The following is a 57,671-nucleotide window of genomic DNA, read 5'->3' on the forward strand; positions in this document are numbered from 1 at the left end:
TCGCGCAGCCGGCACATTTGATTGGAGCGACGGCAGCGGAGCTTCTCTTGAAGAGGCTGGCGGAGGCCACGTTACCTTTCGAGCACCGTGTCCTTGCGGCCCGCTTGGTGGAGCGCAATTCAATTGCGGTTTATCTCACCCGCGAGCCCGTCTGATCCGGCCGCAACGGTCTATAGCTGGGGCTGAATTGCAGCCCCTCTCTATATCGAGGTCGATGCCATACAGGGATATTGACCTGCCGTATGTTTCTTCGCTTGCCTACACGCCATCGGCCATCTGCGGCTCGGCTCGGCTGAATGACAGCCCACCGCGGAACGCTGGATTTCAAAGAGGAATGTGTTCGGTGTGGTTCGGCCGACTATGTCCAGGATCACGGTTTTGATCCGCTATTGCGTGCAACAGTCCTAGCATGCTGCCGGGCGCAGGCCCCTTCAGGAATTTGAGTAGTCCTGAAACGCTGGTTCGCGCCGCCTCATCCAATAGGAATATGCTCGCCGATGGCCCAAAGGAGATCTCGTGCAACCAGGGCCATTTGCATGCTCCAAGATGCGTTCTGCTCGGGCGCCAACAACAAGGATGGGGCTACAAGATGCCGTACCCATTCAGGTTTTCCCTTCCCCGAGAATGTGTCGAAGAAAGGTGTTTCGGGACGCCTGGCTCAGCTTCTTAAAGGCATTCTAGTGGATCGAGAGCTATCCGCCGACTCCGCCCGTCGGAGAAAGGGATGATAGACTGTGCCGCGTTCGTCTTGGATGCGATGGGAATATGGCATGTACACAACCATCAATACCCTCGTGCGAACGATCGACGGCGGACGGCAGGTCTCGTGATACAGCAGATGGTTCGTCTACAGGACGAGAGGACGTTTTCGGGCCGATATCGACGACCATGATCTCCGGCGACACGCCGAAGCGCACCGGCAGCCATGATACGCCCAAACCCCCGGATACGATCATGTGCCTCCCACCCTCGACGACATGCCCATAAGCGAAGCGCTGTCCGTAGGCTGAATTGATGATGGGGGGGCCAACGAATGGCAAGCGCACCTGTCCGCCATGTGTATGGCCGCATAACGTCAGGCTGACACGGTCAGGGACAGTAATGAAGATGTCCGGTTCATGCGCAAGGAGCAATATCGGATTGCCGTCGTTGGGTATTCCGGCCATTGTTCCAGGCAGATCGTCGACGCCCTTGTACACGCCGCGAGAAAACTGCATGGCCCACTGGTCGCCAAGACCCGCGAGCCAGAATGCTGGGCCATCCTGCTGACGGATAAGCGTGGCGGTGTTCTCGAGGACCGGAATGCCATTGTCGACGAGGGCTGCGCGGACACTATCGACACCGTGCCACCAGTCGTGGTTGCCGAGAATGGCGTGGCAGCCGAGTGGCGCCGAAAGTTTCGAAAGAGAATTCCCCCAAACAGTGTCGGGCACGATCCCGGTGGCATAGCGTGGCAGCACGCCCATCACGTAGTCGCCAAGGAGAAGGACGATGTCGGGCTGCAGGCTATTCGAAACACCAACGATCTCGTCGATCCTGGAAACCGGCATCCAAGGCTCGCAGGCATGGATGTCAGCGACCACGACGATGCGCAGGGGCTTGGCAGTGGTCGGCCAGCGCGGCGGAAGGAGCTTGTAGTGCGTGACACTCAGTCGAAACCGAGGCTCAATCGCGATGGCATAACTCGCCAGACCGAATGCCGCGAGCGACACGGCGCCAAAGAGCTTCAGGAATGAGCGCCGCGACGTCAGCACTTGTGTTTTCCAGCAGAACTAGGTTGGTACTAGAGATCGCTGCGTATTCAGCTGCGGCAGCCTGGACCACATCAACCGCGTGAGAGGCCTCGCTGGTCAATAGTTTCCCAAATTGGCATCACCTGCAAGCATTGGTCTTTATTGCGCAGGGAAGGGAGCTCGGGCTAGGACCAGTCAACTGCTCCGAATTGCCACTGATCTCGGGCGGATGGTGCAGTTCCATTCCGGATGAATGCGTCGCCTTAGATGGCGAGCGCCTCCATCTCGACATCGTTCATTTGATCCCGTTTTTCGTCGGCCGCGGAATCGACCGCGCGCCCGCTTCGGGTCCGCTTGGTTGTCGCGACTGCGATCAGCTCGACCAGGGCCACGCGATTGAGGAGGCGCCGTCCGCGCCAGCTTTGCGTGATGCGGCAGAACAGGGGTGTTCGATGTTGCGCCATGTCGATGTGCCCGTCGGATGGTGATGCAATGTGGAGCGCAAGGCCTGTCTCGCGAGTGAGTTGTTGCAGTTCGACCTTCCACAACCGGCTATGGTCATCCAGCTTCGAGCCGACCGCTTCCCGCCTTTGACCTATCGCCTCGACAAGATTGCGGCGCTCTCGAGTTGAAGCCGGAGGGCGAACTTTCGTCGGCTGCAAACCGGCTTCTTACCGCTCTCGCAGTGTTTCCTGCTTGTATCGCATCATTGGCGAGAGAAAGTAGCTGATGATGCTGCGCATGCCAGTCTGGGATGTTCATTCGGACCCGAAGCTTGGTAACTCCAGTCTCCTCGGTTCGGTCCGAATGGACAACCTGCGCAAAGCTCACAACTAGAGCGGTTCCATCCCGATGGCATCGGGATGGAACCCCATCTCTTTTGCTTGAGCAGATCATCGCCGAAAACCGGGCTCCCGCCTTTGGTACGCTGACTTCGGTTCGGCACCATGGCTTTGAGGTGCTGTTCATCCAGTCCTTATTTGGCCATGGCAGCCCCGCGTAGTCCTTCAGGTCACATAGAACGAGGCTGCGCTGAGCGACAGATGTGGGGAAAGGCTGGCGAACTGTATTTGAGATGCGCCGCCGGCCCCGTCACTGTCGAAAGAGAGCGCCCCGGTTGCACTGTCGTAGATGATGTGATCGGAGCTGTCATGCGCGGCTGCACCAATAAAGAAAGCTTTGGATGGAAGCCCTCCCGGCTGAAGCCCGGCAAAAACGGTATCGCTGAGATGGAACGTATCCTGGGAGCGCTTGAAGTCGGTGATCTTGTCGACATTACCGGCTCCAAGAGCAGTATTGAACGAGAAGACATCGTGGCCTCCGTAGCCGGTCAAGACGTCGGCGCCGAGGCCGCCGTTAATGACATTGTTGCCGGCATTGCCCTGGATGGTCTGGGCGAACTCGTTGCCGGCGAGGGTCATTGCTTTCGTGCCTGACGCGTTATTCGTAGCGAGGAGCTCGATCTCCGAGCCGGCGGAAAGCGCATAGCTCACCGAGGCGAGCACACTGTCGTTGCCGCCGCCCACCGCCTCAACCACCTTCTCGTTGGCATTATCGACATAATAGGTGTCGTTGCCGCCATAGCCAATCATCGTGTGGCCGCTGGTTCCGTGTAATACATCGGCGTCGCTGGTGCCGTACAAGGTGCCATCGCTGGTGCTGCCGGAAGAAGGAACCGTCCCGGTGCCAGACACGGGCTCGGTCCCGGTCGAGCCAGTGATTGGGGGAGTGACGTTAGCACCCGTCACCGTGTCACCGCTGCCTGCCTTCTGGTAAAGCTGAATCTGATCGACTTGCATCTGCATCGACGAAGGAGTCGAACCATCCAGAGCCGTATGCCATCCGGTCACGTTCGAATTCGCGACCCCATTGTTCATGATCAATTCCATCGGTTCATCCGGGATCGGCGCCTGTGCGCTGGTCACTTGCGCCATCTGATGCCCGTCGAGATACCAGGTGATCGATTGACCGGGCACCCAGTTGATGCCGTACGTGTGGAAGCCGGCCGTGAGGTCGGTCCCCGTATCAATGCTGTTTCCTACCCACCCTGACGGCGAGTGGAGGTGCCAGGAGAACATCTGGTCCGCCGGCCCCGAACCGGTAAATCCGCCCTCCTGCATGTCGATCTCGAAATTGTCGCCGCTGCTGCCGGCGCCATGGCCGGGCAACAGCCAAAGGGCCGGCCATGCGCCATCGCCGCTTGGCGCCTTCATGCTGATCTGAAGGTAGCCGCCATTGAATTCGAAGTTGCCGTAGCTGCTGACCGCGCCGGACGTGACCGGGTATGTCTGTGTGGTCCCCTGATTTATGCCGCTGATGGGCTGCTTGATCGCCGTGAGATCCAAGGCCCCGTTGCTCACGGAGACTTGGCTCGGCACATCGTAGTCGGCATAATATTGCGAGCCTGCGTTGCTTCCTCCTGATCCATTACTATTCCATGGCCAGCCATTGGCGGCATTGCTGGTGATGTAGGTATGCCAGTCGCTGTCGAGCGCCGTACCGGAGAAGTTTTCCTCGAAGACGAGATCGCTAGAGGCAAAGCCTGCGGGGGCGGAAAGAGTCATTCAGTGATCCTCTTTGGTGTTGAAAACAGGGAATTCCACTGCCGCGCATCGCCAAGGCGCGCGGCAGATCGCATGCTCGCAGTTGGGCACTGCGAACGGAGTTTCAAAGTAGCGGAGATTTGGAAGTCCTCGCCCAGACATTATTGTCGAGCAAGCTGAACGTTGAACTCGCCATCCGAAGACGAATTTTGTCGAGGGTGCTGCCGCGCACGCAAGCTGTTCGGCGGTTCCAGCCGCAGCCAAATTGAAGTCGAGCGCAGCTCTTCCGGCACCGCCGAGCTGTTTAGTAAAAACACGGTGTATCCTTGGTTAGTTGTGTTTTTTGTTGTAATTACGCCTGCGCCCTAAGTAAAACGCAGGCATTTCCGCTCGTTGGACTTATCCCGCCTACCGTCTTATACTATCGAGAAGTGATTAATCCGAGGACGATGTATCGAGCTAACACGAGCTTACTGCCATTTGCGGCGAGAATGAGGCTCAGTGAGAACTTATTAACACATTCTAATGTAGGACGTGTGTCGAACGGCCGCACCGAAGCGCCCTTCCGGACGTCCTACCAAAACCGTGTCCGTCGGCTGAAATGTTGCGCCGGTTTGAGCGCATGTGTTCGCGGGGTCGTTCGCATGTGAGGTCGTCGACAAGGATGGCCAGGATGTCTTCCGAGTTGCGTGGCGGACGAGCCGTCGAACCTATGGCTGGCGCTGCCGGTCCGAAGTTCGACCGTGCCGTTTGCGCGGCCGATGCAGTCTCTACACGTATTGCTGAGGGATCTCGCCAGCGCCACGGCGGCGATGTCCCACATGATCCGCCTTCAATGATCGAAGGTGAGAGCTGGCCCTGCTATCGAGTGCAGGCCTTACAGCGCCGACAGGCCGTTCAATCGAAACGCCAGCGTGCCTGCATGTAACGCGCCGAACCTGCAACCGCATCCAGGGGAAGTGCGATCGCTTAAGCGGCTTGTTGAAGTGGCTGATACTTGACCCCTATGGCGCGGCGCGTTCTCGCCGCGTGGCGCCTGCCGCGAGTCTGAACCGCGCAGCCAGTGGCCAAAGCTCCACCTGGGGCACAGTCGATTAGCGTGCTCTTTTGCTGCATGGTCGTCTATGCAGGTTGACCGTCGTTCAGAACGTAAAGCCGACAATGCGGCATCGCTTGTCCCTGATCGGCGAAAATTTCTGCCAGTCAGCCTCGCTGTGGAACGAGAGGAGTTGGATTCCCATGAGCTACCTCAGATGGGCCGCGTGCCTTACGGGACCTCCCCGGAAGCTTCGCCGCCGGCGGCTTGACGCCATCGAGAGTGTCGTTACATTTGTAATGGCTAGGTTTTGCTTTTATCCGGTTGCGCCACTGAGATGCGCGGTTCGCATGTAGCGTGTAGCCCCGAGGCAACGGAGGAACCCTGAGCGACCTCAAGACTGGTGCGGCTGCCTAACATTCGTCCATTCCCGAAATGTGAAGTGCGATCGACAGGACGACTTAGGATCCCCTTCTGGACCTGGCCTTGTGGCCATGCAGCGACCTCGATCGCTGGTCGATTTCAAGCCAAAAGAAACTATTAGTAACACCGAAATATTTGAAGAGGCAACTTAATCTGGCTCAACCACAAAAGGTGGCAGAGATGATGTCAAGTAATGACCTCTATACCGGAATAGATTATGCCGCTGCTAATCCGACTTGGCATGACGAAGATGGCGGTGTTAAGGCCGCGAACATCGCCAAGATCGTGCGCGCCAACAACATCAGTTGCCAGAAAATCGTCGATACAGGTTGTGGGACGGGAGGCGTTCTGGATGGTCTTCTTCGGCATGATAGCTTCCGTGATTCAACAGCCACCGGCTACGATATCGCTCCCTACGCTATTAATTTGGCCAAACACCGAGAAAAAAACAATCTCAAATTTCACTGCGGCGACTTCTTTCAGACCGGCGAGAATTGCGATCTTCTTTTGTGCATCGATGTTTTCGAGCACGTTGATGATTATATTGGCTTCCTTCGAAGACTAAGAGGACGATCAAGATACTATACGTTCCATATTCCACTTGACATGAATGTCGTCGGACTTCTACGTGGTCAGCATCTTAAGCAACGCAAGGAGGTTGGTCACCTGCATTACTTTGATCAGGCAACGGCGCTAGCGACCCTGCGCGACACAGATTTTAAAATTATTGACGCACAGTACACTAGGACCGCGGAAGATATTCTGCAGATCCATCCCGAATGGAGAACCACTACAGCCATCCTCGGTAATGCCGCCCGAGGCATTGTCCGGACTATGGCCGGAGAGGACCTGTCGGTGCGCTTACTCGGCGGCGCCTCGCTGATCGTCCTCACGAGCTGAGGTGGTGTTCGTGCGCGTCGAGCGCGAACCGACCTTTGTGTGCTGGAGGCTCACGAAGGTGAAAGTTGCAGTGCCCGGGAAGTGTCAAAACGCTGTCACCCGCAGGGCTGGGCAAATCTCCCATATTTTTAACGTCGATCTCCGTCCAGCGAGAAGCTTCGAAACCTGATTCCGAGCTGCTTGAGCTGCCCTACCCCGGGAACCTCTGCCGCCGGGTGCACGAGCCCCAGGATGGAGTCGGATCGGAAGGGTAGGGGGACGTGCAGGGCCTCTCCTGCCCGGAGCATGCAACTGACAAGCTGCGAGGGCACCGGGACGGCACGCAGTGTTCTGCCTTGTGACGCGGCGATCTCGTTCATGAGCCGTCGGAACGGCACCGGTTCGGGGTTGGCCAGCCCTACCGGTTCCGGCAGGGGCATGTCCGACTCGGCAATACGCACCATGGCGGCTGCCATGTCTGCCTCATGCACGGTGAACTGATGGGAGCGCGCCCCGATGAGAGGTGTAACCGGCAGTTTGGTGAGTTTGCGCAGCGCGCCGGCCATCCCGGCCCAACCGGGGCCGTAAACCAGTCCGAGGCGGGTGGAGACGCCTCCCATACTGCTGGCTGTGCGCTCACACGCCAGCTTGGCCTGGCCGTACAACTGTCGGGTTCCCTTGTAAGCGGACATCGAGGAGATGAAAATGACCCGGCGAACCCCTGCGTCGGCGGCATTGCGGAGGAGGTGCTGCGAGCCGGACACATTGACACCCCATACATCGCCTGCACTAATGAGACTCAGGTCCCATGCACTATGTATGAGCACATCTAGGTCGCTGAATGCGGCCCCCGACGGCGGGCGCTTAATCTCATATGGACGCCATTCGGCGACGCCGGCCATTGCGGCGGCAGATGCGGAGGTCGCCCGGTTCGGGCGGGCGAACGCGATGACCTCATACCCTTGCTGGGCGAAGGTAGCACGCAGGATGGACCCGACATACCCAGTCGCTCCGGTGATGCCGACCCGCATTGATGCTCACCCCGTCAGTTCCATCGCCTCGCAGGCGATGCGATGAGAATTGGCCATCACAGTCAGCGTAAAGGTAGTCGCCGGAACATTTGGGAAAACCGAACCGTCGATAAGATGAATCCGGTCCCAACGCGCCAGCCGCCCGACGCGGTCTGTCGTCGCACTCCGGGCGTCCCGCTCACTAGCGTGGGGAAAGCTGCCGCCAAAGTGGTAGCTCTTGGCCCCACCCGACCACAGCATTTGCGACGTGACCGGCCACAAATCAAGGTAAGGTGCTGCCCTATAGATGCGCTTTATTACGTCAGGCAGCGTCGGAGGCACGTCTTTGCCCCTGACCCTGGTCTCGCTGAACCCCTCGGAAGTAAGGGTAATCCGGGGTAGCTCATCAGGAGCTGCGGGCACCTGGGCTGTGATCCGTATCTTGGGTGACGCCCAGGATGGCAAATAGCCGAGGCCTACCGTCAATCGGCTCAGCAGCCGATCTGTCGCGAAGGCGGCGGCGGGATGTTGGAGGAAGCCGGGCAGCGCATCGTAGTATGCGTGGTTAAACGGGTAAAAGTGAACCTGTGAGACGTCGAAGCCTTCGTCGTCCCGGCCGATGACCATGTTGAACTGGTTGAGTGTGAACTCGCGCCTTGTACGTGGGTCGGGAGTCGGCTTCACGGACATCATTGGAAGAACGAACTGAGCCGATTCCGAAAGATGGACCGGCTGGTCCGATCCGAGCGAGCCCAGGATCAGCCGAGTGGTGCCGATAGCTCCGCAACCCACGAAGACCCGGTCGGCTGCGAATCGCTGGATCCGGCCGCTGGATAGCTCCCGAGCCTCCACGACTGCCGTGTCGGCCTCCTGGCCGACTCGAACCGCGAGCAGCCCGCTGTGGTAGTCAATCCTCCCGCTGCGCCTGAAGCGGTCGAAGCTGTGCGAGGCCGAGTAGATCAGCGACCTCGGGCATCCAGTCATGCACAGGCCGCAGGGCTGGCATTCGGGCGCCGAGAAAGCGAGCCGCGCGCGCCCTATGGTTATTCCGGTGGAGCGTACACGATCGCGGTGCCGGTCGTAGTTGGCCAGCACCATCTGCGTCCGCGGTGCCAGCGGCGGAAGCGGGTGCGGAGATCCGATGAGCGGAAACCACTCATCGAGATCGTCGGACTCTCCGGCGAACGGAATGTGACCAAGGATCGTCCGATAGTGCTCTTCCATATCCGAGAAACCGAACGGCCATCTCTTGAATGTGGCAGCGCTGAAGGGCATGATCTGGGCCCCCCAGACGTTGCTGAACCCTCCGTAGGCGCATGAGATCACAGCAGAGTTGACTCTACCCTGGGAGTGGACTCCGTCGAGTTGGCCCTCGTTGACAAACGGAAAATCGGATCCGTAGCTTCTCTTTTCAGGGAGCGAATCCGACTGTACGCGCTTGGGTTGCAATCCGATCCGGCGGACGTCCTCCTCATCCCAGTCGCCGACACGCAGCTTGGACAGCCTGGAGATTACCTCTTGCGTCTGGACGTCCAGCACGGTGCCCGGATCGAACACAGTTATCTTCTCGTCAGACTTCCCGGACAGCGCCAACACGGCGGCGGCTGCAGCCGGACCCGAACCAATGATTATCGAAGAAGGCATTCACTTCTCTCGCCCATTGGCTCGCGCGGCTGTGTTAAATACCTGCCTGGTGGCCTGTCGGCGCTGCCGGCGCAATCGCCGCGCCCGCTCGACATGACCGGCGACGTGGCCTGCTGCGGCCAGACCTATGCCAATGATTATGGCCGAGGACCGGACCAGCCCGTGGGGGTCACCCTTGGCGGCTTGCCAAATCCCTCGCGGTACGCCCTTGGTCAGCGCGTACCAGACGAAGCGGGTTTCCGCACCCAGAGTTGCGGCGTCGCCCATCTGGGCAAGAGCCTCGATCTTCCCCTTGTTGACGAAGAAGCAGCGGCGCCAGAAGTACTTCCAACTCGGCCGTGAGGCGGGTACAAAGTGGCGGACGGTCGCTGCCGGTTCGTAGATGACAGCCTCACTACCCTTGATCTGCGCCACGCGGTGGCACATGTCCATGTCGTCGTGATTGTCGGAGTGGAACCCTCCCACCTGCTCAAGGAGGGTTCGCCGCACCGACATGTTGGCACCTATAAGATGAGCCAAGGGGCCTCGGCTTGTCGGAAGACCGTCATAAGCGCATCCGAACACCCAGTCGAACTGCACGGGAAACCAGGCCGGGCGGCTAGACTCGAAAACCGGTAGGGGGCGCCCGCCGACGGCGCCGATGCGCTCATCCTGGTACGGGTCTGTGAGAATCCCGAGCCAGTCCTTGTCGGCCGCTGCATCGTCATCCAAGAACGCCAGAATGTCTCCCGCTGCTGTCTCGGCTGCAGTGTTTCGGGCCGACCCCAGGTGCCCGTCATACTTGTTCTGGATCACCCGAATCGGAGGGGTGGATGCGGCGAAGCCAGCCCAGTACGCGGCACAACGGTGAAACAGGATTTCATTGTGGTCGATGCATACGATGATCTCGCAGGGTTGCAAGGTCTGCTCCTGAACCGAGGCCACCGACTGAAGCATCAGCTCCCATCTGTCCTCGGTGTAGGCACAGATAATCACCGAGATCGTGGGGGGGCGCGGGACCTGCCGGCGTTCGCTGGTGACGCCATGCTCGGTCTGCCCGGTTTTCGATCCAGGCTGACCGGTTGTGGCAACGGCAACGTCATTACCGCGGCGGGCGAAACCGATACTTAGGTTCCGGACGTGGCCCCGCTGGCCAACGCCAATCGGCGTGCAGGATTGCGCAAGCATCAGAATACGCATCTAGGAATTCTCCCGACTTGAGCTGCCAATGTCTGCCCCAAGCTTTTCGATAGACGATGCGATAAAGCCAGACTTCCACGCGCTGGATTCGGCTTACCCGGAAGCCGGCTCTCAGCATAAAGAAACCACGAGGGCCGAGGTTTGCGCCACAGAGGCTCGAGGCGGCCGCCGACGCCAAGCACGCGCGGGTCGGCGTAGGGCATCAGCAACTCGTCCAGCCAGCGCTCATCGGCGATCGCATCGTCATCGAGAAACGCCACGACCGGCGCGGCCGCCAATCCGGCTCCCGTCGTGCAACCGCCGCACAGTCCACGCACGTTGGTATTAGGTGTGACGACGACACCTTCGATCTCGCGCCGGGCGCGCTCCAAGAGCGCCTCATCGTTGTCGACGACGAGGACGATCTCGCGGGCCGGGCAGGTCTGGCGGCGCACCGACGCGATGGCCGCGTTCAAATCGTCCCAGCGATCGAGTGTGTCGGCGCAGATCACGACGGAGGCTTCGGTCATGGCAACTGCCGGCTGGTTTCTGAGGCCGGGCTGGTTTCGCGTGTCTGCGTCGCCCGAGCCGTGGCGGCTTTGAGGATGTTCCAGAGGGGACCTCCGTCGTTGTGAATATCGAACTTGTCATATTCGTCGACGGGATAGCGCCCGCTGTCCTGCCGCGACACCAGCCGCCACACAATCCAGCCGGCGCAGTTGCGCTCGCGCGTCAGCGTGTCGAGCCACATCGCGTAAGCCTGGGCAAAGTTCTGATTGGAGCGGGCATAGCCGAACTCCTCCAGAAGCACCGGCTTGCCGGCGCGAACTGCCAACCGGCAGAACTCGGTGATCAAGCTGTCGAACTGCTGGACGGTGAGCTTGTAGTAGAGCGGGTAGCCGTGCCAGGTCCCGAAATCGAGAGTCGGGATCGTCAGATCCGATAGCTTCGACTCGACGTTAGCGTGCCCTGAGGTGACGAGATGGTTCGGATCGAGCGACTTCACGTAAGCCGTCATTTCGGTGGTCCAAGCCAATCGTAAGGCCTCCGGCTGCGCATTGCCTTCGTTCATTAGCTCCCAGGCCATGATGGTCGGATCATCCCGGTAGGCGAGCCCGGTGAGCGGGTTGACTCGCTGCACGACGTGGCTGACCCAGGTCCTGTAGTCGCGCTTCGTGCGCGGATCCTGGAAGAAAAACTCCGACTTCTCTTTGCTGAGGTCGGTGTCGTACTGGCTCTGCACGCCTGGGGCGTCCCGGCTCCCATACCAGGCCCGCATCTGCTGGGCGCCGCCTGTGAAGGCCCAGAAATCCAGGACGGCGATGATCAGCCTCAGGCGTCGCTTGCCGGCCTCGGCGATGAGGAAATCAACCTTCTGCATGCCGTCGGCGCCGTCATTGATCGCCATCCTGTTTTGGTTCGGGTCCCAGTAGAGCAGGTACGTGCCCTTGACCGCGAGATTGCTGGCTTCGCCTTCAAGCCGCCAATCCCAGATCGTAGGCTTGCTTCCGTCGAGCGACCCGATCACCGGCTGGAGGAAGGTGCGGACCACATTGGCGCCCATCGCCACCGCGTCATCGAGAACGCGGGTGACCTCATCCGGCGACCCGTAGGTCAGATAGTGGTTGTTTACGCCGGTCACGAAGAACGGCTTGCCGTCCAAGGTGAAGTTCGTTCCGGAAGTCTTGATGAAGGACGTTGCCGACGGGTCATCCGCGGCGCTCACGACTGCCGGAACGGACAGCAACGCGCACACCAGCACCCGCAGTCCGGCGTTGCGCAGCCTATTTTTCACTCGTTGCCAGCCAACAATCACCCGGGCATGTGGCTCTCGCCGGGCGCCGAGTGCAACAGCCCCGAGGGATTACCTCCTCTGACCTCGCACAGCCCGGGCGTCGTTCGGGCATAGTGGTGCTTGGCCGATTCCGGTCGCTCGAGTATGGACCCGTGCTGTCAGACATCGCTCCCAACCAAGAGTTCGGCTCCTCTTATTGGCGAGTCCCCGCGGTAGTAATAGGTGGGAAATATTCTCGCGCTGTGACACGCGCCATCGCTTTCCATCTACCTCCCTGCCCCGCGGGCCCGCGGCGGAGTCTTGGTAAGGCGGATCGCCGCAGGCGGTTCTCGTCAAGCTGTGAGCCGGCGTCCTTTTGAAATCCGCGGTCAGAACAACAATGCGCATTTGCCTGAGTCTCGATTCATCGCGGCTACTTCGGTGGCACCTCTGGCTGGCAGAAGCGCTTGCTGAAGTGCCCGGCAACGAGGTCTCCTGCGCTTTGGCGGCCGGTCGCCGCCCGCTGCCGTTGACCTGCCGTCTGCTGCTCGAACTCGAACGACTGGTCTATGGCTTTCGCGGGAACGGCGCCACTGACTCCGTCGAGGCGGCGCTGCGGTCCCTGCCGCCGCCTCCGTCCGACCAAGTGGACGTGGTGATCGATTTGAGCGGAGAGGAGACACGCCCGGCGGGGCTGCGGGTGCTGACGCCGCTCTTCAACGGCGTACCCGGCGAGATCGGCGTCATGGCGGCCGTGGCGAATGATCAGGACCTTCTCGTCGACCTGCACGACACGGCGCGCCCGTTGCGGCCGTGGATGGCCCGTCCGGCCAGTGTAGACCGTGGAGTGTTCTCAGCGAGTCTAGACAGCGTCCTCTCCTGCGCTGTGCTGCTGATCCTCAAAGCCTTGCGCGAGGAAACCGGTTCAGCTGCGTCCGGTGTCCCCGGTTCACGGACGGCCGTGCCTTCACTTGGCGCATCCTCGGCCCTTGCAAGGGCGACCGGCACGGTGGCATCGAAAGCGATCAGGTTTTTGGACGTCCTGGCAAGAGGCGGCAGGATGTGGGGGGTTGGCTGGCGCTTCGATGAATCGGCGAGCCTGCTCGACAAAGGCGAAGCAACCTTCTCGGTGCTCACCGGAAGCACCGACAGCTACCTTGCCGACCCGTTCCCGTTCCGGCGCCAGGGGCAGGATTTCATTTTTGTCGAACAGTACCTCTACTCGAAGAACCGGGGGTGCATTGCGGTCGTGGCAGCGGACCGGGACGGGACCGTCGGCGCACCCCAGATCGTCTTGGAGGAACCGCATCACCTCTCATACCCGTTCGTGTTCGAGCAGGACGGGCAGATCTGGATGATCCCCGAATCGGGGACGGCCAGGAATGTTAGCCTCTACAGGGCAGTGGAATTCCCTTACCGGTGGACGCGGGAGGCCTGCCTCATCGAGGGGATCGAGGGCTACGATACCACGCCTCTCTGCCATGAGGGCGGCTTTTGGTTTTTCGTCAGCCCAAGGCGGTGGAGGTCCACGTCTTGGGATGTCCTCAGCCTCTACCGTGCCGAGAGCCTGACCGGGTCTTGGACGCCCCATGCCGCCAACCCGGTCCTGATCGATGCCAGGCTCAGCCGCCCCGCAGGCGCCGTCATCCGACACGGCGGACGCACGCTACGCCCGGTCCAAGACTGCGCGCGCGGCTATGGCAGCGCGGTGACGTTCTGCCAGATCGATGCGCTCGGGGCGTCGGAGTTTGCCCAGACCCCGGTCGGTCGCATTTGGTCCGGAGCGTTGGGGTGTCACACCTACAACCGCCGGTCTGGCTTGGAGGTGATCGACCTGTTCGGGCATATCCGGGGTTTGCGAGAGGTCACGACCTCCTATCGTTTGCTGGTACCCGACGCGCCGGTCTCGGGACCGCGTGGGCAGTCCCTCTCTTGGGCGGTCTCGTCCGGGTCAGCCACCCGTAGCCAGGTGGTCGAGCGCAAGGTACCCCGCCTGAGAAGGGCCGGGCGCCCCCGACCCTTCTCGGGCACAGAATAAGCTCGGAAATCACGGCCGAGTGAAGGAGCGAGCCCACCTGCACATTGCAGCTTCTGGCCAGTGGCAATGTCAGCGTTGTCTGGACGTTCATTTCTTCGCGCCGACGATCTTCGCTGCCTTCCGCACGGTTCGCTCAGTAGAAAATTGTCGCTTGTGAGCTAGTGCCGGCCGCGGGTCGATGGATGTCCTCGCCGGCGTTGGAAGTGGCCCCAGAGGTCTGAACGGGTTTGGCAACGCTGCCAACACAGTTGCTGAAGTGATCGGTGCCGCTGCCGTGCTATTCGCGCTGGTGGTATGGGCTGGAAATAACCTGAAGAGATACCCCAAAAGAGCTAATCATCTATTGTCTTTTCCTAACCATCCATCGTCCTTCCATTTAAGGTATGCATAGGTAATGCTCGCATACAACTTAAAATTAGGGGGCTGCAACCGATCTTCTTTCATCTCACCTTCATTCTTCATTCCACTATGGCCGAGAGCCCGCATATGATTGGATCAAGCACATCCGTGGATGTGGCAGTCATTGGAGCTGCCCCCCACGGCTTGTCGCTGGCCGCGCATTTGCGCGCGCGCGATGTGGAGCACCGGACGTATCACCCGGCCCATCATCTCGCCCGATACCTATCGGCAGTCCTGGCGCGCTTTCAGCCCGCCCCCTGGGTTCCATCGTACGACCTTAAAGCGCTGCCATGAACGCCCGTCTTTCCAGCATTGTCGCCCCCATCGGTGCCGCATCGCCGCCTGACTCGATCAATTTCGCGCTGCGGCCATCGTTGATTCTGCCTCGAGTCAGCTTTGTCGTCCCGACGCTCAATGAAGCCGAGAACCTCCCTTGGCTTCTGCCGCGCATCCCCAACTGGGCGCATGAGATCATTATCGTGGATGGCCGTTCCACCGACGACACGGTCGCGGTCGCGCGCCGCCTGCGCGAGGACGTGAAGGTTGTCATGGAGCCCCGCCGGGGCAAGGGCGCTGCACTGCAAGCGGGATTCCTGGCCGCCACAGGCGACATCATCGTCATGCTGGACGCCGACGGCTCCATGGTCCCGGAGGAGGCGATCGTGTTTGTCAGTGCGCTGATGGCCGGCGCGGATCTCGTTAAGGGTTCACGATTTATCCAGGGCGCCGGCACCGGTGACATGTCGCTGTTCCGGATGTTCGGCAACACGGGCCTGACCCTGTTCGTGCGGCTGCTCTATGGCGGTTGGTTCTCCGATCTATGCTACGGATACATAGCCTTCTGGACCAAGCACGTCGCCACGCTGAACTGCGATTGCGACGGGTTCGAGATCGAGACCCTCATCAACGTGCGAGCTTTGAAGAACCACCTCAATATCGTCGAGGTGGCAAGTTTCGAGGCTCGGCGCATCAGCGGTGTGAGCCACCTGCGCCCCATCCCGGACGGCTGGCGCGTCCTCAAAACCATCCTGCGCGAGAGGCTGCACCAACAGCACAGGCGGAGCGCCACAGCCTGTGATGACGGTGGACAACCCCGATGCGAATCCTGATGGTTGCCGCTCGCTGCTACCCCTTCATGGGCGGCATCGAAACTCACATCCAGGAGGTCGGCCCTCGCTTGGCTGCGCGTGGCCACGCGGTTGACGTGCTCACTACCGATCCTTCGGGGGAGCTGCCGGTTGAGGAGGCGGTGCGCGGCATGCGCGTGCAGCGCGTGCCGGCCTGGCCGAGGGAGCTGGACCTCTACGTGGCGCCCCGCATTTATACCGCCATCCGGCGCGGGGTTTGGGATCTGATCCATTTCCAAGGTTACAACAGCTTCGTGGCGCCGATCGGGCTGCTGGCGGCCGTCCGCGGGGACCTTCCGTTCATCCTGACCTTCCACAGCGGCGGGCATTCCTCCCGGCTGCGCAACGCCATGCGCGGCACGCAGCACGCGCTGCTCCGGCCGCTAGTGGCCCGGGCCGCGCGGCTGATTGGCGTCTCCGAATTCGAAGCCAGCTTCTTCAGCGCGAGGATGGGCGTGCCGCGGGAACGGTTTGTGGTCATCCCGAACGGTGCCGCGATGCCGGTTGCGAGCCCCGGCGTCAAGGTCGATCCGCACCTGATCGTCTCGGGCGGCAGGTTGGAGCGTTACAAGGGCCATCACCGGGCGATTGCGGCCTTGCCCGAACTGATCCGCCGGGTACCGGATGCCCGACTGCACATCGTCGGAAGAGGCCCGTACGAGGGAGAATTACGACGCCTCGTCGCGACGCTCGGCCTCGAAAAGCGGGTCACCATTGCGGGAATCCCCGGATCCGAGCGGCAGAAAATGGCAGACCTCCTGGCGAGCGCCGCGCTCTTCATACTGTTCAGCGAATACGAAGCCCATCCGGTCGCCGTGATGGAAGCCCTTTCACTTCGCCGTCCGGTCCTCGTCAGCGACACGTCCGGTCTGCGGGAGCTGGCCACCAATGGCCTGTGCCGGGCGATCCCGTGCAACGCCGGTCCGGGAGAGCTGGCCGCCGCCATGGCCGAGGAACTCGAGTCCCGTCGGGAGGTCCCGGATTTGGCGCTGCCCGACTGGGATGCTTGCGCGCACGCGCTTAGCGACGTCTATTATGATGTCCTCGGCAACCGATCCACTGTCCCCTTGCCCCCCGGTGGCCTGACATCCTGGTCTCCTGCGAGGAGAGTATGATGCTGATGTTGCCAGCTCATTTCACCGCAGGAACCAGGATCAACCCGCTCCAGGTCGGGATCCGATTCGTCTCGGCCGTTGTCGGTCCCGACCTTCGCGACGGCAGCGCCGATGCCCCATCGCAACGCGCCAGTTCCGGATGGATCGCGGCTCTATGCCTAACGATCGCCGCGGCTCTACTCCTGGTCGTGGCCGGGCACGCAGCCGGGCGCCGGGACTATGACGTGGCGGCGCCGCTCTTCTGGTCCGGTGTCGTTCTCCTGGTCGCTCCGATCAGCCTTCGCATCGCCTGGCCGACAACAGCCAGGGGTGAGCGCCTGGTGCTCCTGTTCCTGCTTGCCGAAGCCCTGTTCTACTGCAAGGTAGTCTATTCCCCGACAAGCTTCAGCGGTTACGACGAGGTTTTGCACTGGATCGCGGCCGAGGATCTCATCACGGCCCGGCGGCTGTTCCTGTCCAACCCGCTTTTTCCTATCGGGTCAAGCTACCCCGGCCTGGAAATCCTGACGACCGCGATCGTCGATTTGACGGGACTGCCCTTGTTTGTGGCGGGAGCGCTCTTGTTGGTCATCCTTAAGGGCACGTTCATCGGTGCACTGTTTCTGTTCCTTGAAAGCATCGCCGGATCGCCGCGTATCTCGGCCGTCGCCTGTCTGGCCTATATGGGTTGCTCAACCTTCTTCCTGTTCGACTCGATGTTCTCTTACGAGAGCCTCGGCATGGTGCTGTGCCTGCTGACTTTCGCGGTTGAAGCAGCGTCCAAGGATCTCGTCGGGCAACCGAGGCTGAAGTCGCTCGGGTTGATTGCATTGCTGTTGGCAAGCCTCGCGGTCACGCATCACCTCTCGGCCGCCTTCGCCGCCATCTATTTCGGAGCGCTAGCCGCCCTCGAGGCTTTGCGCCGGCAAGACTCCCTTCGGATCAAGACCAGCATTGCCGTGGGTCTCGCCGCCATCCTCGCCATAGCCCTGCCGATCCTGTGGGTGCAGGCCCGTGACGTCCCTCTCACAGGCTATCTCGGTCCGGTGATCGAGTCCGGCTTCGACACATTGCTCGGGAAGATCCGAGGCGCGCCCACCCCGCCGTCGGAGCACCTCGGAGCGCCGGACAAGGCCCTCTACATGCGGCTCACCACTTTGCTGGCGCTCCTGCTGGTGGCGCTCGGACTGGCAACGGGATTCTTTCGGTCGCTGGCCCTGGCAGCGCCGAGCGGTGCGCGATCCGGTTGGCGTCCCATCCACGGCATTCTCAAACGCCGCTGGCGCGACAGCCGCCTCGTGCTGCTCAGCTTGCTGGCCTTTGGCCTCCCAGTCTCGGTGGCCTTCCGACTGACCGTCGCCGGCTGGGAAATCGGCAACCGCATGGGAACGTTCGTGTTCATCGGCGTTGGACTGGTCGTCGCGGTGAGCATCGTCCACTTCTGGCAGGGTCGCGCGCCACGCGGGTGGCGCCGCATCGCGCCTGCCGTTGCCTTGGTGATCATGGTCCTAGGCGGCGTGACGAGTTCTTCGATTAATCCGATCCATGGGCGCTACAGGGTGGGTGCAGATCAGGAATCGATCGAGCCCATGGGGATCGAAACGGCACTCTGGGCCAGGGAATGGCTCGGTGCCGGCAACCGGTTCACCACCGACCGTATCAACCGTCTTCTGCTTGCGGGTTACGGCCGGCAGGACGTCAGAGTCACCATCGTCAAAGGGATCGATCCCGCGCGCATATTCGATGCCGAGACATTGGGGCCCGACGAGTTTTGGGCGTTGGCGCGAAGCGACATCGATTTCCTGCTCATTGACCTTCGCCTGACCACGGCTCCGCCGGTGCTCGGCTTTTACTTTCAGCCGTGGCAAGCCCAGCAGGGAACTCCGCTCTCGGGCGCAGCGCTGCTCAAGTTCAATGACGTCAAGGGCGTCACCCGCATCTACGACAACGGCTGGATCGTCATCTACGATGTGAGAGGATTGCATGAGAATTGGTAGCAAGTGGGACCTTCTGGCCGCGTGCCTGTGGGCGGGGGCCGCAGTGGCTGCCGTTTCGGTTAGCGACAGCTTGCTCCTGCGTACTGCCCTGGGCGCGCCCATGGTGTTTTTCGTCTCGGGCCACGTGGTGCTGCGGGCCATGGGTGTCAGGACCACCTCCGCCTTGCAACACCTGGTCTACGCGGTCGGAGCAAGCCTCGCCGCCGGCATTGCCGGGGGCTTTGCCCTGAACGCCGCAGGCTTCCTTACACCGCTCGGGTGGGCGCTGTGGTTCTGGGCCGTGACGGCCGCCGCGGCGCTGCTGGCGGCCGGGCGCCGCGACACTCCCGATCTGCCAGCCTGGCCGGCACCAGCGCGGATCCGGTTCTGGCAGGGGGCCGCGCTCATGCTAGCGATGCTTGTGGCGACCGGAGCCTACGCGGTTGCTGTCCGGGACGAAGCGGCCTACCGGGAATTCAAATACACCGCGTTCTGGTTGTTGCCGTCGGCCAGTGGCGAGTCCGGCCAGATCACCGTCGGCATCAGGAGCGCCGAGACCCAACCTCAGCGATTCGACCTGGAAATCACCCTTGATGGGCAGCCGTTCGCCATCTTCCGATCGCTCACCATCGCGCCGGGCGACACCTGGACACGGAAAATCCCAGTGCCCGTCTTGGGAACTCGCCAGACGGCCGAGGCGCGGCTCTATCGACCGGAAGACAACCGGCTCTATCGCAGCGTTTCGACGATGGTGCCGCGCATCTAGAACGAGGCTGGACCATGCGCATCCTGCTGCTATCACAGTTCTATCCTCCGGTGATCGGGGGAGAGGAGCGGCACGTCCGCAATCTCGGCGCGGCGCTGGCGCAGCGGGGCCATCATGTCAGCGTCGGGACTTTGATGCATCCTGGATCGCCTGAAACCGAGCTGGACGGCGCGGTCCGCGTGCACCGCCTGCAGGGAACGCTCCAGCGCCTGTCGGGCCTTCACACCGATCCCGAGCGGCGCCATGCACCGCCCTTTCCAGATCCCGAATTGGTGCTTGGCCTGAGGCGGCTGGTCGCTCGGGAGGAGCCGGACATAGTCCACGCCCATAACTGGATCTACGCGTCCTTCCTGCTGCTCAAAGGTTGGAGTAGGGCGCGCCTCGTGGTTACGCTCCACGATTACGGCCTTGTCTGCGCCAAGAAGAACTTCATGCATTTGGGCGCCCGCCTCTGCAGTGGCCCAGCGCCGGCCAAGTGCCTGCCCTGCGCCGCAGGACATTACGGGGCGGTGAAGGCAGCCGCGACCACTTTGGGCAACTGGGCGTCGAGTTTTGCCGCTCGGCGCGCGGTGGACCGTTTCATCGCGGTGAGCCACGCGGTGGCGCGCCACACCGGACTGACCGAAGGCCGCGCCCCCTACGAGATCATCCCCAACTTTGTGCCCGATGATGTTGCGATGCTTGGCCCGGAACATCCCTGTCTGCGTGAGCTACCCCGGGGTGAATTCATCCTGTTCGTCGGTGATATGATGCGCCTCAAGGGCATTGACGTTCTCCTGCAAGCCTATGCCGGCCTGGAACGGGCGCCGCAGCTGGTCCTGATCGGGCGCCGGGTCGCCGATACGCCAACAGAGTTTCCGCCGAGCGTTCGCGTTTTCAATGCATGGCCGCATTCCGCCATCATGCATGCGTGGCGGCGCTCACTGTTCGGGGTGCTGCCGTCGGTCGGGCCCGAAGCCTGCGCGACGGTCATCATGGAAGCGATGGCTTCCGGCAAGGCGGTCGTCGCAACCGGCGTGGGCGGCATGCCGGATCTCGTCGATCATGGCGAAACCGGGCTTCTCGTGCCGCCCGGTGATGCGCACGTCCTTGCCCACGCAATGCAGACCCTTCTGCAGGACCGCGCCTTGCTCGCTCGCCTGGAGGCGACAAGCCTCGCCCGAGTCGGGCGCCTCAAGGCAGGAGCGGTCGTGACTCGGATCGAGCAGGTCTACCGGGACGTCGTGTGCCCAGCCGCTAGCAGGTCAGCGGTACCGGCGCAGCAAGGTTCGGGGGAGCCATCATGCCAATAGGTCTCGTGGGGACAGCCATTATTCGCGTCCGGCGAGAGCTTCAAAAGAGCGCCGCGCTCGTTCTGAATTCCGGCGCTGTGGCGATCGGAACGATTGCAACGGCCGGTCTTGGGTTTGTCTATTGGTGGCTCGCGGCCCGGCTGTTTCCGCCGGAGGTGATCGGCAAGGCCTCCGCCCTCCTGTCCGTGATGGCGCTCGTCGGCCTGCTGGGCGAAGCCGGGCTCGGGACCCTGCTGATGGGTGAAATCGTACGGCATCCCGGCAAGGGGCGCGGCCTCGTGGCCGCTGCAGCATCCGTCGGGGTGGCGCTGGCGGTCGGCCTGGCCTTGTTGTTTGTCTTCGGGGAGGCGTACCTCAACAGCTCGACCGGGCCGATCGGCGGCTGGTTCGAGGGTGTTACGTTCGTCCTCGGCTGCTGCCTGACCGTACTCTGCGCGATGGTCGATCTGGCGCTCGTCGGCAACCTGCGCAGCACCGGCAGGATGATCCGGCAGGTGCTGTTCTCCACGTTCAAGCTGATGCTGATCGCCGTCGCCGCTGCCGCTGGCTACACCTCCAATGCCGCGCTTCTTCTGAGCTGGGTGGCCAGCCTGGTGGCGTCCTGTATCGGCGTCGATCTCTTGACCCGGGGCGGTGCGCGTCGCCTCGTTGGGCCTCCCGATTTCCATCTGCTCCATACGCTCCGAAGCAAGGTCTTCGACCACTACGCGCTCGATGTCGCCTCGCAGGCACCAGTCGTCATCATGCCCTACCTTGTGCTGGTTCTCCTGTCGCCGATCACAAATGCCGCCCTCATGCCGTTGTGGATGCTGGTCTTCACGGCCTCGTTGATTCCAGCAGCCATGGCCACGATCCTGTTCCCTGTGATCAGAACAAGCCCGAAACAATCCAGACACGACATCCTTGTGTCGCTGTCGGCGTCATTGCTCTTCTCACTGGCCTGTGCCGTCTTCGTCTTTACCTATTCGCAGGAGATCCTTGCGGTCTTCAATCCGGTCTATCCTGAGATCGCCGGTTCGAGCCTACACTTCCTCGGCTTCAGCCTGTTGGGATCAACGCTCAAATTTCATGCCTGTACGCTGGCGCGGTTGGGCGACAGGATGCGCAAGGCATCTCGCTGGTTCGCGCTTGGCGGATTGCTGGAGCTGTGCTTCGTGGTCGCGGGGGCGAAGCTTGATGGACTTCAAGGCCTGGTCCTAGGCTGGACGCTCGCGGTCAGCATCGAGGGTGCATGTGCCGCCCTGATTTTGGCCTTCGCGATGAAACTGGATTCTGCGGCCGGCCCCGCGCACGACCGACCGACCGCGTCGCCGCTCCAGACTTGAGGAGACACCGATTATGGCGCTGGATTGTCGACTGCAATTGGATGGCCCGTGGGCCATCGCGATCGGACTCGTCGGCGTCGGGCACTTCGGCTGGCCGTGGGTCAAAACGCACTTCCGCATCGGGGCGGGAGCGCTGCGGGTCCAACTGTTCTTCATTTTGAGTGGCTTCCTGATCACGCGCAACTTGCTGTTCAGACTGGAGCAGCCTGCGGGCGAAGTCATCCGCAAGTTCTTCCCTATAATTCGATCGGCGACCCGGACAAGGCACGCTACCTTTTGGGATTTCAAGCAGAACATTCTCTAGCAGCAGGACTGGCTAAAACCTTTGTTACATAGGCACACCCAATGACGACGGCGAATATTGCTCTGCAAATTTTCACCGATATGGACGCGGTGGAAGCTCAATGGAGAACATTAGAGCAGCATGCGGATTGTACCGTATTCCAATTGTTTGATTGGCAGATGGAATGGTATCACCACATCGGCTCCAAAGAGAGACTGATCCCGGTGATCGTGCTGGGTCTCGACGATACCGGCGTGGCGGTTTTTATTCTGCCATTGGCGATCGAACGCCATAGTCTGATCCGCCGGCTGGTCTGGTTTGGATCGGAATTGTGCGATTATAATTCGCCCATTCTGGCGATAAATTTTAGCGATCACGTGAAACCTGGGCGATTCGGCCGCCTGTGGAAAGACATAATTCGGGCGATTCAAGACTATCCTCGACTTCGTTTCGACACTGTTGAATTTTGCAATATGCCCAGTGTTATCGGCTCTCAACCTAATCCCTTTCTCGAGTTGCCGGTCTTGCTGGCTAATTGCGCCGGACATGTCGCAACCCTCCCGGAAGCGAACTGGAATCGGTTTTATGTGTCAAAGTTTTCGAATTCGACGCTGCATACCCACCGGCGCAAGGCCAAAAACCTCGCCAAGCAAGGTGGCGGCGCGATTCGCTTTGTAGACGTGCAAGATCAGGCCGAGATCGAGTGCACCATTGCAAAGCTGATCGAACAAAAACGGAGCAGCTATGCCCGAATGGGTGTTCATGATATGTTCGAACGTCCGGGTTTTCGCGAATTTTATTTGGCGATTGTCGCCAATCCTCGGTTGCGCGAGGTCATCCATGTCACGCGGCTGGATGTGGATGGGATTCCGGTGGCGACGGGTCTGGGTCTCCGGTTCAATTCCAGTTATTCACTGGTGATGTCGAGTTATCTGGAGGAGTTTGCCAAATACAGTCCCGGGCGTCAGCATATTCAGGAAATGATGCAATATGCCATTGGCCGGAAGATTCAGAAATTCGATTTCACGATCGGCGACGAGCCTTATAAGCTTTCGTGGTCCGATATCAATTTGCTTCTGTTTTTCCATTTTGATAGCAGAACTTTGCTCGGTCGTATTGTCGTTGCGGTGCGAATGGCGATCCATTATATAGATACATGGTATGCCAAAACGCCGTTAGTAAAGCCGCCGCTGCGGCAGGTTTTTCGCAAGACAAGAAGATCTTTACATCGCATGTTTCTCTGACTGGACGATTCGTGAGTTTGAACTCGGTGTTGGATATATCATAGCGCTTCGCGAAAAAGTATGGTATAATGCGATTTATCTGCGGGAGACGATGATGTATAGTGCAGATATTGGGATTGTAGGAGGCGGTCTGGGGCGGCTCTATCGCCGCCGCGACGCTCGGGCGAGCCGGATTTCGATCGTCCTGATCGACGTGCATCATCCCTGTGCGAGGATTTTTGCTGCGAGAAAATTGAGGAGAAGCACTTCAAGTTGCTTCGCGAGACTGGCGGGTCGATGGAGGGGATTGCGTCAAAGCTGTTTACCGAGCTGTGGATTGCGCGGTTTGGTCGCGTGATAAACAAGCGCTAGTTTGGTTTTGCAGCAAAAGACGGAGTCTTGAATTTTCTTCGACACCGTTTGGTGCCGTCATGATCGCGCTGTCAATGCAGTGGTGAGCGGAGGAGCGGGAATTGAATAATATTGATGTAGCGGTCCTCGGGGGTGGTACCGCCGGCTCGTTAGCCGCTGCGATGCTTGGCCGGATGGAGATTTCGACCATCCTTGTTGATATCCATCAAGTCTATCCAGTGGAGTTTCGCTGCGAAAAACTCGATGACGATCAAGTCGACTTGCTCAAAAAAACCGGACTGGCGGATGCCGTATTGGCGGCTGCGACACCGATGACTGAGATATCGGTGGCCCGTCACGGTTATGTCATCGGTAAAAAGCATGGGAAACACGGCGAGCCTTGCGAATATGGGATGGCTTATCAGGATTTGGTAAATGTTATTCGCCGCCAGATTCCAGATAGTGTCCAATTCATCTGCGCTAAAGTGACCAAAATAATGACGAGCTCCGACCTGCAGAAAGTTACCCTGTCAAATGGTGACACATGGTCGACCCGATTGATTGTGGTGGCGACCGGCTTAAACAATGTCGTCCGGGGTGCGATCACGCGATCCGAGATCAGTAAATGCCACTCGATCAGTGTTGGTTTTGATCTCACCTCTAAAGCTGGTTTCAAATTTCAAGCTTTAACGTATTTTGCGGAAAAGCCAGGGCCCATGGGTTATGTGAGCATGTTTCCGATTGGTTCAAGAATGCGCGCCAATGTGTTCGTCTACCATGGTGATATACGCCATCCGTGGTGTCAGGAAGTGCGCACATCGCCGTTATCTGCATTGTATGCGGTAATGCCCCGATTGAAGCGTCTCCTTGGTGATGCTGTCGTGTCAAGCGATATTCAGATTCGACCCGTTGATCTTTACGCCGCGCAGAATCACGAACAGCAACCCGGTCTGGTATTGGCTGGTGACAGTTTTGCTACCAGCGATCCGGCGGCGGGTACCGGTCTCAATAAAGTGCTAACCGACGTTGATCGGTTACGCCATCATATTCCGACATGGTTAGCCACACCCGGAATGGGGGTCGAGAAAATCCGGACATACTACAATGACCCCGTCAAAGTTGCCTGTGATGAATGGTCGCTTGCTGAAGCATCTTACAACCGATCACTGGCGTCCGATACAACGCTTTTATGGCGTATTCGTCGGATGGGCAGGATTGGTCTCGACATGATGGGAATCTCGATCCCACAACTTCGCTTGGCGGCAAGCGCAGTTCGTTGGGGAGCAGGCTGAACTTGGCGGTATCGACAGCGTTGTTGGCAGCAACGAGCTCATTAACGCCCCATGGCCGAACAGCACAGCCTGCTTTCGAGGCCAATCCCCGTAAACGCGCGTGACAGCTCACGATAGCTATATTCCTTCAGGTGGAATCCACATGCAACTTTGTCAAAGTATACCGAATGTCGTGAGGACCCGTGACCGCGTGTGTAGTGATGCAGTAGTAGGCACCGCCAGGTACAAGAAAACGGTATAGCTGCGAAAGCTGCCTTACTGCGTCGTCGGGGTGGAGGTGCTCCATCAACCGATCACTAAACACAAAATCAAGACTATTATCGGCGAAAGGTAGAGGATACCATCGATCTTGGCAAATTGAAAATTGGCAGGCTTCTCCCAGGTGGCGGTAACGCGTCAGTTACGTCGATTGCATCTGATGAGCAAGTATTGCACATGCTACGGCTAAGCTTACAATAACCGGCCCCCAATTCGCCGAAACGCGCGCTTTTCTGGACAAAAAAGCTTGCTGTAACTTTAGCATGGAGGCTGAGCCGAGCGTCTTGATCTGAATTCAGCAGCTGAGTAGCCAGAGCCTTCTCGATTTGATAGTGCGCAAATTTCGCTCGGGCGTACGCGCGTCGTGACAAAATTCCGAGATCTTTGACCAATCCCCTTGATTGGCACCTGCATCCCGTTCGATGTCATCTCACTGCAACCTTTGTCAGTGATCCGAACTCCTGAGCGGAGGCGGACATGCTGTCGGCGACAGCGAGTGGTCGGTTCGCGCTTCCCACTTCGTGCCGACGAGTTCATCCACGCAGACCAGCCATGCAGACCAATGTCCTTGCCGGGCGTCAATTCGGACCGATCCTCTCCTCCCTCACCACGCGGGCAGGCTCGACATCGTTGGGATTGCACGCTGCCGGCAAGCTCTCGCAGCTCGGCGACACGGTTGGGACCGACGAACCGGCCGGCTCTCTTGGCTCGCTTTCGCCTATGATGATGTTGACGAGGTCGCCTGGTTGTAACAGGGTCATCCCAACGGTCTCGATGCTGACCGGCCCGGCAGCCGATTGCCGCACGATTTGATAAGTTGCGCTGTTTGCGTCCTTCGCAAACTGGGCGCGGGTCACCGGCAACGTGTACAGGACGCCTTCGCTGGCGTTCAACTCGCGCTGATTGGCCGCGATCTGACTCTCCATGGTCTCGATCTCGACCTCCAGATCGATCCTGAGGTCGGCCCTGGTCCGCAACACCTCAGACTCCAGCGAAGCGAGGCGCTGCTTGGCGGCCGCGTACTGGTTGAGGGCGTCCTGCCGGCGCTGTTCCGCGTCGGACAATTCGCCCTGGACTTGATCCATCACGGTCATGCTGACAACTTTGCGGTCCACGAGCGTGCGCATGCTGTTGACGCGCTCCTGGCGCAGCTTGATGAGTTCGTTGAGCGACTCCATGCGCCCATACGCGACAACGTCCTGCTTGGCCGCGTCCAGCGCACGCAGGATCGCGCGCTCACGATCCTTGCGGGCCGTGGCGACGGCCTTGCGCCGGTCGCTCTGCTCGTTGACGAGTTTGGCAGCTTCGGTCGCGCCGGCCAGCTCCAGCAACTGGCGCGGGATTGTGGGTCTCGTACCGTCGCGCTCGGCCTTCAGCACGGCCGCGCGCGCGAGCAACTTCAACATGGCGTCGATTGCCCCGCTCCGCTTCTGGATCTCGCGTACGGCTTCGATCTTCTGCCACGGCTCGCCCTCGGCCCGGTCCAGTCCGCCTGCTAGCGCGATCGCGTGCAGGACGGTCATGCCGGCCGCGTACTTGAACGAGCCTGGATTCTTGACCGGCCCCAGCACGTAGATGGGCGGGCGTTCCAGCGGCAGGACGTTGACCAGTCCCTCGCGGCCCAGCAGTTGATTGAAGGTTTCCACCAGGTCGGCCTGTACCTGTTGCGTAGACCTGTTGGCGACCGGAATGGAGCCAAGCAAGGGCACGGAAATCGTGCCGTCCTCTTGAATAATATATTCGCCGCTCAGTTCCGGACGCTGCAGGATGCTGCGCAAGGCCGAGGGCTCGCGCCCCCACTTGTCTTCCTCGACCTCGACGCGCTCGTAGAACGCGACCTTGAGGCGATCGCCGACGCCAAACAGGTATCCGGTTGGCACGCTTGGTGCCTTGCGGGTTTTGGGGAGTTCGGCATTGGTTTCGACACTCCGTTCGACTGACGCCACGCCCGCCGCATTCGGTCCTGACGCGATCGCACGGGAGGGTTCGGCCATGGCTTGAACCGGTTGTTCTTGCCAGCCATTGATGACAGCAGATACCTTCTGCATCACGGCTCCCGCGGCTCCGGAGACATCCTCGGCCTTCTGCATCACGACTCCGGAAACATCGTCGGCCGTCTCCATCATGGCCCCGGAGACATCCTCGACCCTCTGCACAACGGTTGCGGAGACTTCCTCGACCTTCTGCGCCACGGCTGCGGAGGCAGCCTCGACGTTTTGTACCACGGCTGCGGAGGCCGCCTCGACGTTTTGTACCACGGCTGCGGAGGCAGCCTCGACCTTCTGCGCCACGGCTGCGGAGGCCGCCTCGACGTTTTGTATCACGGCTGCGGAGGCGTCTTCGACCTTCTGTCTCACGGGCTGCATCACGGGTCGGGAGACTTCCTTGACCTGTGCCACGGCTCTGGAAACAATCTCTAGTGCCCCTAAGTTTTTGGCCGCGGCCCCGCCCAAGGCGGCGACCCCGGAGAGCCCGAAGACAAGCAGGATGGCCTTCAATCCCCTGCGCTGGGCCGCCTGTGACGAGGGAGCGACGGGCTCGCAATTGAATTCTGTATTAACGGCCATGGGGTGTGGCTTTCTCTTTCGATGGTGGCCATCCCGCCCGATGCGTCCGATCCGGTCGAGCAAGGCTCGACCGGATCGTGACCCTTCACCGCCGGCAGCACAACTGTCCCTTTGTGGGCACTCCATTCGGATAAAGGAGAATCTGGGCAAACTCGTCCAACCGGATTGCTGCGCTCCAGGAGAGCTTCCTCGATGGTGACAGGACAAACGCGATCGAACGAAACGGAGGGCCGGAAACTTGGTTTGCCGACGTGCGTCTCTGTGGCTCCGACATGCATTGGCAGGATAGCTGGGCCGTTTCCCGCTATGTTGTCCGGGCCCAGAAGAACGACGCGACGAAGCCGTCAGTCTTGGCAATCCTATCGGGTAATCATAGCGAAACTGGCCGCATCGCGTTTCTTTCGTCGGCTCTCACGTCTGGCTAGAATTCCGGCCCCGACAAAGCAAGATCCCTTGCAGCGTTACCCTAAATCGGCCGCGGCAGGCAAAGCTGCTGAAGCTCGGCGTGTGCGTGTGCTCAGATCAGCGTGCCCGCGTCGGTGTCGGCTTCACCCGGCCCTGCGCGACCTCCCCGAGTGGTCGACTGCCGCGGGGCGGCTCGCCTGAGCCCGCCGCTCGCCGCATAAACCGCGACGCTCTCCCGCCAGATCGGGGGCACCACCACGCCCACCGGAAAACAAGCCCTGGCAATCCTCACGGCCGCGCAGTCCTTTGCTACGATGGCCGCCTCCCTGAGCTGCTGAAACCAAGAGCTCGTGCCCTTGACCAAAAGCCCTAGGTTGAAGAATTCGGATACGCCTCGATGATGCTGCCCTACGCCTAAAGATGGTATTTGGGTGTAAGGGTTCCGAGCGTAACATTAAGAACAAAAGAAACTGTGCGGCTGGCGCTTTGGAGCATCCCAATCGACATGTGTATCCCAATCGCGCCGAGCGAGAATGCGATGATGACAAGAAAATCTTTCATAACCGTGCTTGTCGAGCCGAGCGAGTTGCTTCGAGAAGCGCTTAGTCGAACCCTGAATGCGGCAAATTTTCGTATTCTTTTCTCCGCGGCGACTGTTCACGATCTTCTGCAGAAGCCGCTACCCCAGCACCGTTCCATCTTGCTCATCATAGATGTCGGCGATACTGATGCGGATGCTGAGTTCGCACAAATTGCAGACTTTAAGGCGATCTACCCGACCAGCCATGTCGTTGCGCTAGCCGATCACTGTCGAACGACCAATATAATCTCAGCTTTTCGTGCCGGGGCTAACGGGTATCTGACAAAGGTCGCTGCTTACGACACGTTCATTAAAGCTCTCGAATTGGTTACGCTAGGGCAAATCGTGTTGCCTACGGAAACTTCGATGGTAATTGAAGATATCAGACAAGGGTTGAGAAATGATGCTGTAGCTGCTGAGTTACCGAGCGCTGCAGTTAAAGTGGAGATTGAAGGTGAAGAACTAGTGATTTTGTCAAATCGGGAGAAGTCCATTCTGCGTCGCTTGATCGGAGGGGAATCCAACAAAGTCATCGCGCGCGAGATTAATATCGCCGAGGCTACAGTGAAGGTACACGTCAAGGCCATCCTTCGAAAGATTCGGGTTCGCAACCGAACACAGGCCGCAGTTTGGGCAATGAACCATGGTATGCTTACTCCAGCGTCTGGCGACGGCCCGACGGGGAACGACACGATAGAACCTCAGTCAGCTCACCATCCGCATGACCTGCCTGAAGCACAAAACGGATACCTCTTTCTCGATGATGATCATCCAATATGACCTGCGATAGATCTTCGTTCGGGCTGGCGCATCCATGTGCCAGACTTCGTTGCCGATCAACAAGGCATAGGGCTCAAATCGTTCCCGGGCTGGGCGAAGGAGCGCGGTGGAGACCGCACGCATCATGTGGACGGCGCCGATGTGACCACGACCCGGCCCTTTGTATTGGCGGCGGTCGTCTCAGATCCGGTTTCCTTACGCGTTGTCGCCTGTACTCAATAGCGTCGATTGCCGAATTAGGTCGCCTCAAGCGGCTCGAACTCACTGCGTGATTTGATAACAAATTGCAAAGCTCACGGATTTTATTGCCATTTTGAATCTGAGGAATTCATCAAAATGGGCCAAGCGAAGACTGTTTCTGGATTGTCATTCAGCGAAGTCCGGATCGGAACGGTTGAAGGCGGAGAATCCGGGGTGCTGGTGTGGAAACGCGACCAATTGGTGGCGGTCCTTACCCAAATCGACGAGGAAGCATATTCCACGAAAGGCAAATGGTTCCTCGAAACGGGATTCGGGCTGCTGAGCGGGGAGCACAAGAATTTCGATACGATCGAGGAGGCCATAGGATGGGTAGGAAGACACACCTTCCCCGAGCCTGCTTAGACAGCCGATTAGCCGCCGATTCCGCCCTTCGACTTTCACAGTACATGTTTGATAGGGCGAATAGCCGAACATGGCCACAGGATTCACCCAAGGTGGGCAGTGTTATACTTGGGCTCACTCTTCAGGCAGAGTTCCTTCTGAAAGAAGATCGTTGACCTTGCAGGCGACTTCCGTGCGGTTGGTCGCCTTTAGCTTCTTCATGATATTGCGGATGTGGACCTTCACCGTGCTTTCGCGCAAATTCAGTTCGTAGGCGATGATCTTGTTCGCCTTGCCGCGCCGGAGCGCTAGCGCAACCTCGGCCTGCCTAAGCGTGAAAATGCCCGCCAAAGGCTGCGTGTCGCGGCGGCCCGACTCTATCAGGTGCCGCATAGCAAGGACACTGCTCGCCGGCACGAAGATGCCTCCCGCTGCCGCCAGGTTGATTGCCTCGACACAGACATCGATTCCAACAGAGGTCGGAATGTAGCCGCGTGCACCGCATTCGAGAGCGGTCAGTATCTGGGCAAGGTCTTCTGTCTCGGCCAGGACGACCACAGGGACCGATTTGAACTCGGATGAAATGTGCCTGATCTCGTCAGCGAGGCCATAATCTGTAACCTTCCGACTGCCAAGGTTGAAGAGTATGGCTGCAAGGGGAGGGGCAGAGCTCTTTCCGACGCGCCATTCCTCGACGGAACGCCACGCGGTGATATCCATACCGAGTTCGTGGTCCACGAGAGCCGATGCGAGACACTCGCGATCTAGTGCCCTTCCGTCCAGAATGAGGAGGCATTCCCTGCCTGTCTGCCTGCGGACGGTTTCCGTTCCACCGGACGGGACTCCGGATCGATTTGCCGAAGTGTAATTGTGCAGTCCTGCTGTGGAGCCCATATCAATACCCGCTCTTCCACACAAGCCGCCTTGCGCCGGCCGATATGGTTTCCGCATTCTCTGGCATTGAAAAACTTGGTATTGCGCCTTGTGAAACGTCGAGGCTCGATTACTCCATTTGCGTCCTGTTTAGTTCCCGACCCAGCAGACACCCAACTTGGGTAAGTGTAGGGTTTATTTATAAGCAGTCTCTAACATAGGTTGCTTTTTTCATAATTTTCAGGGAACCGGCGCCAAGCCGGACCAAAAGGGCTGCAATCCGCCTGAAGACGCATGCACAGGACCACTTGGCCATCTCACCTAGCAGGCAGCCGAATGTTGATCGGCTGGTACCTGCGGCGATTCCCGCGGTAGACCAGAACTCCTGAAGGTGCCGTTGACATGGTTAGCGCACAGCGCTGATAGCCATGGCTCAACAATTTAGCTTGAGCCCCACCCGTGGATCTGCCGCAGTAAAAGGGGCTCCGCGCATATTTCAGCAACACACCGGCCTCGGGGCGACAGGCCGAGTTGCCGCCCGTCATGATAATCTCTTCAAGAGAGATAGCCGCTACCTGAGATACTCGCTGTCGAATCCGGCTGTTTCGACCAGCTTCTTGCGATTGATCACCTCTACATGGCCTGACTTAAAAGCGACGAGATCGGCCTTGCGGAGCTCCCTTAACGTTCGGTTGACGTGAACCGTGGTCATGCCGAGTATGTCGGCCAGTTCATGCTGGGCAAGAGGACACTCATACCTTCCATGCGCCGACAGCCCAACCCTGGAGAGCCTCACCTCCAACTCTAGCAGGAAGTGGGCGGTACGCCTCATCGCGTTCCGCCGCCCGGTATTCATGAGATGTTCGGCAAGGATGGCGTTCAGGCGCGCCAGGGAGCAGGCGATCTTCTTCCCGATTCGGCCTTCCGACAGGATGGCCTCGACCAGTTCCTTACTGGAAATTTCATAAACAGCTAGTTCGGTTATGGACGCCAGCGACGCAAGACGGGGTCCGTCCAAGCCACGGAAACCGACGACATCCCCCTTGAGGGGAGTGTCTATGATCTGCCGCTCTCCGTCCGGCAGTGCCTGATAAAGTATGCCCCAGCCCGATTTTACAATGAATATCTCACTGTTGTCGTCCTCCTGCCGGCATATCACCGAATGGGGTTTATAGATTTTTGCGGTAACACCGAGAAAATCGTTGTTCCCCCACACGTCCTTCGACAACGTTCCCCCTATGGGATGCGAGCACATGAACTCCAATAGTGTCTGCATGAAGAATCGCGAACTTGCTTCTGGTTCCACACGACTTGCAATAGTTTCTCCCGAACAAATCGACAGAACGACCTCTTACCCTAGGGGCGGGGTTGCATACTGTCCTCGTCTGTTTGAATGAGGTAAACTGCAATTAATTTAAGGGGTTCAGCGGCGGTGAACTCTCCCGTGCAGCCGGACAACAGGCTCCGAAACGCTAATCACATTGCGGTCGCAACACTATGGCTTGGCTATGGAACGCAAAAGCTGACCCGCGATGCGGATGGCAATTACAGGTCAAGCAAAACGTCGCCTTGCGGGCGGCTGCAGCACGCCAGGACGTAGCCTGCCGATTTGGCTTCCGATGTCAGCCCGCCTAAGTCATCCATGACGACTTCGCCGGACAGCTTGGCGATCCGACAGGTCCCGCAAACTCCCTGCTGGCAAGCGGTCGGGACGTAGACGCCACATTGGCGCGCCGCTTCGAGCAAGGTCTCTCCGGGCACGCAGTCATGCGCAACGCCAGACCTGACGAAGCGGACCGAAGACGAAACCTTTGAAGCCGGTACCGAACGCGAACTGTTGCCGCCTCCGAAGCTCTCCTCATGATACTGTGAACGGGCGAGGCCGATTGCCTCCAGGCAGCCGCGTGCTGTCTTCATATAGGATTCCGGCCCACAGGCGAAAACGGTGCGGCTATGGAGATCGGGAACCAGGTTCAGGAGCATTTGACTGCCAATGCGTCCAGTTGGACCCCTCCATGCCGGGTCATCCTGACTGCAAATGCAAGTCACTTTAACATTGGGAAAGCGAGCGGCAAGTGCGTCCAGTTCAAGCCGAAAGATGATGTCTTCCGGCGTTCTCGCACTGTGAATGAAGCGGATATCCTGGTCGGCTGCGCGGTCGGTAAATGCGCGCAGCATCGACATGACGGGAGTTATCCCGCTGCCACCTGAAAGGAAGAGGGACTTTCCATGCGGCATGTCGTCGAGATTGAACGAGCCGAGCGGCCCTTCGATCTCGATCCCGTCGCCCGGCATCAAATTGTCATGGAGCCAATTCGAAACGAGCCCGCCCGGCGTCCGTTTCACGGTGATCTGCAGGTCGAGCGGTCGCGTCGGCGGTGACGAAACGGAGTAGGAGCGCGTCACCGCGGCACCGTTGATCCTAAGGTGCACCAGAACATACTGGCCAGCGCTGAAGCAGAACATCCGATCTGAAGCGGGTGTGAGAACGAATGTTTTCACATCGTGCGTTTCGTCGATCACGCGCCGGCAGAGCACAAGCTGCGGTGTGGTCTGTGCCCAATGCCGGTGACGCTTTGTTGGGACGAAGCCGGAGGCTGCAAAGGCCGCGTATGCATTCATCATTCAACTCGGGTTTGAAGTCGAGCCAAGATGCCACTTCAAAACCCGCTGAACAGCCGCGCAATCCTGCCTTTATGATCGGCAATTTCGATTAGACTTCCAGTGACATTACAGCAATCTGGAGAGCTCGGATGCCTTTGCGAATAATTGGTTCATGTTTGCGGCGCGCGAGTATCGCGGTGTGGACTGGCTGGTGCAGCGTCGGCGCTCCCTCGACGAGAAACGATGGGAGTTCAGCAGTGAACCTGCGCGCATCGTCGCTACGCATATAGCAGGTGCCGCCCGTTCGTCGGAGCATGATCTCCGCCAGAGTTTCCGATCCCGTCGAAAGCCGACAGATCGCCAACTCGGCCAGCAGCTCTGCGTGCGTCTTTTCCAGCACGGCGGTGTAGCCCGGGCGAATGTAGGTTTCAGGGTCGACGTCGGACAGCCTTCTGGCAGCCGTCGAAACCATCACATATTCCTCGACCATCAGGTGTTCGTAGGCGATCTCAGGCAGGTAGCGAGGCGCATAAAGCACGGCGATATCCAGATTTCCCATGCTTAGGTCGCTGACCATCTGGTTCGAATAATCCGACTCGACATGGATCGAGGATTTTGGAAGGGCCTGGCACAGTGTCTCGACCCATCCCGGCAGGACCGACCGGGTCATGCCTACCTGTGCGGCGATGCGCAAGGTGCCCTCGAACCGGTTGAACGCTCGCACGTCGTGTCGAGCTTGCGACCAGGTCGACAGCAGGGATCTGGCGTAGGCTTCGAACCGCCGTCCTGCGGCTGTCGGCTCAGCACCGGCACGCCCGCGCTGGAAGAGCTCGGACCCGATCGCGCTTTCCAGATTCTTGATCCGGGTGCTGATCGTCGACTGGGTCAATCCCAGCCGATCGGCGGTGCGATTGAAATTTCGCGATTCGATGATGTCGAGAAAGGTTTCGATGTGATCTAGCTGCACGTGACCTCCAATCGAAAAAGTCGATCATATTGCGCTGGATCATACGCTTGATCAAACAATACTCAAGGCGGAAGCTGCATGGGAGAAATCGGCCGGCAGCATCGACCAGGCTGAAGCTACGGAGCTGAGCAACGTGTTCATAGTCGACTGCGATTGTCACAATTACTGGTCAAGCGCCACTGTACTGGAGCCCTACCTTTCCGGCCTATGGAAGGACATGTTCGTTGAAGGCGAGAAGACAGGTCCCGTTGGCGCCTTCCCGCATGGCCATCGTCCCTGGTTTCATCCGCAGGACTTCTCCCGCAAGGACGTCCGTCCGAAAACGGAAGCCGACAACTATCTCATCATGAAAGAGAAGCACCTCGACAAGTACAAGGTCGACGTGGCGATCCTGACCGGCGACGAGCCGATCGAGGCGTCTACCCTCGCCAACCCCTATTATGCCAGCGCTCTCGTCAGCGCCTACAATGACTACCAGATCGACCACTGGCTGCCGAAGGACGATCGCTTCGTGGGCTCGATCATCATTGCGCCACAGGATCCGAAGCTCGCGGCCGCCGAGATACGCCGCTTGGGCAATCATCCGCGCATGGTTCAGGTTCTTGCCTCGCAAGGCTCCGTCAAGCCGTATGGCGACCCGTTTTACCACCCGATCTATGAAGCATGCGCCGAAGTGGGGCTGCCCTTTGCCATTCATCTGGGCGGCCATGGCGGCGTGAATTCGACCGCGATTGCTCCTGCCCCAACGACGTTCTTCTGGGAGACGCACGCCATCCTGCACATGTCGGCGATTTCACATGTCGCAAGCATGATTGCGCATGGCGTCTTCGAAAAATGGCCGGACCTCTACTTCGTCGTCATCGAATGCGGCGTGGCCTGGGTGCCGTCGGTATTGTGGCGCCTGGATGCGGATTACAAAGCGCTGCGCAAAGAGACGCCATGGCTGAAGATGCTGCCGTCGGAATATTGCCGGCGCAACATCCGCTTTTCCACGCAGCCGCTGGAGCAGCCCGCAAACATTCAGCATCTCTGGTCCACTCTCGAAGCGATGGACGGCGAAAATACGCTGATGTTTGCCTCCGATTATCCGCATTGGGATTACGACGACGCCAACACGCTGCAAATCCCTCCCGCCTGGAAGAGCAAGATCATGGGGCTGAATGCGTTGGAGGTCTACAAACGCATTCCCCGCGCGCAAGCGGCGAATGCCGCCTGAGGAAGCAGACGATGCCTGAGAAGACATATATTTGCCGTGTCGACGAGATCGAAACCGGATCTCCCTTCATCACCAAGATCCGCAGCCTTTCGGTCGGGGTTTTCCGCATCGGAGATTCATTCCACGCGCTGCTGAATGTTTGTCCGCACCGCGGCGCTCCGCTTTGCGAGGGGCCGCAATGCGGAACAACTGCGCCGGTCGAACAGGCGCAATTCATCTATCATCGCGAAAACGAGATTGTGCGCTGCGCCTGGCATGGCTGGGAATTCGACATCAAATCAGGTGCGGCTTTGGTCGATCCGTCCGTTCGCGCGCGCACATTTCCAGTCACCGTCGAGGCGGGCAGCATCTATGTGACGGCCTAATTGAGCTATGGAGTCGAGGAGTTAGAAGAAAAGATGATCGCGGCTGACGAGCAGATTTCTTCACAGGTGATTGACGAACAATAACGCGGAAAATCCGCAATGGGAGAGTCAAATGTCAGAATCTGAATACAAGCTTGGTATCGCTCAAAGCCAGATTGGCCGCGGCAAGATTTCCCGTCGCGACTTCATTCATCTTGGGCTGGCCGCTGGGCTGACGCTTACTGCTGCGGACAAGCTCTTCGTCAGCACGGCCCGGGCCGAACCGCTGCAGGGCGGCTTCGCCAAGCTCGGCATGGCACATGGGGCAACAACGGATTCGATCGATCCGGCCGGCTACCCGGATACGTTCACACAAACCGCGTTCTCGGGCTCGATGTCCAACAGCCTCACCGAGGTCGACGCGAAAGGCAACGTCCAACCGGACCTGGCCGAGAGCTTTGAATCATCGGATGGCGCCAAAACCTGGGTCTTCAAGCTGCGCAAGGGCGCAACCTTCCACAACGGCAAGAATGTCACGGCGGACGACGTCGTGGCTTCGCTGCGCTATCATATGGGCGACGAAACCAAATCGGCGGCGAAGCCGCTGCTTGAACCGGTCGCCAGCATCAAGGCGGACGGCCCGGAGACGGTTGTCTTCACGTTGAAGAGCGGCAATGCCGACTTCCCCTACATCATGAGTGACTACCATCTGGTCATCATGCCGGCCAAGGACGGCAAGGCGGATTGGGGATCGGGCGTTCGCACCGGTGCTTTCGTGCTCGAGAACTTCCAGCCCGGAGTTTCGGCCAAGCTCAAGCGCAATCCGAATTACTTCAAAAATGGCAAACCCTATCTCGACGAGGTGGAGTTCATCGCCATCACCGATCTCGCCGCTCGCATGGCCGCGTTATCGACAGGGGAGGTGGACTATATTGGCCGCGCCGACCTCAAGACCCTCGGCATGTTGAAACGCAATCCCAAGGTGGAGATCGTCGAGGTCACCGGCTATGGCCACTATACCTTGCCGATGAATGTCACGATGGCGCCGTTCGACAATCCGGACGTCCGAATGGCTTTGAAATGGGCGATCAATCGTCAGGAGATCGTCGACAAGATCTTTCTCGGCCACGCCACCGTGGCCAACGACAACCCGATCGCGCCGGCAATCAAATTCGCCACTAATCCGCAGCCGCAACACAGTTTCGATCCGGAGAAAGCCAAGCATTATCTGAAAAAGGCCGGAATGGAAAAACTGAACATGGATCTCTCGGTTGCCGATGCCGCTTTTGCAGGCGCTGTGGACGCGGCTGCGCTCATCCGCGAAACGGCAGCCCAGTGCGGCATCGACGTAAACGTCGTGCGTGAGGCCGAGGACGCCTATTGGGATAATGTCTGGCTCAAGAAACCTTGGTGCGCTTCCTATTGGAGCGGTCGCGCGACCGCCGACTGGATGTTCACACAAGCCTTCGCCGCAGACTCCAGCTGGAACGAGTCGTTCTGGAAAAATCCTCGCTTCAACGAGTTGCTTGTCCAGGCGCGCGCCGAGACCGACGAGGCCAAGCGGGGGGCAATGTATGCCGAGATGCAGCAACTGACCCATGATGATGGCGGCAGCATCGTACTGGTCTTCAACAATTTCGTCAGCGCCAAATCCAATAAGCTCGCACATGGCGAGGTGGCGCCGAACTGGGAGAACGATGGACTGAAGATGGCCGAACGCTGGTGGATCGCCACTGCGTGAGAGTGCGGGCCGGGCCCGCGATGGTTGCGAGGGTCCGGTTGGCCCCGGTGTGCCCTGCCGGATGTGGCAGGGCAGTGGCCGCAACGGGAAACGCGTGCAAATGAACCCCGTCGCAAGAACGGTTCTGCAGCGCCTTGGCCTCGGCCTCGTCACGCTGTTCATCGTGTCCATCATCATCTTTTCTGCGATTGCAATGCTTCCGGGCGACTTCGCCAAGGCGATGCTCGGGCAATCCGCCACACCCGAAACGGTCGCCGCCTTCCAGCGAGAAATTGGCATCGACCGTCCGCCTGTCGAGCGCTACTTCGTCTGGGTCGGGCAGATGCTCCACGGGGATTTCGGCTCTTCGTTCGCGAGCCGCACCGGGTATCGGCGCACTGTCGCCGAGATCATCGCGCCGCGCCTCTACAATACGATGTTCCTTGCATCGATGACAGCGCTGATAGCAGTTCCGCTGGCCCTGGGACTTGGCATCCTCGCTGCGCTCTACCGCAATGGCTGGTTCGACCGGCTGGTGAACGCAGTGACGCTGACAACCATTTCGTTCCCGGAGTTTTTCGTCGCCTATATGCTTGCCTACCTGGTCATCTCGCGCGACACGTTCATCGGATCCGAGTTCGCACAATCCCTGCCGCACTGGCTCGCAGTGTCACTGAGCTGGATGCTCAACGCAGTTCCCAAGTTCCCGACATTGTCGAATGTGAACGACCAGACGCCATTCTGGGAGCATGTCTGGAGAGTAGCCTTGCCGGCAATCACACTTACGCTCGTCATCGTCGCCCACATGATGCGCATGACACGAGCGGCGATCATCAACATGCTGGCAAGCCCCTATATCGACATGGCGCGGCTGAAGGGAATGTCGCCCATGGCCATCGTACTCAGGCATGCGTTGCCCAACGCCTGGGCTCCGATCGTCACGGTGGTAGCGTTCAATCTCGCTTATCTGGTCGTCGGAGTCGTCGTTGTCGAAGTGGTGTTCGTCTATCCCGGCATTGGTCAGCTGATGGTTGATGCGGTCAAATCCAGGGATGTTCCGGTTGTCCAGGCCTGCGCCCTGATTTTCGCGGCGACCTACATCCTGCTCAATCTGACCGCCGACATCATTTCGATCGCCACCAATCCAAGGCTCTTGCATCCACGATGACCAGCTACGAACCCATCGCTCAGGTTCACAGGCTGAGGCGCTCGCGCGCCACCCGGGCCAAAACGGCGCTGAAGAAGGCGGCACCCTTCAGTGCCTGGTTCGGCATCCTCGTCATCATCGGCTATGTCATCGTTGCGGTGTTCGCGCACTGGATCGCCCCATACGGCGAAACGCAGGTCTTCAGCGAAGCCTTCGCACCGTGGAGCCAGCAGTTCAAACTGGGAACCGACCAGCTCGGCCGCGATATGCTCACACGCTTGATTTACGGTGCGCGCAACACCATCGGTATCGCCGTCGCGACCACACTGCTGTCCTTCGCCGTTGGCGTCTCGCTCGGCCTTCTTGCCGCATTGTACAGGGGATGGCTCGACCAGATACTGTCGCGTGCGGTGGACGTGTTGATGTCGATCCCAAGCCTGATCTTCGCCCTGGTGCTGCTTTCGATCTTCGGGTCGTCGATCACCAGCCTGATAATCATCATTGCGCTGCTCGATTCCACCCGCGTCTTTCGGCTCGCACGCGCCGTCGGGCTTAACGTAGCAGTGATGGAATATGTCGAGGTGGCGCGATTGCGCGGCGAAGGCCCGAAATGGATCATCGCCAAGGAAATCCTTCCCAACGTGATGCCGCCGCTGGTCGCGGAGTTCGGCTTGCGATTTTGCTTCGTATTCCTCACGATCGCGGCACTGTCCTTCCTGGGCGTCGGCATTCAGCCGCCGACCGCCGATTGGGGATCGATGGTGCGCGAGAATGCAACCCTGATCACCTACGGCGATGTCACGCCGCTGCTGCCGGCCGGCGCGATTGCCCTCCTCACGGTATCCGTGAATTTCGTCGTCGACTGGTTCCTGCACGCAACAAGCGGGTTGCGGGATGAAAGGTAGCGGTCCGGCCTCGCGCGAAAAAGGTAAGGATCTACTTCAGATCCGCAATCTCCATGTGGAGGGCTTCTCGGACGAGCGATGGCATCCCATTGTCCGCGGGGTCGATCTGGCGCTGAAGCGGGGGGAGGTTCTTGGCCTGATCGGCGAGTCAGGCGCCGGCAAATCCACCATTGGCCTCGCCGCGATGGGTTACGCCAAGCCGGGCTGCCGTATCACACAGGGCTCGATCCTGTTGGACGGGATCGATCTTCTGGCACTCAGCGAAACAGGGCGGCGTCGCCTCAGAGGCTCCCGTATCGCCTATGTCGCACAAAGCGCCGCGGCCTCTTTCAATCCGGCCCACCGGCTCCTCGACCAGACTGTCGAAACTGTGGTGGCGCATGGTATTGCCAGCCGAGAGAAAGCGAACCGGAGTGCCGTCGATCTTTATCGGCGTCTTCAGCTTCCAGACCCGGAGACCATCGGCTTTCGCTATCCTCATCAGGTTTCCGGCGGACAGTTGCAACGGGCAATGACCGCGATGGCGATGGCCTGTCGTCCGGACCTCATCGTCTTCGACGAGCCAACGACGGCGCTCGATGTGACGACGCAGGTCGAAGTTCTCGCCTCCATTCGCAATGTCGTGGAGGAATTCAACACGGCTGCAATTTATGTGACGCATGATCTGGCGGTGGTGGCGCAAATGGCGGACCGCATCATGGTTTTGCGCGATGGACTTACCGTGGAGGAGGCTGAAACACGCCAGATGCTCGCCTCGCCCAGCCAGGAATATACCAAAACGCTCTGGGCCGTGCGCAAGCTCGCCAAGCCCGAAGTTCCGGCCGATGAATATCTGCTTACGATAGACAACGTCACCGCGGCTTACGCGCGGAGGGTCAAGGTGCTCCAGGATGTCTCCATCAAAGTTCCACGTGGACGAACAGTGGCTGTGGTCGGCGAATCCGGTTCCGGGAAATCGACGCTCGCTCGCGTCGTTACCGGCCTGTTGCCGCCGCTTTCGGGGTCGATTTCCTTTGCCGGCCAGGCCCTTTCCAAGACCCTGGAGACCCGCCCAAAAGAGATTCTGCGTCGCATACAGATGATTTATCAAATGCCCGACAACGCGCTAAATCCGCGCCAGACGGTCGAAGAAGTCATAGCTCGGCCGCTTGAATTCTATCTTGGCCTCAAGGGAGCGCAGCGGGATCGGCGGATCGGCGAACTCATGCACATGGTCGAGATGAGCGAAACTTACCTGGATCGTCTGCCGGCCGAACTGTCGGGGGGCCAGAAGCAGCGCGTTTGCATCGCCCGGGCGTTGGCCGCCGATCCGGAACTGATCATCTGCGACGAAATCACGTCTGCGCTCGACCAGATTGTGCAGGAGGAAATCCTCAAGCTGTTAATGCGGCTTCAGCGCGAGCTCGGCATGAGCTACATTTTCATCACCCATGACATTGCCACCGTGCGGGCGATCGCCGACGAGATTGTGGTCATGCACCAGGGGAAAGTCGTTGAGCAGGGATTGAAGAGCGAAATTCTCGCGCCGCCGCATGCCCCCTATACCGAACGGCTTTTATCCTCCGTGCCGGAAATGGATCCGGATTGGCTGACAAGGCTGCTGGCCAGCCGGGGCTGAGGACGCATTGTTATTCAACGCGAATGAACGCAAGCTGCGGATCGAGCGGCATGACAGGTCCACCGAAACGCCCTCATTGAATCGGCCTGCTCGGTCTTCCGCCGTGCCGCCTTGACACTGACGGATGCGCGACCAGTGGACTTCCGCTTCGCTTCCACCAGCCGACAGGGCTAGACTGGCATAGAACGACAATCGCAGGATTTTGGCTCAAGTGAGCCCGTGCCGGACGAGGTGGCGAACGACCGGGGAAAACATCTGCTGGCCGATATAAGACCCGATGTTCGCATTTTCGAAGATCGCTTGGGCGGGGACGGCATCCTCGACTATGGGGATACCTGCCTCGCGCGCCTGAGCCATCATATCTTCGGCCGCACGGCCCTGACCCTTGCCGACAATTGTCGGCACAGGCGTTTCGCCCTTGACGTAGCGCAACGCCACGGCGCGGTCGCCTGACACCAAGACGATGACCGCGTTTTTCACACCTAGCTTCGGAGGCTGCATCACTGCTTCGCGCCGCTGTCGCTGCTGTTCACGGCGGATCAATGGATCGCCTTCGAGATCCTTGTGTTCGCGCTTGTATTCGGTTGTTGTCATGCGCATGTCCCGTAGGAACAGCCAGCGCTGAATAGGAACATCGATCAAGCCGATGACGATAAAGGCCAGGGCGGCGGCAGTCCCGAGAGGTGTCATCACCGCCTTGATGATCGGCTCCAGGCATGTCTGACCACAGCCTGGCGCATCGAAGAGAGGCTGTAGCCAGGCGATCAGGATGAATACGAAAAGGCTTGCCAGGAACACCACCTTGACGAGGCCCTTGGCGAACTCGATGACATTGCGGAGCGACAGGATCTTCTGAAGGCCCTTCGCCGGGTTTATGTGATCGAACTGCGGCTTGAGCGGCTCGAACGAGAAGACCGGCCCGAACGTGGCCAGCATGCCGAAGGCTACAGTGAGAACCACAACGATCCCGACTAGCGGCAATGTGGCAAGCATCAGCAATGAGAACGAGTGGTGGATGGCCCGCAGGCTGACCTCCTCGAAAGAGCCGCCGGGCACCGTCACAGTCTGCACGAGTTCCGAAAGATATTTGAAGAGCAGCGGCCAGCAAAAATAGAGATAGCCAAGCGCTGCGAAAAGAGTGAAGCCGGATACCAGGTCGCGGCTTTGCGAAACCTGGCCCTTGCGGCGGGCGTCACGAAGCTTCTTGTCGGACGCCGGTAATTTCTTTTCCTCAGCTTCTTCGGCCATGTTGCAATCTTACCGCACTATCGTGGTTCCAGTCGGCCGATGCCCTGTGTAAGGTGGGACGGGCTTGAATACGGAGAGGTGGATTTGCGGTTGCGTGTCGTATTCATGCCAGTCGTCGTCGCGCTGGCGCTGAGCGGTTGCCAGACGACCCAAACCGGCTCCGTGCAGGCCAAGGCGCAGGGCCCATCGTCTCAATCCGAGCGCCTGATCAAGCTTGCCGACGATATTGATGCGCGCGGAGAAAGTGATACCGCCATCGCGCTCTACCAGCGCGCCGCAGCAATGCCGGGCGCTAAGGCGAGCGCGCTCGTCAAGACAGGCGACGCTTACATGCGGGCAGGCTATCCTGCCGATGCCGCCAAAGCTTATCGGGCCGCGCTCGCCAAAGCTCCCAATGACGGGGGAGCAATGCTTGGGCTTGGCTCGGCGATGATGGAGGTAGGCGATATCGATGCAGGCATGCGCGCGCTTGCGCAGGCAGCGCCGCTGGTCAACACCAGCGGCGCCTACAACCGATTGGGCGTTGCGCAGACTTTCGCCGGGCAGACAGGGCAGGCGCAGGAGACTTTCGCCCAGGCGTTGAGACTTGCGCCGGGCGATCTTGACGTCGAGACCAACATGGCATTGGCGGCAGCCCTTGAAGACAATTCCGCTGCGGCGCTGCCGCTGGTGCAGAAAATTGCCGCCGCTCCCAATGCGCAATTGCACCACAAGCGCAACATTGTGGTGGTGTACGGGCTTCTTGGCCAGGCCGACCAGGTCAAGGCCTCGCCGCCAATCGGGCTGACGACCAAGGAGGTGGCCACCCTGCTTGCCCGCGCAAGAACCATTCGGCTGAAGGGCAGCACTCAGGCCAAAGCGAAGGCGCTCGGCTCCATCCTCGGCTAGCGAATCGGGCCGGAGGGCCTGAAGCGATCTTCCGCCAAGCGCGACGCGTAGGGTGACACTACGCGGGCGAATACCGCGCCGGCTCACTCGACTGGGAGCGTTGTTTGCGGCACCGACGGCGCGCTGTTGGCGCCGCCTATCGGAGCCTCCTCGCCATCGAGGTAGCGACGGGCCGCGCGCGCGGTCGGTGCCGCCGCCGCCGGGCCCATGCGGCGGCCTTCTACGAGGTCACGCTGGCTTTCGGACATCCGCTGAAGATTGAAGGCATTGGCGCAACCGGGCGGCAGATGGGAGCCGACGCCGGAGACGATCGTCAGATTTGTCTTGGCAGCAGAGTTGTCGTCGTCGGCTGGCTCGGCCAGACAGGCATCGGGAGCAAGAACTGAGCCGCCGACACCTTTCTCGGAGCCGCCTGCATCCGTCGAAACATAGTTGTAGCCAGGCGAATAATCCTGCCGCTTTTGCGGGCTGCTCGCGCAGCCGGCCAGAACCAGCGCTGGAACAACGCAGAAAAATGCGATGGGGGATGTCATATCCGGTCCTCGTTACTTGATGATCAGACCCGTCGCCGATGCGTCATTGGCGTGCTTGCGGCTGCGGTGCTTGGCTGCCGGACGATCAAGCGGCGTGGCGAGGCTGTCGCGCACCGGTTCCACCAGATACGGCGTAATCAAAATGACCAGTTCGGTCTCTTCGTGCTGGAAACGCTGTGATTGAAAAAGCGGGCCAAGCACCGGTACATCGCCCAGCACCGGAAACTTTTCCAGATTGCGCGAAGTCCGCTGCTGGAAAAGGCCGGCGATCGCAAATGTCTGACCGCTCGCCACTTCGACCGTGGTGTCGGCCTTGCGCACGACGAAACTCGGCATGGCGAAACCGTTGGCGCTTACGGATCCGGTCTCAGATAGAGAACTGACTTCCGGCTGGACATGGAGCGCGATGCGATTGCGGCCGATCAGCGTCGGGGTGAAGCCGAGGGACACGCCGAAGGGCTTGTATTGGACGGTGACGACGTCGGTTCCTTGCGGGATCGGAACCGGAATTTCGCCACCGGCGAGAAAGCTTGCCGTCTGACCGGTCATGGCCGTCAGGTTCGGTTCGGCCAGTATCTTGACGATGCCGTTGCGTTGCAGGGCTTCGATCAGAATGTCGAAGTTCAGGCCATGCGCCTGGTCCATGTTCAAACCGAAATCCCCGTTGCCCGAGGGCACACCGTTGTCCTGGAACATGTTGAATTCGAAGCCGCCGCTCCTGTAGCCGACGGACCAGTCGACGCCGTAGGACTGCAGTTCCGTGCGCGAGACCTCGGCGAAGCGAACCCGAATGTTGACTTGCTGTGAGCCCTGCACGGTCATGTTGTTCAGCGGCGGCTGTTCCGGTGGCGAGAAGGTCCGGGCGACATTGTCCAGATCCGTTGCCTCATCGACGCCTCGCGCCTCGCCTGTTGCAACGATACGGGTCCCGAAAATGTGGAGATTTGTCGCCGAGCTCGGCTGCATTGCTTGCTTGGCCTCGGTAGCAGGCGTGACATCGGGGGTGACGCGGAACTGGGCCGTTGCCTCGATCCGTTCATCGGCCGTGATCGCAATGAGGTTGGTCAGGCCGGGTTTGAGGCCGAACACATAGACCATGCTCGGCGACACGACCTGAAGGTCCGCGATCGTGGTGTCGGCAATCAGCACGGATTCGACCGGTTCATTGAACCGCAATAAGCGTCCTTGCCCGACCGGCAAGCCGACCGTTGGTTTGCTCGGCAACGCTGATATGTTCTGTGCCGTCGCATCGGCCAGTGTGAGCAACAACGCCAGCAGGACGCCAATCGTCGCGATAGCGAGCCGGCCTAAATCTGCCCGCCGGGCGAAAGCGGCTGATCCTACGCCTGCCGCGGTGTTGTGGATGGTCATGCCATTTCTCTCCTGAATCCCCAATGTCGTCCGTCCGGCTGGCGTCAGGAGGGCGCCTCCTGCGCGGCATTCGCCTGAGCCGACGGGAGCGAATGGGAGACGACGCGCGCGCCGGCTTTGCCGGAGCGGCCGGCGATCGTGGCCAGCGGCTGGACGTTGAATTCGTGTGCGAGTTCCTGGAAGGACAGGACCGGAAGCTCGATGCCATTGTGTGCGAGCAGGCTGCGCATGTGACGGCGCACATCCATCGCGGCGAGGACGACCGGTGAAACATCGGTGGCGTTCTGCGACCGGGCTCGCTCGATTTCGGTGACCAAAGCCTGCGCATCATCGTCCGACAGATTCAGGAAGGTGCCGGTCGATGTGCTTTGCACCGCGTTTCGCAGGATGTCTTCGGCCGACCGCTGCAGCACATAGGCCGCGATGATGTTGTTGCGGCCGGCGAAGCGGAAGCTGATCTGGCGCTTCAAGGATGTGCGGACATGTTCCGTCAACAAGAGGACGTCCTGTTCGCGTTGGCCCCATTCGATGAGTGCCTCGAGGATAAGGCGCAGATTGCGGATCGGGACGTTTTCCCCGACGAGCCGGCGGAGCACTTCCGCGATCTTCTGGAGCGGCACGGTCTCCTGCGCCTCCCTGACCAGATCCGCATAATCCGGTTCCATGTCCGAGAGCAGCCTGCGTGTCTCCTGAATCCCGACGAAATGGCCGGCATAAAGACGAAGTGCATGGCCGGTCCATTTGGTCGCTATTTGCACCGGCGTTGAGAAGACGAACCCGGCTCCCTTCAGTGCTGACAGGTAGCTGTCATCGGCCCATACGAATTTACGCAGACCGGCAATCGGAGAACCTTTTTCGTAAGGTATTTCGAGCAGATCGAGATGCGTCGTGTCCGCTTCGACAAGAACACGGTTGGCAGGAATCTCAGCATCCAGGATGGGCGCACCTTCCAGATCGACGCGGACGCTTCGTTGCGAAAGCATCTCGTCGACCTGCATGCCGATGGCCGGAACGTCGACACCGAGATCACCGAAGAGTTCACGGCGCACGCCGTCGGCGAGCGCGGCAAATTCGGGCTCCGGGACTAAGTGTGCGAGCTCGGTTCCGAAGCGCACGAGGACGCGGTAGGATGGAGACAGTGTTGCGGTGGAGATTGCCGAAAGCGACGCGGAATTCCCCCGCTGTGCAGGCGAGGCGGTATGGCCGATGTCTTGAGGCTCGGACTCCTGGGCGGAGCGGCGATTGATTGCATAGGCGCCGGCACCGCAGCAGCCACCAAGGACCAGGAACATGATGGAGGGGAAGCCTGGCACCATGGCAAGGCCGACCATGATCACGGCTGCGAGTGCGAGCGCGCGGGAGTCGCGGAGCAGTTGGCTGGTTATTTGCTGGCCAAGATCGCCCGTTCCGTCCGCGCTGCCGACGCGCGTCACCATTGTGCCGGCGGCCACAGCGACGAGCAATGCGGGTATCTGCGCCACCAGGCCATCACCCACGGTGAGCAACGTGTAGGTCGCAGCCGCGTCGCCGAGCGACATGTCGTGCTGCAGCGTGCCGACTGCGAAACCACCTATCAAGTTGACCAAAATGATCACAATGCCTGCAATCACGTCTCCCTTGACGAATTTCATGGCGCCGTCCATTGCGCCAAACAGCTGGCTCTCGCGCTCCAGCTGCTGGCGCAGATGGCGTGCCTCCGCCTGGTCGATGTCGCCGTTGCGCAGCTCGGCATCGATGCTCATCTGCTTGCCCGGCAGCGCATCGAGCGTGAAGCGCGCGGCCACCTCGGCGACGCGTTCGGCACCCCGCGCAACAACGATGAACTGCGCAACGGTGATGATCAGGAAGATGACGAGGCCCACGGCAATGCTGCCGCCAACGACGAAGGTGCCGAAGGCGGTAATGATCTCGCCTGCGTCGGCCTGGAGCAGGATCAGTCGCGTGGTCGTGATCGTGATCGCCAGCCGGAACAAAGTGGCGATGAGGATGACCGACGGCAGTGACGAAAACTGCAGCGGATGAGAGACGTAGAATGAGGCCAGCAGAATAAGCACGCTGATGGCGATGTTTGCAGTGATGAGACTGTCGACGAGAAACGTCGGCAATGGAATGAGCATCATTACCACCGCGACGAGCATCAGAATGGCAATGACCAGATCACTGCGGCGTGACAGCCTGGCAAGGAATTGCATCAGGCGTTCCGAGACGGTCATCGGATGCCTCGTTGCGACAGGAAGCTAAGCAAGGCACTGCGCGCCTCGGTCTTTCGCCCGGCCACGAGCAAGGCGCGGCTCTTCAGTAATGTAAGCACCGGATGATCCATTCCTTCCAAGGTCTCCAGCCTGGCAATCGTGGCAAGCGCCTTTTCCGCCTCGCCATCGAGTATGAGAAGGTGGGCCAACGTTCTGAGGACGCCGGCATTTCCCGGCGAGAGCTGTGCAGCAATAAGCAGGTAGGCCGCGCCCCGCTTTGCCTGCCCGTGACACCCGTAGAGATAGCCCAGGACATGCAAAAGATGCACGGTGTCACGCGGCTCGGTCAGAGTTCGATCCTTCCTGCATGCGACCAAGCAGATCGCGATGACGCTCGATTTCATCCTCCATCAGCGTTTTGGCCAGCGTCTTGAGTTGCTCCCCGCCCTCCAGGCTTGGGACCAGGTGCGTTACAAGATACTGGAGAATAGGCACGGAGCGACGCAGGATGGCTGGTTCGGGAATATTGGGCATGACGAAATTGGCGAGTATCTCGTCGAGCGACTCGCCGCCCGCACCTTGAGAAGCCTGGAATTCCGCCGTTTCCGGCCTTTCTGCACCGGCGGCTGATTTCGCCCCCTGAGCACCGTTGGCTGCTTTTTTGCCGACCCCGTTTGTCCGTCGCCGGCTGATGGCCTGGCCCCGCACACCTTCCGCCTGCCGCCCCTCGCGGCCCGCCGTGTCAATCCGTGCCGTGTCGAATCGTGCCGCTTCAAGCCGGCGGTTCACGGATATTTCAGCGCGACCGTGGCGCCGCCCTTGGTCAGGAGAAGTTCGGTTTCGCCGATGTGTTTGACGGCCCAGCCGTCGTCGGTGAATGCACCTTCGTGATAGCGCGCGCCGTCGGTTGCGATGACGTAGGGCCGCTCGCCGTACCAGATCGCCTGCAGCCTCAGCCGCGGCGCCTGCGGCGCATTGCCAACCATGACGTTGGACATGAGGGGAAGGTGAGCGCCGAACGACTGATCGAACCAGGATTGCGTTTGTGCCCAGACATCACTCTTTTCATTCGGGATCATACCCGAGACCACGAGGCGTCCATTTGATTCCAGAACCGTTAATGTGCTTATGCCGGATTGCTCGAGGCGCAGCTTGAGCTGCCTTTCCACTTCTGCGGCAGTCTGGATTTGTGCTGGCGATGAATCGTCCAGGACTTTTTCCCCTGCCTGGCCGGCCAAAGCCACTCTGATTGGTTGCTCGTCTTGAGAGGAAGAGGACGCCTTTGCGCCAATCTCTTGCTTGGCGAAAGAGAACCCGTTCGCGGCGACGGAAACTGCCAGGACCGCACAGAGAACGCTGCTCGCGACCAGCAGCGGGCGATTGGCAAAAGACCCAAAAGACCAGCGATTGGATGCGCTGCACAGGCTGATCAGCCGGACCCGCGCTTCGCCTAAGCTTATGGTGAGCGGCAGCCTGCAGCGGCTGCCATGTCCCTCACGGATGGTCTCGCTCGTGGCCAGCATGACATCGCCGCCGACCGCTTCGATTTCAACTTGGGCGCCCTTGCGCCGCAGCCTTGCATGAATCGGTGCGATGCCGGCATCCCGCAGGACAATGTCCGACTCAGTACTGGAGCCGATCGTATATTGCGGCTCGACCAGACTGACTTCGGCGCCGGCGTGAAATCCGTGGGTCACGCTCAGCGCTATGGAATGACCGGTATCCGGGGAGGGGGCGATGATCGATCGAAGTCGGCGCGCCGGCACTGCTGCTTCCAGATATTTGCTGATAGGACGAGCGGTCATGCCACTTCATCTCCCGCCGAATGACCATTTCCAACGCAGCCTGATGACGGCGCTGAAAATTGCGCCGTGCAGGTACGCCGCCGGGTGCTTGCGGCGGCGCATGGTTCGGGAATCCGCCGCCTTAGGCCTTTTCAGCCGACTGGCCGAGCGTCCTGGCGGTGCTCATCAGCATGTCATGCTGGGATTTCGCGATCTCTTTCGTGATCTCCAGGCCAAACATGCGCTCCTGGTGCTTGATCATCTTGTCCAGGTTCTGTTCCGGCGACCCTGCAGAGCCGGAGGTAATGGGAGGGGTAGCAGCCATCATTGTCTCCTTGAGGGACTATCCAAGTTGCAAACTCCGGACTCACATCGCTGCAGTCCGGAGGGTTGCGAAGGCAGCTTAAGGCAGCATGGCCGAAAATGAAAGTCCAGTTGGAATATTTGAGACACTTCGGTTCCAACTGTTGCGTCGCCTGTGTTCAAGGAGTACCTTGGCAGGTGGGTGAATGGGGTTTCAGAATGGAAAAAGGTCCTTTGGCCGAGCTTTTGGTCGAACGGTTCGAGACTATGCCACCGCAGTTGCGGGTCGCCGCACGTTTCGTGCTGGATCATCCCAAGGATGTCGCACTGATGTCGATGCGCGAGCAGGCGCACCAGGCCGGCGTTTCGCACAGCACGATGATGCGGCTGGCGCGATGGATTGGCCTTGAAGGCTACGAAGATATGCGCAGCCTTTATGCGCGCGCGCTGCGCGAGACCATCGCGGGCGAGCCGGCGCGACAGGGTATCGGACAGCATGGCGATCCGGGATATTCGACTGCCGGCGTCGTTGCCGACACGCTCGCCGCCCAGATCTCAAGCCTTGGCGAATACGGCAACGCCATGCAGTTCATCGCGGCAGCCGGTCTGCTCGCCCGGTCACGCGATCTGTTCGCTGTCGGCTCGCGCGCCGCCTATCCGGTCGCGAGCCACTTCGTTCACATCATGTCCTTGCTGGCTGGCACCGACTGCAAGGTGACGCTTGTCGGCGAGATGGCCGGACCGGGCCTGGATGCCCTCCAGCACGCGGGACGCGGCGCGGTACTTCTTGCGGTGGGCCTATCGCCCTACGAGCGCACGACGATCGACGTTGCGCGCCAGTCGGCTCGGCAGGGCATCGGCGTGGTGGCGATCACCGACAGCAGCGTGTCGCCGCTGACACAGATCGCGCGGGAAACAATTATCGTTACGTCAAATTCGCAGTCGTTCTTCCGAAGCATGGCGCCGGCGTTCGCCGCCGTCGAGATTCTGGCGGCGCTGGCGGCAGCGCAGTCTGAAACAAACGCCGCAGAACGGGTAAAACAGTCGGAAGAGCAGCTTGCTGCTTTCGGCATTTATTGGAAGCCCCCTCGATAACATCCGAAAGGTTGCGATCGGGCGGGCGTGACGGCAGCCAGGCTGCCGGCAACGTTGATTTCCGGAGATCGTCCTCATGGTTCGCCCGATAACGCCCACCAAGCCGCCGGTCCAGCCGCAAAAGGTCAATGCCAAGGCAAACGCCGCGCAGATAGCGCGGCTGGAGGCGCAGGCTGCCAAGCTGCGGGAGCAGATCAGGCTTGCCAACAGGATGGGCGAGCGTGATTGGGCGGCACAGGCCCGCCAGGAACTGGCCCATGTGAGCACGCAACTGGATTCGCTCCAGTCGCCGCCGGTTGCGGCTTCGGCAGCGCCGAGTGTCAACGTCGTCAACGCCAGCAACGGCACATCCGTCAATGGCAGGACGGTGACGCCGGCTCTCTACACGCAGACCGATCTCGCGCTGGCCGCGACACCGGTGAAACTGGATGGCAGCACGCCCGAAGACAACGGCGCGGAAGCGACGGCTGCGCGCAACATTGTCAGCGACGTTACCGGCGGCAAAAGCATCGACCAGATCGCATCTGCCCGGGGCGTGACGCGCGAACAGGTTATCGCCGCGCTCAGGTCCGGCGGGATGACCGTTTCGACCGCTGACCCGAGCGGCAATGGCGACGTGCTGACGACGAAGATCACGGATGCCAGCGGCCGCACCATCACGCAATATTACGACTACCAGCACGACAGCTACTACACGAGCGTGGAGCAACCCAACGGCACGGCAACCACTACGCCGATCCGGGATGGGCTCGGGCGCAAGGAAACCAGCAGCTATAATCCCGACACCGGTGCCATCACGACGCGTTACGAAGACGATCTGCGCACCGGAACCGTCACCGAGCGGACCACCTTGCCGAACGGCGCTTCGGTGGAAACCGTTACACCCGGGAACGGGCCGGCCTTGCCGGTCACCACCGTCAACGGTCCAGATGGTCGCAAGACCGTCCTCGCTGCATCTCAGGATCCGGGCGGGGCAACCACCCAGGGCATCAAGGATGATCTCGCGGACGGCAAGAGCATCGAGCAAATCGCGCAGGAAAGGGGTCTGACCAACGAGCAGGTGATCGCCGAGATGCAGGCCGCCGGCTATCAGGTCACGACGCGCGAACCGACGAGCGACAATGGTGACGTGCAGTCGGTTGAAGTCGTCGATCCGCACACCGGCGACAAGACCGTCTACTATCACGACTACCAGCATGATGAGCGCACCGTCGTGACGACGTCTGACGGCAAGGAAACGACGGTGTCGGAGGACGGGAACGGCAGGACGCGCAACAGTGTTCGCAACACCGAAACGGGCGAGACCACAACCACAATGGTCGATCCGAAGGCCGGAACTGAAACCACGATCGTCACCGACAAGGACGGTCGGGTGACGACAACGACTACCGAGGAGATCAATGGCGGCGAGCCCGTCGAGTACGAGGTCAAGCCAGGCGACAACCTGACCCTGATAGCGCAGCAATATGGCGTGTCGCTGGACGATCTGAGGAGAACGAACCCCGAGCTCTTCAATTCCCCTCGTGACCCCGACATCATTCACCCGGGCGAAAAGGTTACCATCGAAAACGGTACCCGCACGACCGTGGAAGTCACCTTCAACGGTTATACGCTGACCACGAGCCCTGATGGCAGCATGACGCTGCACAACAACACCACCGGGACCGACCTGAAGATCGAAGCAGGAAGTACGCAGGAGGCGTTGGCCAGGACGCTGTTGGCGGTGAACCCCAACAGCAGTGATGCCACGGAGGCAAAAGAGGGCGAGGTCGTAAAGACCTTCGTCGAAGGGCTGCTGGCGGGTGAAGCCTTGCCCAGTCTCATCGACGCGGCAGAAGAAGCCGGACAAAACAAACAGGACCTGATCGAGAGATATGGTCTAGGTACCGTCGCCACGCCCGAGCTGGACGGTGAGAACAGGGTTGTCGATCCATTCGGCGATCCGCCGCAGGGTAATGCACCCTCCGGCGGAAAGTGGACGCCGATGAAGATCGATGGCGTCTGGACCTGGGTCGATCCCGAGGTGGCCCAGGCCATCATTGCTGAGAACATCGCGCTGTCCCAAATTACAGAGACGCGAGCTCTGGCCGGTCAGCGGCAGGAACAGTTCAATGTCTATATGCTCGACTCCGCCTACAAGGATGCTGTTGATGGGGCGCAGACAGTTATAAACGAGGCGTTGGCACCCCATGGTCTGCAATGGACCCCGCAGAAACCGGAAGGCACGCTTGCCGATGCGCAGGAGCGGCTTACCAAGGCCAACACCTTGCTGCAGAACGCGCAGGATGCCCGTGGCGAATATGAGACTGCTGGGCGCATTCTCGCCGACGCCATCACCCAGCAGAGCGAACTTACGCCGCTGATTGATCCCAATGCAGACGTTGCATCCGCGCAAGGGCAGCCAGGTCCCAATCGGCAAACGCAGTACGCGCAAGGTCTCGCGGATCATGCGGCTGTCGATCAGCTGTTCTCCGAAGTCGGCCTGCATCTGAGCAAGGGCGACAAGCTCACCATCGACTTCCTGGTGGGGCAAGCCGAGCTTGACGGCATTCCGACCGACTCGAAGGAATATCAGGACCTCAAGGCGCTGCAGACGACAGCAGGCAATCAACTCGAATTGGCGGAAGCCTATCAAAGCTACTTCAACGCCCATGCCGATGCCACGCAAGTGGGTGCGCAGCAGACGGACCTCGAGCAGAGACTGCTCGCCGAATATAATAGCGAGCACCAGTTTCTGTTCGAACAGGGAAAGAAACATCAAAGGGTCAGTGGCGATTATCTGGGTCTCTTCCAATCGCAAAAACTTGAGGTCCGCGACGGCCAGCTGTGGGTGGTCAACCAGTTCGAAGAGGGCACGACCGAGCAGCAGCTCACCTACAATCTGAGCGAAACGAACGTCAGGGATGAGTACCGCGATCGGCAACTCAACAAGGACTGGCAGCAGCTTTTGGGCGGCAGCAGTGCCACCGGGCCGGTGTGCACGGCAAATGGCCTGGAAGCGGTGAGGGCCAGCGAGGCGCAGGCGGCGCAGAATCTCAACGATGTCCTGGATCGGCAGCTCGGCGACAGCATTGAAGACCTGAACTCCGAGCTGTCAACGCTGCAGACCAACTTCAACAATGCGTTGACGGAGCACGGGCCAGGAACAGTCGATGCTCCTGAAGGCACCCTGCCCAATGGCGTGCAGCCTGTCGAGATCAACGTCGGCGGACAGACAATCAAGGTGGCGCCGGAGGTTGCCCAGACATACAACGAGATAGGGATCGATGCGTTGACCCAGAGCGGGAAGGCAGTCTGGATCGACCTGGATACAAAAGATGACGATGCCAGTGGACGCTGGGTTGATCCCGAACTAGCGGTCGCCAAACTCAAGCTGGACGCGACAAGGCTTCAGATAACGCAGGCCGAGGAGCTGCGCGGGCTGGTGCAAGGCTTCAGCGACTATCATGAGCTTCGGTCCACCGATCCCTCGTTGCTGGTTGACCGCAACAGCACGGTGGATAAGACCTATCTAGACGAGCATGAGCAGCAGACGCTTGACGGCATCTATCAGCCGAAGTTCCAGCAGCTGCTCGACAGCGGCTACGACAACGAGTTCCGTGAACAGCGCGGCACGGCCCTTGAGGAGACGGTCGCCAGAACGCTCGGCATAGATCGTTCGACCGAGGAAGGTCGCGAGGCGATCGAGAATGTGACGGAAGAGATCCGCGATATCGGCGGCGACAATCCTTATGTGCGCAGCGTGCCGATTTTCTATGTTGACGACGAGGTCGGGACACAGCAGGTCGCGCTGTTTGCTGTGCGTGACGGAGACGGCAACACTCGCTATGTCGATGTGACCGGCAAAAAGTTCGACGACCTCGGAGATTTCCAGGACAACAACAACCAGTTCGGCGAAGATGGCAAGCTCGTCGTCCCCAAGGGTCTGGAGATGAAGGCCGGCGATGACGGCAGGATCGAACTGGAAGTCGTCAAGTCGCGCAATGTTTCTGCTTGGGACAAGGTCGTCGATCCGCTGGTTGGCATCGGGACGGGTATAGCCACCATTCTGTCGTTCACGCCGGCCGCGCCGATTGCAGCACCCTTGGCCTATACGGGCGCTGCCTATCTCGGCACCCGAGCGGTCATAAATCAGGTCAACCATCTGGAACATGGCGGCGAGTGGGACGATACCGAGTCGCTGATGAATGTCGCCAGCGTGGCAACCACGGTTCTGCCCATGACTTCCAGCGGTCTGCGCACCATTGGATTAGCAGGAAGGGAAATGACGGCCGCCGGATTGGCGGGAAAGGAAATGACGGCCCTGCAGGCCTTCCGTGGCAGCATAGGCGCAACACGGTCCAGCTCGGCCCTGGCGCTCGAAACCCGAACCTACATGCAGTCGACTGCCGGCCTGAATAAGCTGGCGTGGGGAGCGGATGTCGGCTCCGTGATTGTCGGTGCACCTTTGCTGGCGACATCGGCCTACGATCTCGCCGTCAACGGAGACCAGATGAACGGTCTTCAGCTTGCCAACGCGCTTACGGGCCTTGGCACCGGCATTGCCGGCACGGGCCTCGGCATTCACGGTCTGCGGACACTGCGACCTGGAACGGGCACGCAGGCAAGCGCCAATGGTCCCGGCGCCAACCAGCCACCGGGCAGCGGCGGACCGCACCAGCCGCCGCCATGGTCCGACGGCAGAGGACCACGGCAGTCGCCTCCGGCGCTGGAACCCGGCCCCTCCGGACGTCCGATGAATGTCTATGAAATTGGCGCCGACGGCGTTTACAGGCCGACGGGGGAGCGGGTCTTCCAGGATCCCAACCATCCTGTGATACCCGGAGAAGTGATCAAGACCAGCGATGCCAGCGGTGACGGTCCGACGATGCTGCCGGGCCGCGATCCGCATGGATCGACCGGGCGCAATTCAGGGCATCCCGCTGATAGCGATCCCATCATTGTGCCGAACAAGCCGGCAGGAAAAGACGACACGATGCGCCGCCTCGTCTGGGATCCGGAGACGCGCAGCTTCACCGGCATGCCGGAACCCGACACAAGCGGGCACATCTACACCAGTGGCAAGGATGCCAAGACTCCCTCAGCCTATCTTGACGGGCTGAGCGTCGAGCAGCTTGTAGCGCGATACGAGGCAGAAAAGAGCTATTATTTGAACCGCGAGTTGGCCGAGCGCTACGGCCCGGATGGCGTTCAGATACCGCGCACGCCGCTCCGCGACATACTGCCCGACTTCCGCATCGGCGTCACATTCCGGACGCGCTTGAATACGGGCCAGGCCTTCGACATCGGCTCGCCGACGGTGGCGGCCGTCGGCTTCGGTATTGGGACAAAGACCGATGTCGGCATGATCGGGTGGTCGGTCGTCGACAGCATCAGCCAGCGCAGCCTGACACCATTCACGGATGCGCTCGGCACTCAAGGCGTCGTATCCTACCGGGCACGGGAATACAGGAACATCACCGGCCTTCAGGCCGGTGTCTGGCCGGTGTCCAATCAGACGGCTTTCCCGGTTCGCAGCAGCGATCTTTCGGCGGCGGCAACCAAGGCGCTATTCAGCGATGCGACTGGCTACAACGCCAAGCCGCTGGATGCTGCCATCGTCGGCATGACGCCAGACGGCGAAGGCACCGTGATCGAGATGACCTATACGCCTTCGCTCAAGGGCGAGGAGGTCACGCTCGCCCCCGGCCAGCACGATTTCCTTGGCGTGCCGGCGGAAAACAGCGCTGGTCACGTCAAGCTGGAAGGCGCGCTTCCCTTCGACCGTGTCATGACCGAAACAAAGGTCGGACTGCGGCTGCCGATCGTGGCCAATCATGTCGGGGCGGTCGACCAGATGCCGCGCGTCGGCTTCGAGAAGCGCCCGGAAGTGCCCGTCAAGGACACGCTCCAGCCGGGTGACATCGTGTCGAAGCAGACCTACGACCAGATCCAGTCCGCTCTCGGCTCGACAAGCCTGAAGATCCAGTTCGCGGTCAAGGATCCGACGAAGGCGTCCGAACTCATTGCAGCGATCGGACAGGGTGATGGCATCCGGTCGATCCGTGACCTCGTCAAGTCTGGTCAGATTGATCCGTCGAACACAGTTTCTTTTGTTGATGAACCGACGCTAAGCGGATTGCGGCTTTCAGCGGTACCGGGCAAGGCGCCCACGGCAGACATCGTTTTGCTGACCGGTGAGAAGGCACGCGTCGTCAATCCCGAGGCGATGCTGGTCGACATCATCTTCAACGACCGCAACAGGCTTCCCGGTGTGCTGGGTTTCAATCCCGACCGGACGGTAACTTCAGCGGCCTACAAGGTGAAATCGACGGTACAGTCATGG

The 57,671-nt window shown here is 60.0% G+C and carries 43 protein-coding genes and 1 pseudogene (1 of these 44 running past the window's edge); 22 read left to right on the forward strand and 22 right to left on the reverse strand.

All coding sequences use genetic code 11. The features are described 5' to 3' along the window. Positions 1 to 872 precede the first annotated feature (872 nt). From NKK47_RS11305 to NKK47_RS11315, 3 genes and pseudogenes are all read right to left on the reverse strand, one after another. A pseudogene (locus NKK47_RS11305) lies at positions 873 to 1,751 on the reverse strand (metallophosphoesterase); the annotation flags it as partial. A gap of 245 nt (positions 1,752 to 1,996) precedes the next feature. Continuing rightward, the gene (locus NKK47_RS11310; RefSeq protein ID WP_352454196.1) at positions 1,997 to 2,395 is read right to left on the reverse strand and encodes an ISAzo13-like element transposase-related protein; all 399 of its coding nucleotides are present in this window, start codon (positions 2,393 to 2,395) and stop codon (positions 1,997 to 1,999) included. A gap of 345 nt (positions 2,396 to 2,740) precedes the next feature. Further along, positions 2,741 to 4,297 (reverse strand): family 16 glycosylhydrolase, encoded by a 1,557-nt coding sequence (locus NKK47_RS11315; protein WP_352576743.1) that lies wholly within the window; start codon positions 4,295 to 4,297, stop codon positions 2,741 to 2,743. A 1,618-nt stretch (positions 4,298 to 5,915) separates the two neighbouring features. Here NKK47_RS11315 and NKK47_RS11320 point away from each other — a divergent pair. Next, complete coding sequence (locus NKK47_RS11320; RefSeq protein ID WP_352576745.1) at positions 5,916 to 6,635, forward strand: class I SAM-dependent methyltransferase; 720 nt, start codon at positions 5,916 to 5,918, stop codon at positions 6,633 to 6,635. Between the two features lie 128 nt (positions 6,636 to 6,763). On the opposite strand, the gene NKK47_RS11325 is transcribed toward NKK47_RS11320, so the two are convergent. Genes NKK47_RS11325 through NKK47_RS11345 form a run of 5 tightly spaced genes read right to left on the reverse strand, consistent with a single transcriptional unit; the run spans position 6,764 to position 12,242 of the window. Next, positions 6,764 to 7,645, reverse strand: coding sequence for an NAD-dependent epimerase/dehydratase family protein (locus tag NKK47_RS11325; RefSeq protein ID WP_352576747.1), 882 nt, complete (start codon positions 7,643 to 7,645; stop codon positions 6,764 to 6,766). Positions 7,646 to 7,651: 6 nt separating this feature from the next. Continuing rightward, positions 7,652 to 9,268 (reverse strand): Rossmann-fold NAD(P)-binding domain-containing protein, encoded by a 1,617-nt coding sequence (locus NKK47_RS11330; RefSeq protein WP_352576749.1) that lies wholly within the window; start codon positions 9,266 to 9,268, stop codon positions 7,652 to 7,654. Then, entirely contained in the window at positions 9,269 to 10,447 is a 1,179-nt protein-coding gene (locus NKK47_RS11335; RefSeq protein WP_352576751.1) for a glycosyltransferase family 2 protein, read from the reverse strand. Beyond that, positions 10,435 to 10,956: a glycosyltransferase family 2 protein gene (locus NKK47_RS11340; protein ID WP_352454202.1), complete on the reverse strand. Its 522-nt coding sequence runs from the start codon at positions 10,954 to 10,956 to the stop codon at positions 10,435 to 10,437. Before NKK47_RS11340 ends, NKK47_RS11335 begins: the two co-directional genes overlap by 13 nt. Further along, on the reverse strand, positions 10,953 to 12,242 hold the full coding sequence (locus NKK47_RS11345) for a glycoside hydrolase 5 family protein (protein WP_352576753.1): 1,290 nt from the start codon (positions 12,240 to 12,242) through the stop codon (positions 10,953 to 10,955). Before NKK47_RS11345 ends, NKK47_RS11340 begins: the two co-directional genes overlap by 4 nt. A gap of 334 nt (positions 12,243 to 12,576) precedes the next feature. Here NKK47_RS11345 and NKK47_RS11350 point away from each other — a divergent pair, with 334 nt between their 5' ends. From NKK47_RS11350 to NKK47_RS11395, 10 genes are all read left to right on the forward strand, one after another. Next, positions 12,577 to 14,238: a glucosamine inositolphosphorylceramide transferase family protein gene (locus tag NKK47_RS11350; RefSeq protein ID WP_352576755.1), complete on the forward strand. Its 1,662-nt coding sequence runs from the start codon at positions 12,577 to 12,579 to the stop codon at positions 14,236 to 14,238. Between the two features lie 689 nt (positions 14,239 to 14,927). Continuing rightward, positions 14,928 to 15,746, forward strand: a complete 819-nt coding sequence (locus NKK47_RS11355; protein WP_352576757.1) for a glycosyltransferase family 2 protein — start codon at positions 14,928 to 14,930, stop codon at positions 15,744 to 15,746. Beyond that, on the forward strand, positions 15,734 to 16,879 hold the full coding sequence (locus tag NKK47_RS11360; protein WP_352576759.1) for a glycosyltransferase family 4 protein: 1,146 nt from the start codon (positions 15,734 to 15,736) through the stop codon (positions 16,877 to 16,879). Before NKK47_RS11355 ends, NKK47_RS11360 begins: the two co-directional genes overlap by 13 nt. A 5-nt stretch (positions 16,880 to 16,884) precedes the next feature. Continuing rightward, positions 16,885 to 18,855 (forward strand): putative glycosyltransferase family protein, encoded by a 1,971-nt coding sequence (locus NKK47_RS11365; RefSeq protein ID WP_352576761.1) that lies wholly within the window; start codon positions 16,885 to 16,887, stop codon positions 18,853 to 18,855. Positions 18,856 to 18,955: 100 nt separating this feature from the next. After that, on the forward strand, positions 18,956 to 19,600 hold the full coding sequence (locus NKK47_RS11370; RefSeq protein ID WP_352576763.1) for a hypothetical protein: 645 nt from the start codon (positions 18,956 to 18,958) through the stop codon (positions 19,598 to 19,600). A 14-nt stretch (positions 19,601 to 19,614) separates the two neighbouring features. Next, positions 19,615 to 20,892: a glycosyltransferase family 4 protein gene (locus NKK47_RS11375; protein ID WP_352576765.1), complete on the forward strand. Its 1,278-nt coding sequence runs from the start codon at positions 19,615 to 19,617 to the stop codon at positions 20,890 to 20,892. Continuing rightward, complete coding sequence (locus NKK47_RS11380; protein WP_352454210.1) at positions 20,883 to 22,217, forward strand: lipopolysaccharide biosynthesis protein; 1,335 nt, start codon at positions 20,883 to 20,885, stop codon at positions 22,215 to 22,217. Before NKK47_RS11375 ends, NKK47_RS11380 begins: the two co-directional genes overlap by 10 nt. Before the next feature lie 13 nt (positions 22,218 to 22,230). Continuing rightward, on the forward strand, positions 22,231 to 22,521 hold the full coding sequence (locus NKK47_RS11385) for a hypothetical protein (RefSeq protein WP_352576767.1): 291 nt from the start codon (positions 22,231 to 22,233) through the stop codon (positions 22,519 to 22,521). 41 nt (positions 22,522 to 22,562) lie between these two features. Beyond that, positions 22,563 to 23,744, forward strand: a complete 1,182-nt coding sequence (locus tag NKK47_RS11390; protein WP_352576769.1) for a GNAT family N-acetyltransferase — start codon at positions 22,563 to 22,565, stop codon at positions 23,742 to 23,744. 452 nt (positions 23,745 to 24,196) lie between these two features. Continuing rightward, on the forward strand, positions 24,197 to 25,366 hold the full coding sequence (locus NKK47_RS11395; protein WP_352576771.1) for an FAD-dependent oxidoreductase: 1,170 nt from the start codon (positions 24,197 to 24,199) through the stop codon (positions 25,364 to 25,366). A 127-nt stretch (positions 25,367 to 25,493) separates the two neighbouring features. On the opposite strand, the gene NKK47_RS11400 is transcribed toward NKK47_RS11395, so the two are convergent. Both NKK47_RS11400 and NKK47_RS11405 read right to left on the reverse strand, forming a co-directional pair. Beyond that, positions 25,494 to 25,766 carry a methyltransferase domain-containing protein gene (locus tag NKK47_RS11400; RefSeq protein ID WP_352576913.1) on the reverse strand — a complete coding sequence of 91 codons (273 nt, stop codon included), beginning with the start codon at positions 25,764 to 25,766 and terminating at the stop codon, positions 25,494 to 25,496. Positions 25,767 to 26,202: 436 nt separating this feature from the next. Further along, positions 26,203 to 28,191, reverse strand: coding sequence for a polysaccharide biosynthesis/export family protein (locus NKK47_RS11405; protein WP_352576773.1), 1,989 nt, complete (start codon positions 28,189 to 28,191; stop codon positions 26,203 to 26,205). Between the two features lie 943 nt (positions 28,192 to 29,134). Between NKK47_RS11405 and NKK47_RS11410 the strand changes: the two genes are divergently transcribed. Then, entirely contained in the window at positions 29,135 to 29,956 is an 822-nt protein-coding gene (locus NKK47_RS11410; RefSeq protein ID WP_352576775.1) for a LuxR C-terminal-related transcriptional regulator, read from the forward strand. Between the two features lie 336 nt (positions 29,957 to 30,292). Continuing rightward, positions 30,293 to 30,559: a hypothetical protein gene (locus tag NKK47_RS11415; RefSeq protein ID WP_352576777.1), complete on the forward strand. Its 267-nt coding sequence runs from the start codon at positions 30,293 to 30,295 to the stop codon at positions 30,557 to 30,559. Positions 30,560 to 30,673: 114 nt separating this feature from the next. Here NKK47_RS11415 and NKK47_RS11420 read toward each other — a convergent pair whose 3' ends face one another. The 4 genes from NKK47_RS11420 to NKK47_RS11435 all read right to left on the reverse strand — a co-directional run bounded on the left by NKK47_RS11420 (position 30,674) and on the right by NKK47_RS11435 (position 34,982). Beyond that, positions 30,674 to 31,432: a LuxR C-terminal-related transcriptional regulator gene (locus tag NKK47_RS11420; protein WP_352576779.1), complete on the reverse strand. Its 759-nt coding sequence runs from the start codon at positions 31,430 to 31,432 to the stop codon at positions 30,674 to 30,676. Between the two features lie 550 nt (positions 31,433 to 31,982). Continuing rightward, the gene (locus NKK47_RS11425; RefSeq protein WP_352576781.1) at positions 31,983 to 32,639 is read right to left on the reverse strand and encodes a Crp/Fnr family transcriptional regulator; all 657 of its coding nucleotides are present in this window, start codon (positions 32,637 to 32,639) and stop codon (positions 31,983 to 31,985) included. 317 nt (positions 32,640 to 32,956) lie between these two features. Then, on the reverse strand, positions 32,957 to 33,913 hold the full coding sequence (locus NKK47_RS11430; protein WP_352576783.1) for an FAD-binding oxidoreductase: 957 nt from the start codon (positions 33,911 to 33,913) through the stop codon (positions 32,957 to 32,959). Between the two features lie 211 nt (positions 33,914 to 34,124). Then, entirely contained in the window at positions 34,125 to 34,982 is an 858-nt protein-coding gene (locus NKK47_RS11435; protein ID WP_352454221.1) for a LysR family transcriptional regulator, read from the reverse strand. A gap of 133 nt (positions 34,983 to 35,115) precedes the next feature. Here NKK47_RS11435 and NKK47_RS11440 point away from each other — a divergent pair, with 133 nt between their 5' ends. The 6 genes from NKK47_RS11440 (at position 35,116) to NKK47_RS11465 (ending at position 41,932) form a co-directional block, all read left to right on the forward strand. Beyond that, on the forward strand, positions 35,116 to 36,198 hold the full coding sequence (locus NKK47_RS11440) for an amidohydrolase family protein (RefSeq protein WP_352454222.1): 1,083 nt from the start codon (positions 35,116 to 35,118) through the stop codon (positions 36,196 to 36,198). Between the two features lie 11 nt (positions 36,199 to 36,209). Beyond that, positions 36,210 to 36,563 carry a Rieske (2Fe-2S) protein gene (locus tag NKK47_RS11445; RefSeq protein ID WP_352454223.1) on the forward strand — a complete coding sequence of 118 codons (354 nt, stop codon included), beginning with the start codon at positions 36,210 to 36,212 and terminating at the stop codon, positions 36,561 to 36,563. Between the two features lie 112 nt (positions 36,564 to 36,675). Further along, on the forward strand, positions 36,676 to 38,283 hold the full coding sequence (locus NKK47_RS11450; RefSeq protein WP_352576785.1) for an ABC transporter substrate-binding protein: 1,608 nt from the start codon (positions 36,676 to 36,678) through the stop codon (positions 38,281 to 38,283). Positions 38,284 to 38,383: 100 nt separating this feature from the next. After that, a complete protein-coding gene (locus NKK47_RS11455; protein ID WP_352576787.1) occupies positions 38,384 to 39,430 on the forward strand; it encodes an ABC transporter permease in 1,047 nt (348 codons plus the stop codon). After that, positions 39,427 to 40,314 carry an ABC transporter permease gene (locus tag NKK47_RS11460; protein WP_352576789.1) on the forward strand — a complete coding sequence of 296 codons (888 nt, stop codon included), beginning with the start codon at positions 39,427 to 39,429 and terminating at the stop codon, positions 40,312 to 40,314. The genes NKK47_RS11455 and NKK47_RS11460 overlap by 4 nt, the downstream gene beginning before the upstream one ends. Next, a complete protein-coding gene (locus NKK47_RS11465; RefSeq protein ID WP_352576791.1) occupies positions 40,304 to 41,932 on the forward strand; it encodes an ABC transporter ATP-binding protein in 1,629 nt (542 codons plus the stop codon). Before NKK47_RS11460 ends, NKK47_RS11465 begins: the two co-directional genes overlap by 11 nt. A gap of 207 nt (positions 41,933 to 42,139) precedes the next feature. Here NKK47_RS11465 and NKK47_RS11470 read toward each other — a convergent pair whose 3' ends face one another. Further along, positions 42,140 to 43,180 carry an EscU/YscU/HrcU family type III secretion system export apparatus switch protein gene (locus tag NKK47_RS11470; protein WP_352576793.1) on the reverse strand — a complete coding sequence of 347 codons (1,041 nt, stop codon included), beginning with the start codon at positions 43,178 to 43,180 and terminating at the stop codon, positions 42,140 to 42,142. A gap of 78 nt (positions 43,181 to 43,258) precedes the next feature. Between NKK47_RS11470 and NKK47_RS11475 the strand changes: the two genes are divergently transcribed. Next, complete coding sequence (locus tag NKK47_RS11475) at positions 43,259 to 44,068, forward strand: tetratricopeptide repeat protein (protein WP_352454228.1); 810 nt, start codon at positions 43,259 to 43,261, stop codon at positions 44,066 to 44,068. Positions 44,069 to 44,151: 83 nt separating this feature from the next. Here NKK47_RS11475 and NKK47_RS11480 read toward each other — a convergent pair whose 3' ends face one another. The 7 genes from NKK47_RS11480 to NKK47_RS11510 form a co-directional block, all read right to left on the reverse strand. After that, positions 44,152 to 44,601: a hypothetical protein gene (locus NKK47_RS11480; RefSeq protein ID WP_352454229.1), complete on the reverse strand. Its 450-nt coding sequence runs from the start codon at positions 44,599 to 44,601 to the stop codon at positions 44,152 to 44,154. Positions 44,602 to 44,613: 12 nt separating this feature from the next. After that, on the reverse strand, positions 44,614 to 45,972 hold the full coding sequence (locus NKK47_RS11485) for a type II and III secretion system protein family protein (protein WP_352576795.1): 1,359 nt from the start codon (positions 45,970 to 45,972) through the stop codon (positions 44,614 to 44,616). 44 nt (positions 45,973 to 46,016) lie between these two features. Next, on the reverse strand, positions 46,017 to 48,185 hold the full coding sequence (gene sctV, locus NKK47_RS11490; RefSeq protein WP_352576797.1) for a type III secretion system export apparatus subunit SctV: 2,169 nt from the start codon (positions 48,183 to 48,185) through the stop codon (positions 46,017 to 46,019). Next, positions 48,182 to 48,568, reverse strand: coding sequence for a tetratricopeptide repeat protein (locus NKK47_RS11495; RefSeq protein ID WP_352576799.1), 387 nt, complete (start codon positions 48,566 to 48,568; stop codon positions 48,182 to 48,184). Before NKK47_RS11495 ends, sctV begins: the two co-directional genes overlap by 4 nt. Further along, complete coding sequence (locus tag NKK47_RS11500; protein ID WP_352576801.1) at positions 48,498 to 48,953, reverse strand: hypothetical protein; 456 nt, start codon at positions 48,951 to 48,953, stop codon at positions 48,498 to 48,500. Before NKK47_RS11500 ends, NKK47_RS11495 begins: the two co-directional genes overlap by 71 nt. Next, the gene (locus tag NKK47_RS11505) at positions 48,950 to 49,969 is read right to left on the reverse strand and encodes a SctD/MshK family protein (protein ID WP_352576802.1); all 1,020 of its coding nucleotides are present in this window, start codon (positions 49,967 to 49,969) and stop codon (positions 48,950 to 48,952) included. The genes NKK47_RS11500 and NKK47_RS11505 overlap by 4 nt, the downstream gene beginning before the upstream one ends. Positions 49,970 to 50,090: 121 nt before the next feature. Further along, positions 50,091 to 50,276 (reverse strand): hypothetical protein, encoded by a 186-nt coding sequence (locus NKK47_RS11510; protein ID WP_126056235.1) that lies wholly within the window; start codon positions 50,274 to 50,276, stop codon positions 50,091 to 50,093. A 209-nt stretch (positions 50,277 to 50,485) separates the two neighbouring features. Here NKK47_RS11510 and NKK47_RS11515 point away from each other — a divergent pair, with 209 nt between their 5' ends. Then, complete coding sequence (locus tag NKK47_RS11515) at positions 50,486 to 51,346, forward strand: MurR/RpiR family transcriptional regulator (protein ID WP_352576804.1); 861 nt, start codon at positions 50,486 to 50,488, stop codon at positions 51,344 to 51,346. Between the two features lie 76 nt (positions 51,347 to 51,422). Further along, positions 51,423 to 57,671 carry the 5' portion of a LysM peptidoglycan-binding domain-containing protein gene (locus tag NKK47_RS11520; RefSeq protein WP_352576806.1) on the forward strand. It continues 3,660 nt past the right edge of the window, so only the first 6,249 of its 9,909 coding nucleotides appear in the window; it begins with the start codon at positions 51,423 to 51,425; the stop codon falls past the right edge of the window.

Source organism: Mesorhizobium sp. M0019 (assembly GCF_040323975.1).
Classification (GTDB): domain Bacteria; phylum Pseudomonadota; class Alphaproteobacteria; order Rhizobiales; family Rhizobiaceae; genus Mesorhizobium.

Bases quoted from the DNA above. Each gene is read 5' to 3' on its own strand.
- NKK47_RS11315 (WP_352576743.1), bottom strand. From the start codon at position 4,297: ATGACTCTTTCCGCCCCCGCAGGCTTTGCCTCTAGCGATCTCGTCTTC.
- NKK47_RS11320 (WP_352576745.1), top strand. From the start codon at position 5,916: ATGATGTCAAGTAATGACCTCTATACCGGAATAGATTATGCCGCTGCT.
- NKK47_RS11325 (WP_352576747.1), bottom strand. From the start codon at position 7,645: ATGCGGGTCGGCATCACCGGAGCGACTGGGTATGTCGGGTCCATCCTG.
- NKK47_RS11330 (WP_352576749.1), bottom strand. From the start codon at position 9,268: ATGCCTTCTTCGATAATCATTGGTTCGGGTCCGGCTGCAGCCGCCGCC.
- NKK47_RS11335 (WP_352576751.1), bottom strand. From the start codon at position 10,447: ATGCGTATTCTGATGCTTGCGCAATCCTGCACGCCGATTGGCGTTGGC.
- NKK47_RS11340 (WP_352454202.1), bottom strand. From the start codon at position 10,956: ATGACCGAAGCCTCCGTCGTGATCTGCGCCGACACACTCGATCGCTGG.
- NKK47_RS11355 (WP_352576757.1), top strand. From the start codon at position 14,928: ATGAACGCCCGTCTTTCCAGCATTGTCGCCCCCATCGGTGCCGCATCG.
- NKK47_RS11360 (WP_352576759.1), top strand. From the start codon at position 15,734: ATGCGAATCCTGATGGTTGCCGCTCGCTGCTACCCCTTCATGGGCGGC.
- NKK47_RS11365 (WP_352576761.1), top strand. From the start codon at position 16,885: ATGTTGCCAGCTCATTTCACCGCAGGAACCAGGATCAACCCGCTCCAG.
- NKK47_RS11370 (WP_352576763.1), top strand. From the start codon at position 18,956: ATGGTGTTTTTCGTCTCGGGCCACGTGGTGCTGCGGGCCATGGGTGTC.
- NKK47_RS11375 (WP_352576765.1), top strand. From the start codon at position 19,615: ATGCGCATCCTGCTGCTATCACAGTTCTATCCTCCGGTGATCGGGGGA.
- NKK47_RS11380 (WP_352454210.1), top strand. From the start codon at position 20,883: ATGCCAATAGGTCTCGTGGGGACAGCCATTATTCGCGTCCGGCGAGAG.
- NKK47_RS11385 (WP_352576767.1), top strand. From the start codon at position 22,231: ATGGCGCTGGATTGTCGACTGCAATTGGATGGCCCGTGGGCCATCGCG.
- NKK47_RS11390 (WP_352576769.1), top strand. From the start codon at position 22,563: ATGACGACGGCGAATATTGCTCTGCAAATTTTCACCGATATGGACGCG.
- NKK47_RS11405 (WP_352576773.1), bottom strand. From the start codon at position 28,191: ATGGCCGTTAATACAGAATTCAATTGCGAGCCCGTCGCTCCCTCGTCA.
- NKK47_RS11410 (WP_352576775.1), top strand. From the start codon at position 29,135: ATGATGACAAGAAAATCTTTCATAACCGTGCTTGTCGAGCCGAGCGAG.
- NKK47_RS11415 (WP_352576777.1), top strand. From the start codon at position 30,293: ATGGGCCAAGCGAAGACTGTTTCTGGATTGTCATTCAGCGAAGTCCGG.
- NKK47_RS11420 (WP_352576779.1), bottom strand. From the start codon at position 31,432: ATGGGCTCCACAGCAGGACTGCACAATTACACTTCGGCAAATCGATCC.
- NKK47_RS11445 (WP_352454223.1), top strand. From the start codon at position 36,210: ATGCCTGAGAAGACATATATTTGCCGTGTCGACGAGATCGAAACCGGA.
- NKK47_RS11450 (WP_352576785.1), top strand. From the start codon at position 36,676: ATGTCAGAATCTGAATACAAGCTTGGTATCGCTCAAAGCCAGATTGGC.
- NKK47_RS11455 (WP_352576787.1), top strand. From the start codon at position 38,384: ATGAACCCCGTCGCAAGAACGGTTCTGCAGCGCCTTGGCCTCGGCCTC.
- NKK47_RS11460 (WP_352576789.1), top strand. From the start codon at position 39,427: ATGACCAGCTACGAACCCATCGCTCAGGTTCACAGGCTGAGGCGCTCG.
- NKK47_RS11465 (WP_352576791.1), top strand. From the start codon at position 40,304: ATGAAAGGTAGCGGTCCGGCCTCGCGCGAAAAAGGTAAGGATCTACTT.
- NKK47_RS11470 (WP_352576793.1), bottom strand. From the start codon at position 43,180: ATGGCCGAAGAAGCTGAGGAAAAGAAATTACCGGCGTCCGACAAGAAG.
- NKK47_RS11480 (WP_352454229.1), bottom strand. From the start codon at position 44,601: ATGACATCCCCCATCGCATTTTTCTGCGTTGTTCCAGCGCTGGTTCTG.
- NKK47_RS11485 (WP_352576795.1), bottom strand. From the start codon at position 45,972: ATGACCATCCACAACACCGCGGCAGGCGTAGGATCAGCCGCTTTCGCC.
- sctV (WP_352576797.1), bottom strand. From the start codon at position 48,185: ATGACCGTCTCGGAACGCCTGATGCAATTCCTTGCCAGGCTGTCACGC.
- NKK47_RS11495 (WP_352576799.1), bottom strand. From the start codon at position 48,568: ATGAAATCGAGCGTCATCGCGATCTGCTTGGTCGCATGCAGGAAGGAT.
- NKK47_RS11505 (WP_352576802.1), bottom strand. From the start codon at position 49,969: ATGACCGCTCGTCCTATCAGCAAATATCTGGAAGCAGCAGTGCCGGCG.
- NKK47_RS11510 (WP_126056235.1), bottom strand. From the start codon at position 50,276: ATGATGGCTGCTACCCCTCCCATTACCTCCGGCTCTGCAGGGTCGCCG.